We start from the raw sequence: 55,395 nt of genomic DNA, 5'->3' as shown, positions 1-55,395 counted from the left end.
GGGGCGTTCCATCAGGTGCGCTGCCACGCCTTCGAGTAGCAGTGCGGTTCCGGCGTTGACTTGTAGCACATTCCAGCCGCGATCCACCGCGAGGCAGGGAAACGGGTTGTAGGCGGCCAGAACTCGTTTGACACCGGAACGCACCGCTGACATCCCGGGATCGTCGAGGGTGCGTTCGGTGTAGACCGGCGCCAGCCCGGCCGCCAGCAGCAGTTGGTTCTGCTCACGCGCGGGCACGTCGAGTGCCGCGGCGAGTTTGAGCACCATGGACCTGCTCGGTGCCGCCCGGCCCGTCTCGATGAAGCTCACGTGCCGGGCCGATACGTCGGCCTCCAGGGCGAGGTCGAGCTGGCTGAGTCGGCGACGCTGCCGCCAGGTCCGCATCAGCGTGCCGAACGGCGGATTCTGCGCGTGGGCGGTGGTCACGACTGTCAGTGTCGGCCAACCAGCCGCGCCGCACCATTACCTGCGCGGTAATTGCCGCACTTACCTCCGGCGGTCACGCTGAGGGCATGACCGAGAAGACCGTCCCACGCTGGCTGCGGTTCGTCCTGCGGTGCGATCGTGCCGGGTCGTCCTGGTACATCGGTACCGGTTTCTTCTTCGCGCCCGCGCTGGCCGTGGTGTCGCCGTGGCCGGCGCTCACGTCGGTGCTGTGGGTCGTCATCGCCCTGGCCGGCCTGTGGCTCGGGTTGCTCGGCATCGCGATGGCGGCCGGGCTCTCGATCGTGCTGCGCTCGGATATCGAACTCGGAGAGGACTATTGGCGCTCGATCATCGACTATCCCGACGTCGCGACCACTCTCATCCGCCGCCACGCTGGACCGGGGCTGTCAGATCAAGTTACTGATCAGTAGGATTGGTGGGCAACAGGCGGGAGCTGGAGTGATCGAACCGAAGTTCGTCGAGATCCATGGCATGCGGCAGGCCGTGCTGGACGTGGGCGAGGGCGAGGAAGTCCTGCTGCTGATCCACGGGATGGCGGGCAGTGCCCAGACCTGGCGCGCAGTGCTGCCTCAACTGGCCAAGAAGTACCGGGTGATCGCGCCCGATCTCATCGGTCACGGTCAGTCGTCCAAGCCGCGCACCGACTATTCACTCGGCGCCTTCGCGGTGGGGTTGCGCGATCTGCTCGACGAACTCGGGGTGGCTTCGGCGACGGTGGTCGGACATTCCCTGGGTGGCGGTGTCGCGATGCAGTTTCTCTACCAGCATCCCGAATACTGTCGCCGGCTGGTGCTGATCAGCAGTGGGGGACTGGGCCCGGATGTGGGCTGGATCCTGCGGTTGCTGGCGGCGCCGGGGGCCGAGTTCGTGATGCCGGTGATCGCGCCCGCCCCGGTGCTGCGCGCGGGGAATGCGGCCAGGTCGTGGTTCAGTTCGATGGGACTGCGCTCGCCGCGCGGCGCCGAGATCTGGAACGCGTATTCGTCGTTCGCCGACCGCGGCACCCGGGAGGCGTTCATCCGCACCCTGCGATCGGTCGTCGACTACCGCGGCCAGTCCGTCAGTGCCTTGAATCGATTGAACCTGCGCGAGGGGCTACCCGTCCTCGCCATCTGGGGCGAGAAGGACGACATCATCCCGGTCGATCACGCCTACTCGGCGTTGCAGGCCAGGCCCGACTGCCGGCTCGAAATCCTGCCCGATGTCGGGCATTTCGCGCAGGTGGAGGCGCCCGAGGTGGTGGTGGACCTCATCGATGAACTCATCTCCACGACGGACCCGGCCGTATTCGAACGCTGACGCTCAGGTACGCACCGCCTGCTTGGCTGACCCCGAGTAGTCGACCTGCCAGTGTTTGATGCCGTTGAGCCAGCCCGAACGTAACCGTTCCGGCTTCGCCAGCGAGGTCAGGTCGGGCATTGCGTCGGCGATGGCGTTGAACATCAGATCGATCGTCATCCGGGCCAGATTGGCCCCGATACAGAAGTGGGCGCCGGTCCCGCCGAAGCCGACATGGGGGTTCGGGTCGCGCAGGATGTTGAACCGCAGCGGTTCCTCGAAAACCTCTTCGTCGAAATTGGCCGAGCGGTAGAACATCACCACCCGCTGGCCTTTTTTGATCGGCACGCCGGCCAACTCGGTGTCGACGAGTGCGGTGCGCTGGAACGAGGTGACAGGTGTCGCCCAGCGGACGATCTCGTCTGCCGCGGTACCCGGCCGGTCCCGTTTGAACAGCTCCCACTGGTCCGGGAAATCGGTGAACGCCATCATGCCCTGGGTGATCGAGTTGCGCGTCGTCTCGTTCCCGGCGACCGCGAGCAGGATGACGAAGAACCCGAACTCGTCATCGGAGAGCTTGTGCCCGTCGACATCGGCCTGGACGAGTTTGGTGACGAGGTCCTCGCCCGGATTCGCCGACCGCTCGGCGGCCATCTGCATGCCGTAGGTGATGAGCTCCACCGACGCGCTGATCGCGTCGTTGTTCGCGAACTCCGGATCCATGTCGCCCACCATCTGGTTGGACCAGTGGAACAGCTTCATCCGGTCCTCCTGCGGCACACCCATCAGCCCGGCGATGGCGTGCAGCGGTAGCTCACAGGACACCTGCTCGACGAAGTCGCCCTTGCCCTCGGCGGCGGCCGCGGCCACGATCTGGCGGGCCCGTTCGGCCAGATCGGCACGCAGTTGCTCCACCGCGCGCGGTGTGAAGGCACGCGACACGATCTTGCGCAGATGGGTGTGGTGCGGGGCATCCATGTTCAGCAGGACGAACTTGCCGGTGTCGATCTGGGCCTGCACGGTGCCGTCCTTGTACCGCGGCAGTGCCGTCTTCTCCAGACTGGAGAAGACATCGCTGCGCCGGGAGACCTCCTTGACGTCCTTGTGTTTGGTCACCACCCAGTAGCCGCCGTCGCCGAACCCGCCGACACCGTCGGGCTGCTCGTTCCACCAGACCGGCGCCACCCGGCGCATCTCGGCGAGCTCATCGACCGGCAGCCGGTCGGCGTAGATATCGGGATCGGTGAAATCAAACCCAGGCGGCAGATTCGGGCTCGGCATCGATGCACTCCCATGGCGACGGTAGGTAGCGGGTCCCCCTATGCGCATTGCACACCACAGGACGCCCCGGTGTCTCGGAGTCGGACAAGGTGGCACCCCCTGACACAACCGCAATTCTCAGCCGAATCCCCAAAGTCACAGGGGGCACAGGTGTAACAATTTCGGTACCCGGGGAGAACTACCCATAGACCAGTCCGGTCCGGCAGTGGGGAAGGGGGCATCGGTGGCGATCGATGTCGAGATGAAAATACTGACCGCGCTCGTCGGTGGCGTGGCGGCACTGTTGCTGGCCGCGCCGGCCGCGGCCGATCCCACAGACGCACCGCCGCAGCCGCCGGTGCCCGTCGCGGATGCGCAGGGCGCGTCGGGCGTGTCCGTCGATGGGGTGCCGCACCTGGCCAGCCCCGATGCCCTTCCGCCGGGTTCGACGATGGACCCGAGCGTGATGGCCGGCGCCGAGTCACCGCGCGTGAGCTACCTGCGGGATCTGTGGAACGCGGTGCAGAGCCGCGAGATCAGCGGTAAGGAGGCGCTGGTGCTGGGGCTCGCGCAGCGCGGTATGGACACTCCGAACCCGGCGACGGTACCCGGCCCGACTACGCCCGTCACCCCGGGCGACCCGGCCGCCGCGCCGGCTCCTGTCACGCCCTGACCGGTACCACGGCGTCGATCCGGGCCGGCACATGTTTGTGCCAGGGTGTCCCCGCATAGGCGTCGCGCCAGTCCGCCGAGGTCAGCGCGTTGGGTGCCACACCCGGCGCCACCGCTGAACCGTCGGCGGCGACGAAATCCAGACCGAACCCGTTGGGCAGCGCCGCATGCCCGGGCAGCATTGCGGCACTGACCTCCACCGATGCCTCCGCACTGCCGGCCGAGGTGGTGATCCTGGCCCGGTCGCCGTCGGCCAGTCCGAGCGCCTCGGCGTCCTGCACGCTGATGCGCAACGCTCCGTCGGCATCGCGCTTGCGCCAGCCCGGGTCGCGGAAGATGTCGTTGGCGGTGAACGCACGGCGCTCGCCGGCCGACAGGACGATGGGGAACTCGGCGCTGGTCAGCGGCGACGGGCCGGACGCGAGCGCTCTCAAATCCTCGAGCAGTTCGGGGATGGTCAGCGCGATCCTGCGATCGGCGTGGCTGATCAGGTCCCAGTCATCGGCGTACTGGTGCTTGGTGAAGGTCAGCCCGGAGGGGCTGGCCAGGATCGCGGTGAACAGCGCGTTGCCGTCGGCATGGCCGGCCCGGCGCACCGCCTCGGGATAGGTGAGCGCCGCTTTCTGCGCCAGCCCCCACAGGGCGGCGGCGCCGGCGAGACCGTCGGGCAGGGTGGGCCCGAGCGTTTCGTAGAGGACGTAGGGCAGCACCCGGCCCAACGCCGGATTCGCCCCGACGGCGGTGAAGAACGCCTGCGTGTAGGCATCCAGTCCCTCGGTGGCCGCCCGGCGTAACGGCTGCAGCTCGGCGTCGTCGACGACGCCCAGGGCGCGCACCAGCCGGGCCCAGATCTCCGGTTCGGGCAGCGTGCCGGGCGCCGGTTGCAGTAGCGGGTGACGAAGGTGAAAGGTGTTGTGCGGGAACTCCAGATTGAAGAACGTCGCCTCGGCCTTCTCGAACTGGCTGGCGGCAGGCAGCACGTAGTGCGCCAGCCGGGCGGTCTCGGTCATCGCGACATCGACGACGACGAGCAGCTCCAGCGCGGACAGCGCGTCGCGTACCGCGGCCGAGTCGGCGACGGAATGCGCCGGGTTGCTGCTCTCGACGATCATGGCCCGGAACCGGTCGGGGTGATCGGTCAGGATCTCCTGGGCCACCACATTCGAGGGCACCAACCCGGCGATGATCGGTGCGCCGGTGACCGGGGTGCGCCCGACGCCGCCGGTGCCGAACAGCGGCGCGAACGTCGAATGCAGGTGTTGTCCACCGCGTTTGCCGAAGTTGCCGGTCAGGATCCACAACATCTTGTTGAGGTAGGAGCACAAGGTGCTGTTGGGTGCCTGCTGGATACCGAGATCCTCGAACACCGACACGCTCGACGCGGCGGCGATCCGGCGCGCCGCGGCCCGCAGCAGGTCCGCGTCGACGCCACAGCGCGCCGCGAAGTCGTCCACATCGACTGCGCCCAGTGCCTCGCGCACCGGCTCAGTACCGGTGACGTGCTCCGCCAGAAAGGTTTCGTCGCACAGGTTTTCCTGCACCAGGACGGCGGCCAGCGCGGCCAGGCACCATGCGTCGGTGCCCGGGCGCACGCGAAGGTGGAAGTCGGCGAGCTTGGCGGTATCGGTGATCACTGGGTCGATGACGATCATCGCGCGGTCCGGATCCTTGGCGATGTCCTGCAGGACGGTGCGGGCCCGCGGGAAGCTCTGTGACATCCACGGGTTCTTCCCGACGAACACCGACACTTCGGCGTGCTCGAATTCGCCTCTGGTGTGCCCGCCGTAGAGCTGGCTGTCCACCCAGAACTCGCCGGTCTTCTCCTGCGCCAGCGCATTCGACCGATACCGCGCGCCAAGCGCTTTGAGGAATGCCCCGCTGTAGGCGCCGCCCAGGTGGTTACCCTGTCCGCCGCCGCCGTAGTAGAAGATCTTGTCCCCGCCCACGGTGTCGCGGATTCGGGCGAACCCTTCGGCGATCTCGGATATCGCCGTGTCCCAGTCGATCTCCTCGTAGCTGCCGTCAGGCCGGCGGCGCATCGGTGTGGTCAGCCTGGTCCGGTTGTTCTGATAGTGGTCCAGCCGCAGGGCTTTGTTGCATGTGTACCCCTGCGAGGCGGGATGGGATCTGTCGCCCCGGATCTTGGACAGGGTGCGGCCGTCCAGTTGCACCACGATGCCGCAGTTGCACTCACAGAGAATGCACGCGCTGGGGTGCCACTCGGCTGTGTCGGTCATGTCAGGCCTTTCGGTCGCCGGATGCGGCAGTCACGAGGGCGCGTAACTGCCGGTGGACGAGGTCGAGCGCGGTGCTGTCGCCGGTCGTGCGGGCCACCAGTACCGCACCCTCGATCGAGGTGGTGACCAGCATGGCGAGCTCGGCGGCATGGTCCGGCGACGCGCCGTCGGCTTGCAGAAGCTCATCGATGAGGCCGATCCACCTGGTGAACGCGGCGCCGGCGCGGGCGACGACATCGGTGCTGTCGGCTTCCACGGCCACCGCCACGACGGGGCAGCCGGCTCGGAACCCGCTGTCTGTCAGCTGGTTCCGGAAGTCCTCGACGAGGAGGTCGAGTGCCTCGAGAGCAGTGGTGGCTGACGATATCCGGCGCGCAATGTGCTCGGCCGCGAAGTCGACGGCCTCGCAGAGCAGTTGGGTACGTCCGCCGGGGAAGTGGTGATACGCCGAGCCGCGGGGCGCGCCGCTGTGTTCGAGCACATCGGAGATGGCGGTGGCATGCGCGCCGCGTTCGCGGATCAGCAGCGCCGCCGAGACGATCATGCGGTCACGTGGGCTGGCCATATCGCCGGGGTCCTTTCGGACGGTCGATTATGTAGAGCATCATACATAGAACGGCGGCAGGCAAGGGTCGGCGTCCGCCGATTTCTGCACGAGGGTCGTGGCGGCGCGGAAATCGCGACCGTGGCGCAGAAAACGGCGCACGACCCGTCCCGGAAATGCACGAATCCCGCCGGTCCGGGAGAACGGAGGCCGGCGGGATTCGCGGGTTTTCGGCGGGCTGGAGCGCAGCGACCCGGGGAGTTGGCTCGGCGGGCGGGAGCGCAGCGACCCGGGGAGTTGGCTCGGCGGGTTAGACCGAGGCCGCCTCGTTGATCTGATTCAGCGTGCTGGTGGCCTCGAGGTATTCCTGCACCCAGCGTTCGATCACGGCGGAGGTCTTCTCCACTTTGGTGAACTGACCCACCACCTGGCCGATCGGGTTGAACGCCACATCGACGGTCTCATTGGGGTACTTGTGGGTGGCGGCCACGGCCATCCCGGACACCATGTACTGCAGCGGCATGCCCAGCGGTTTCGGGTTGTCCGGGTTCTCCCAGGCCTCGGTCCAGTCGTTGCGCAGCATGCGGGCCGGCTTGCCGGTGAACGACCGGCTGCGCACGGTGTCGCGGCTGCTGGCCTTGGCGTACGCGGCGTGCTGAACCGGGGTGTTCTCGGACTCCTCGACCATCACCCACTGCGAACCGGTCCACGCGCCCTGGGCGCCGAGCGCCAGCGCCGCGGCGATCTGCTGGCCACTGCCGATACCGCCGGCGGCCAGCACCGGTACCGGCGCCACCTCCTTGACCACCTGCGGCCACAGCACGATCGAGCCCACTTCACCGCTGTGTCCGCCGGCCTCGCCGCCCTGGGCGATGATGATGTCGACCCCGGCGTCGGCGTGCTTGCGGGCCTGCGACGGGGATCCGCACAGCGCGGCGACCTTACGGCCCTCGGCGTGGATGTGTTCGATCATGTCCTTGGGCGGGGTGCCCAGCGCGTTGGCGATCAGCGTCATCTTGGGGTGCCGCAACGCCACCTCGACCTGCGGGGTCGCGGTCGCCTCGGTCCAGCCCAGCAGCTGCAGCGCATCGTCGTCGCTGTGATCGACCGGCACTCCGTGATCGGCCAGGATCTTCTTGGCGAAGTCCAGATGATCCTGCGGGACGAGTGAATTGAGGGTGGTCTTGAGCTCGTCGGCGGTCATGTTCGAGTCCATGCCCTCGTACTTGTTCGGGATGACGATGTCCACACCATAGGGGTGGTCGCCGATGTGCTCGTCGATCCAGTTGAGCTCAATCTCGAGCTGTTCGGGGGTGAAGCCGACGGCGCCGAGCACACCGAAGCCGCCGGCCTTGCTCACGGCGACGACAACATCGCGGCAATGGGTGAAGGCAAAGATCGGCAGATCGATGCCGAGTTGGTCACAGAGGGCGGTATGCATGCCTTCTCCTTGGGGACGATCGCGAAACGGACGACTGAAACGTGTTCTAGTTTAGGCGACGCCGGGGTGTCCAGGGCAAGGCCCCGGCAACCGCTAGCGGAGCTCCGCACCTCGACAGTGGTGGAGAATCTCATTACCGTTTTCCGTAAGTCGTATTAACAGTGCATGTTCTGTCGGGAACTGGGGGTGACTGCCGGCCATGACGGACTGGCTCAGGGGTTCGCTGGTCCTGGTCTCGGACTACTCGGTACCGGATCCGGCACAGGTGTGGCCGCTGTTACAACGCCGGGTGGACGCGTTGGCCGACCTCGGCGCCCACCACGTTCTGGTGTACGCCTCGACCACCGATCCCGAGCGTGTTCTGGTCATCCTGGTCCTGCACGCCCATGAACCGTTGCGCGACCTGATTCGGTCCCGGACGTTCTTCGACTGGTTCGACGCGGTCGGGGTGACCGATCTGCCCGCGGTCTTCGCCGGCGAACTCTTCGATCGTGTCGACCTGGACGGCGATCTGCGCTCCGGTGCACCACCCACCATCGTGTCGATGGTGACGCCGGTCGACGATGTGTCGGCGCTGAGCGCCCGGGTCCGTGAATCGGCGGCGGCGTTCCGGGCGACCGGAGTGCGTAGATTCTGGAGCTTCAAGGCCTTCGACGACCCGCACGAGATGCTGATCCTGCAGCAGGTCGACGACGAGTCCAGCGCGCGGCGCTGGCTGCACGACTCCGACGACGCGGCCGAATGGCTTTCCGAGGCCGGCGTCGGTGCCTACCCGCCGGTGTTCATCGGCAGGTTCTGCCACATGATGGCGATCGACATCCCCGCCGACCCGGGCGCCGGGCACTGATGTTCGTCTGCCTGTGCAACGGGATCACCAGCCATACGGTGGCCGCTGCGGTGGATGCCGGGGCGTGCACCACCAAGGAGGTGGCATCGGTCTGTGGCGCCGGTGCCGACTGCGGTCGTTGCCGGCGCACGGTGCGGGCCATCATCGACGCGCGTCGCGCCGCATCCGCGCGGTCCAGCGCCGACCCTCGCCGGAACTGACGCGCAACACCGGCCACGCCCGTTGCGCAGCCGCCGCCGCGAGACCCGGGCGTGGGTTGACCGCGCGAGGGTGTCCGACGGCTTCCAATACCGGCAGGTCCTCGGTGCCGTCGGAGTAGCCGAAGCTCTGCGGCAGATCGATACCGTGGGCGGCGCTGAATTGCAGGACCGCACGGGCTTTGTTCCTGCCCCAGATGATCGGCTTCACGATCCGTCCGGTCAGCCTGCCGTCGTCGTCGGTCTCGAAGTGGTTGCACAGGACGTGGGTGATCCCGAGGTGACGGGCCACCGGCTCGGCGTGCAGCGTCATGGCCGAGGAACTCATCACGACGGTGTGGCCGCACTCCTGGTGTGCTGCCACCACCTCGCGCATCACCGGGAACAACCGTCCGATGGTCCGCCGCCGGAACAGGTCCTCGCCGAGGTCGTCGAGGTCGGAGAGGGCGTCGCCGGCCAGATAGCCCCCGGCGCGTTGCAACAGGCGCTCGAATTCCATCCGGCCCAGCTTGTAGCGCACCGAGGCCTCGATGATGCCGGTCAGCTCACCGAACCTGGCCTGGCCGTGCCGGAACCGGTGCCCGGCGTGCACGGTCGCGGTGAATCCGCGGACCAGGGTGCCGTCCAGGTCGAAGAACGCGCCCACCGACGGACCGCTGGGAGCGCTGCGGATTTCCTCGATCGGATCGGGCACCACTCCATTGTGGCCATGTGTGCGGACCTAACGCGGCACGAGTCCCTTGCCGGTCCCCAGCGGCAGGTCGAGAGTGGTCCGGATGCCCGGCGCCGCGGCCACCACGTCGGGGATGGCGTTGACGATCCGGCCCGCGGCGGCGAGGATCGCCGCGTAATTGTGGTCGCCACGACTGCTGGTCGGGCAGATGTCGACGACGTAGGACGGTTCGCCGGTGATCTCGACCCGGTAGGAGCCGCCCGGCTGGGCCGGCTGGGCCCAGTCGGGGCGCAGGTCCTCGCGCACCCGGGTGATGTGCTCCACGACGATCACCGGTTTGCCGTTGACCATGCCGTTGATCTCGAAGCGCATGGCGGCCACCGTGCCCTTGGCGATCACCCCGGTGGCGACCTCGATGTCCTCCGGGGCCGGTTCCAGCTCGTAGCTCTCAGTGATCTCGTCCACCTCCACGCCCAGGCCGGCGGCCAGCATCTTGATCGCCGTACCCCAGGCGGCGCTGAGGATCCCGGGATAGAACAACATGCCGGGCTGGTCCATCGGGTTGCCGAAGCCCATCACGATCGACATCACCTCCGCCCCGTCGTAGGTGGCGTAGTCGGCGATCTCCATGGTCTTGATCTGTTCGATGCGCTGGCAGGTGCTGGCGATGGCGAACGGTAGGAGGTCGGTCGCGAAGCCGGGATCCACCCCGGTGATGTAGACACTCGAATTGCCGCTGCGCGCAGCCTCTTCCACCCGGTCGATGGCCTTCTGTGGCATGGCGCCCCATGGGTACTGCAGGCCACCGGGTGCGGAGCCCACCACGTTGATGCCCGCCGACAGCGCGGCCATCACGTCACGGGTGGCCTCCACCGGGCGGGTGTCGCCCATCGCGCAGTACACCAGGGCGTCCGGTTGGGTGGCCAGGGCGGCGTCGATGCCCTTCGTCGCGGTGACACCGGTGACGACGTCGAGTCCGGCCAGTGCACCGGCGTCGGTGCCGACCTTCTCGTCGGTGGAGACGCCGACCGCGACCAGCTCGAACCGGGGATCCTCGATGAGCTGGATCAGGGCCAACCGGCCGCAGTTTCCGGTGCCGACGAGTGCCACGCGAATGGCCATACGATTCTCCTCCAGGTGTTTGGTCTATCGCAGTATGGGCGGTCCGGACGGGAATTGGAACAGGTTCTAGTTTTGCGTTCCTGATGGGGTAGCCTCACGCGTCATGGGACGCGTGGACGGCAAAGTTGTACTGATCAGCGGCGGCGCACAGGGCATGGGTGCGGCCCACGCCAGAGCGCTGGTGGCCGAAGGCGGCAAGGTCGTCATCGGTGACATCCTCGACGAGCCGGGGCAGGTGCTGGCCGACGAACTCGGTGACGCCGCCCGCTACGTGCACCTCGACGTCACCCAGGCCGACCAGTGGGATGCCGCCGTCGCCACGGCCAACGAGGCCTTCGGGGGGCTCACCGGATTGGTCAACAACGCGGGCATCGTCGCACTGGGCAAGATCGGAAAGTTCGACATGTCCCAATGGCAGAAGGTCATCGACGTCAACCTGACGGGGACCTTTCTGGGCATGCAGGCCAGCGTCGCATCGATGAAAGCTGCCGGCAGCGGCTCCATCATCAACGTGTCGTCCGTCGAGGGCCTGCGGGGTGCACCGATGGTGCACCCGTACGTGGCGTCCAAGTGGGCGGTGCGCGGTCTGGCCAAGTCCGCGGCCCTGGAACTGGGCAGGCACAAGATCCGGGTCAACTCGCTGCATCCCGGTTTCATCCGCACCCCGATGACCGAGCATTTCCCCGAGGACATGGTCACCGCGCCGCTGGGCCGGCCCGGTCAGTCCGAGGAGGTGGCCGCGTTCGTGGTCTTCCTGATCAGCGACGAGTCGTCGTTCGCCACCGGTTCGGAGTTCGTCGTCGACGGCGGACTGGTCACCGACGTCAACCACAAGGACAACGTCTTCTGACGCTGAGGGTGTAAATCCCCCCGGTCGCTTCGCTCCCGCCCGCCGGTGTGAATCCCCCGGTCGCTTCGCTCCCGCCCGCCGGTGGCACTCCCTGGGCCGACCGGCGACCCGGCGGGCAGGCACAATATGGTGTCGGCCGGCTGGGCTGGCCGACACTTTGAGCACACAGCCACCGGAGGGAGCGGCACCATCGGGGCACCGAAGCGTCGTACTGCCCTGTTCAGTGTCGCCCTCTTGTTGATCGTGCTGATGCTCGGCGCCGGTGATTTCGCATCCTTCGCGCGGCCGGAACCCGCCGCCACCACCACCGAACTCGCGCAGGGCTGGAAGCTGGTCTCGGCGACCGGCCTGCCCGCAGACGGCCGGACGATCTCCACCCCCGGCTACCAGGACAGTGCGTGGCACCCGGTGCAGCACATGCCGGCCACCGTGCTCGACGTGCTGGAGAAAGACGGCACATACCCGGACCTGTACTACGGGACGAACCTGCTCGACAAGGTTCCGCAGGACCTCTACAAACAGGACTGGTGGTACCGCACCACCTTCGATGCACCGGGCGGACACAGCAACTATCAGCTGGAGTTCCCCGGGATCAACTACCGGGCCGAGATCTGGCTCAACGGGCAGCTGGTCGCCGACAGCAGCCAGATCGTCGGCATGTACACCGCCCATGAGCTCGATGTCACCCGCTGGATCCGTGCCGGGCCCAACGTGCTTGCGGTCAAGGTGATCCCGGAGCGCGCTCTGCAGGATGTCGACGGTGTCGAGCTGGCCGACAGCTGGTGGGACTGGATCAACTGGCGTTACCTCGGCTACCAGGGGCCGGGCCAGAACCCGGTGGCCGGCAACTCGTTCATCCCGGACCGCAATGCCGGCATCTTCAAGCCGGTCTACCTGCGCACCGCCGGTGCGGCCGAGATCGGCTACGCCACCGTCAACACCGAACTACCGCTGCCCAGAACGGATTCCGCACGACTGACGGTGTACGCCAACGTACACAACTCCTCGGACCGGCGGATCAACGGCGTGGTGCGGGCCACCATCAGCCGGCCGGGCAAACCTCAGATCGAGGTCGAGCAGCCGGTCACGCTGTCCCCGGGTGAACGACGCGAAGTCACCTTCAGTCCCGCGCGGTTCACCCAGCTGACCGTCGAGCACCCCGATCTGTGGTGGCCCTACACCATGGGCGATCCCAGCCTGTACGACCTGAAACTGGAGTTCCGCCAATACAACCGGGTGATCGACACCAGTACCCAGCGCTTCGGTATCCGCACCATCGTCCAGCATCGGGACACCGACGAGCAGTTCCCGGAACTGGGTTCGGGCGGCAGCTTCTATCTCACCGTGAACGGTCGGGACTTCCTGGTGCGCGGTGCGGTGTACACGCCGGATCTGCTGTTCGACAACGACCCCGACCGCGAGGACGCCATCCTCGGCTACGCCAAGGATCTGGGCCTCAATCTGCTGCGGCTGGAAGCGAAGATCCCGGGGGAGCGGCTGATCGAGCGGGCCGATGAACTGGGCATCCCACTGATGGTCGGCTGGATGTGCTGCAACCAGTGGGAGAAATGGGCCCAGTGGAACGACGAGGACCGCAGCGTGGCCCTGGCCAGTCTGCGGTCCCAGATTCTGATGCTGCGCTCCCACCCCTCCGTCGCGATCTGGGCCAACGGCAGCGACGGTCTACCACCGGAACCGCTGCGCGGCCAGTACCACGCGGTACTGCGGGATCTGCACTGGCAGAACGCGGTGGTGGACACGGTCTCGTCGTTCGGGCACGACGACGAGCAGGGTCGGCCGCAGTGGGACGGCATCCACATGGCCGGCCCGTACACCTGGCGGCCGCCGAGCTACTGGTTCAGCGGCCGGTACGGCGCCACCCGCGGTTCCAATGCCGAACAGGGCGACAACGAGCACATCCCGCCGCTGGCGAGCATCAAGCAGTTCATTCCACCCGACAAGCTGTGGCCGATCAACGACACGTGGTCCTTTCACGCCGGCTCCAACCCGGGCAACGCGAAACTGACCAGCATCCAGCGGGCCATCAACCGCCGCTACGGGCCGTCCGCCGGTGTCGAGGAGTTCACCCGCAAAGCCCAACTCGCCCACTACGAATCGACGCGTGCGCAGTTCGAGGCGTTCGCGGCCAACGGCTGGGCCAACCACAAGATGACCATCTACTGGATGCTCAACAGCCACTGGCCGTCGTTCTTCGGCAACATCTTCGACTTCTACCTTCGCCCCGGTGGCGCGTACTACGGGGCGAAGGCGGGTCTGCGCCCGCTGTCGCTGGTGTTCGATTCCTACGCGCTGGGCAATCACAGCACCGCTGAGATCAAAGTGGTCAACCAGACCCCGAACGACGTGTCCGATCTGCGCGCCCGCGTGCGGGTCTACGATCTGGCCGGCCGGCTCCGCGATGACCGCACGGTCGACGGTGTGGCCGTCGGGTCCGGAGGCGCCCACACCGTGCTGACGCTGCCGCGGGAAGCGCGCGATTCCAGGGTGTTCTTCGTTCGCGCCGAACTGCTCGACGCCGCCGGCGCGGTCGTGTCGCAGAACGTGTACTGGCAGTCTCAACAGCCCGATGACCTCGGCGACCCGGCCAACGACACCGCCTTCGACCTCAAACAGGTCGGCTGGGCCGATATGACCGCGCTGAACTATCTGGCCAAGGCGCCGCTGGAGGTCAGCGCCACGCGCGCCGGCGATCGGGATATCGCGATCAGGCTGCACAACCCCGGCAAGCAGATCGCCTTCTTCGAACGGGCCGAGATCACCGACACCGCAGACGGCGACGAGGTCCTGCCCATCGAGTACACCGACAACTATGTCACCGTGTTCCCCGGTGAGACCGTCGACCTGCGGGGCACCGTGATCGCCCACGGTGACCGGGGCAACTTCGTGCGGGTCAGCGGGTACAACACCGCGCCCGTGGTGGTGCCGGTCGAGTGATCGCGCGCGTGGGGCAGGATTGATCCCAGATGCCGGGCACAGACCCAGGCGAGCGAAGCGACGGGATACATAGGAGGACGACAGATGTCAGAGGCCAGTGCGCGAGAGCAACTCGCCGAACTCACCGAACAGCAGGGCTGGTCACGCCGCATCGTGGACCGGGCCGACGTCTACCTGCGCGGTGCGACCAGGGTGCGGGTGATCTGGGCGGGAGATGACCTCAGCGGCAGCTCTCGGTATCAGGACGACGTGATGGAGCAGTACTCGCGCGACCTCGCGACCGTGCAGGGCTGGTTGACCCGGTGACGGTGCGTGCCGGAATCGTCGTTACCGGCACCGAGGTGCTGACCGGCCGGATCCAGGATCTCAACGGCCCGTGGATCGCCGACCGGCTGCTCGAGCTCGGCGTCGAACTGGCGCACATCACCATCTGCGGTGACCGCGCCGACGATGTCGAGGCCCAGCTTTGCTTCCTCGCCTCCGAGGGGGTCGACCTCATCATCACGAGCGGCGGTCTCGGGCCCACCGCCGACGATCTGACGGTCGCGACGGTGGCCCGGTTCTGCGGGCGCGAGTTGGTGCTCGATACCGAACTGGAGGCGCGGATCGCGGACATCCTGCGCGGACTGATGTCACGGTTGCCCGCCGGCGTCGATTTCGAAGCGGTCCTGGCAGCCAACCGGAAACAGGCGCTGGTGCCCGTGGGTGCGGAGATCCTCGAGCCGGAGGGCACCGCACCCGGTGTGGTGGTCGACGGCAACGCCGAGGGCAAACCCGTCGTGATCGTGCTGCCCGGCCCGCCTCGTGAACTGCAGCCGATGTGGTCGCGGGCCATCGCCTCGGCCGCCGCGCAACGCGCGATCGCGGGCCGCACCGAGTACCGGCAGGCAACCGTCCGGATGTTCGGGCTGGCCGAGTCCGGTCTCGCGGAAGCCTTGCGGGAAGCCGAAAGCCACATCCCCGGGTTCGCCGGACTGGAGATCACCACCTGTCTGCGCCGGGGTGAGCTGGAGATCGTCACCCGGTACGAGCCCCGGGACGACGCCGCCTACCGGGCGTTGGTCGACTTTCTGCGGGAGCGCTACCCACGCGAGTTGTTCTCCGAGGACGGCGCGTTGATCGACGAACAGATCGCGGCGCTGCTCGCCGGGCGCACCATCGCCACCGCGGAATCCTGCACGGCGGGCATGCTGGCCGCGCGGCTGGCCGACCGCGCCGGCTCCTCGGCATACCTGGCCGGGGGTGTGGTGTCGTATTCCAACGAGGCCAAGGTGGACCTGCTCGGGGTGGATGCCGAGCTGATCGCCGCCCACGGAGCGGTATCCGAACCGGTGGCGATCGCCATGGCGCAGGGTGCGCTCAGCCGGTTCGGCGCGGATACCGCTGTCGGCATCACCGGTATCGCGGGGCCGGGCGGCGGTTCGGACGACAAGCCGGTCGGCACCGTGTGTTTCAGCGTGGCACTGACCGGCCGTGAGCCGCTGACCAGGACGCTGCGACTGCCCGGTAACCGAAGCGATGTCCGCGAGCGCGCCACCACGGTGGCCATGCACCTGTTGCGCCGGGAACTGCTCGGACTCGATTAAGGGCGCGCGCCGTCGCGGAAGTCGTTATGTTCGAGCGATGGCGTACCGGCTCGGTGATGCTGCGCTCGATGCGCTACTCGACGCGCTACCGCTGTTGTCCGGTCGACCCCGGCGCGTCGAGGACCTCCCGGGCGGGCTGACCAATCGCAACGTCAAGATCACCACAGCCGACGGGGTGTACGTCGCGCGGTGTTCGGGTCCCTCCAGTGACCTGCTCGGCATCGACCGGGACGCCGAATTCCACAACAGCGTCGCGGCGCACCGGGCGGGTGTCGGGGCCCCGGTGTGGGACTATCGCCCGGATCTGGGTGTCCTGCTGATCGGCTATCTCGAGGGCGACGCCCTGCGCGACACGGATTTCGCACGACCGGGGCTGGTGGCGAAGGTCGCGCAGAGCTGCAGGAAACTGCACGCCGGGCCGCGGTTCTGCAATGACTTCGACATGTTCGCGCTGCAGACCGGCTATCTGAAGGTGGTGACGGACAACGGATTCCGCATCCCGGCAGATTACCTGGACCACGCCGGCCGGTTCGACGACATCCGCCGGGCGCTCCGGGCCGCGGACACCGCGACGGTACCGTGCAACAACGACCTGCTGGCCGCCAACTTCGTCCAGGGTCCAGAGCAGATCTGGATCATCGACTACGAGTACTCCGGTAACAACGACCCGTGTTTCGAACTGGGCAACATCTGGCGCGAATGCCGGCTCTCGCTGGATCAGCTCGAAGAGCTCGTCACCGCGTATTACGGGCGGTCCCTTCGGCACAAGCTGGCCCGGGCCCGCTTGCAGGGCACGGTTTCCCAGTACGGCTGGACATTGTGGGGATGTATCCAGAACGGTTCCAGTGAGCTGGAATTCGACTTCTGGGAATGGGCCATGCAGCGCTATGAGGCGGCCGTGGCGGAGTTCACCGGGCCCGACTTCAGCCAGCTTCTCGACGATGTCGCGGCCGCCGATTGACCATGAGGGGACAACGATGACGAACAAGCCGCTACCGGACCGGGCTCGGGTGGTGATCATCGGCGGCGGGGTGATCGGCACCAGCGTGGCCTATCACCTCACCAAACTCGGGCACACCGACGTGGTGTTGGTGGAACAGGGGCAGCTGTCGTGCGGCACCACCTGGCACGCCGCGGGTCTGGTCGGGCAGCTGCGTGCCTCGGAGAGCGGAACCCGGTTGGTGCAGTACTCGACCCAGTTGTACGCCGAACTGGAACGCGAGACCGGACTGTCGGCGGGCTACAAACGGTGTGGCGGTGTCACGGTGGCGCGCACCGAGGATCGGTTGATCCAGCTGCGCCGTACCGCGGCGAACGCGGCGGCGTTCGACATGGAATGCGAGATACTCACCCCCGAAGAGGCTTTGGCGCACTATCCGGTGATGCGGGTGGACGATCTGGCCGGGGCGATCTGGCTGCCCGGCGACGGTAAGGCCAACCCGACCGATCTGACCCTCGCGCTGGCAAAGGGGGCTCGGCTGCGCGGTGCGCGCGTGTTCGAGCATGTCCGGGTGACCGGCGTCGATTTGCGCGACGGTGTGGTCACCGGCGTCCGCACCGACCACGGCGATATCGAGACCGAGATCGTCGTGAACTGCGCCGGCCAATGGGCCAAACAGGTGGGCGCACTGGCCGGGGTCAACGTGCCCCTGCATTCGGCCGAACACTTCTACGTCGTGAGCGAGACCATTGCCGGTGTACACACCGATATGCCGATTCTGCGCGACCCGGACGGCTACACGTATTTCAAGGAAGAGGTCGGCGGTCTGGTGATCGGCGGGTTCGAGCCGGAAGCCAAGCCGTGGGTCAGTCCCGACGCGTTGCCCTACCCCTTCGAATTCCAGCTGCTGGAGGAGGATTGGGATCATTTTCAGATCCTGATGGACAACGCCATGTTACGGATCCCCGCCCTCGAGGAGACCGGGATCAAGAAGTTCTACAACGGACCGGAGAGCTTCACGCCGGACAATCAGTTCATCCTCGGCGAGGCCCCGGAGTGTCGGAACTTCTTCGTCGCCGCCGGGTTCAACTCGGTGGGGATCGCCTCGGCCGGTGGGGCGGGTCGTGCCCTGGCCGAATGGATCGTCAACAGATCGCCGACCTCGGATCTCACCAGTGTCGATATCCGGCGTTTCGCGCCCTTCAACGGGAACACCCGATGGCTGCATGACAGGGTGGGGGAGATCCTCGGCCTGCACTATGAGATCCCGTGGCCGAACCGGGAGTTGGCCAGTGCCCGACCGTTCCGGCGCTCACCGGTACATCACCTGCTGGCCGCGGCCGGGGCTAACTTCGGCAGTCGGATGGGCTGGGAGCGCGCCAATTTCTTCGCCCCACCCGGGGTGGCCCCCGACATCGAATACTCATGGGGCAAACAGAATTGGCTGCCGTTCTCGGCTGCCGAACAGATCGCCACCCGCACAGCTGTCACCGTCTTCGATCAGACCTCCTTCTCGAAGTACCTGATGGTGGGTGCGGGTGCGGAGTCGGCCTTGCAGTGGTTGTGTACCGCCGACGTCGGGGTGGATGTGGGGCGCACCGTGTACACGGGCATGCTCAACGACCGCGGTACCTACGAATCCGACGTGACGGTGACCCGGACGGCTGCCGACGAGTTCCTGATCGTGAGCAGTGCGGCGACCACCGAGCGCGATCAGGACCACATCCGCCGCAACCTGCCGGCCGGGGTCAATGCTCATCTGGTCGACATCACGTCGGCGCTGGCCGTTTTCGGGGTGATGGGCCCGCGCTCGCGCGACCTGCTCGCCGTGCTCACCGACGCCGACCTCGCCGATGCCGCCTTCCCGTTCGGCACCAGCCGGCGGATCTCGCTGGGATACGCGACGGTCCGCGCCACTCGCCTCACCTATGTCGGCGAGCTGGGCTGGGAGCTCTACGTACCATCCGAGTTCGCGGTCGGTGTGTACGAGGATCTACTGGCGGCGGGGCAGGCGCTGGGAGTGGTGCGCGGAGGCTACTACGCCATCGAGTCGCTGCGGCTGGAGAAGAGCTACCGGGCGTTCGGTCGTGAGCTCACACCCGGCGACGGTCCGGTGGAAGCCGGTCAGCTGTTCACCTGCAAGCTGGGCACCGACATCGATTTCCTGGGCCGTACCGCGGTGGAACAGGCGCGGGCGCAAGGTCCTCGGCGCCGGCTGGTCGGATTCGCGGTGTCCTCGCCGGAGCCGATGTTGTGGGGTGGCGAGCTGATCCTGCGCGACGGTGTGGTGGCGGGTCAGGTCACTTCGGCAGCGTGGGGTGCGACGACCGGAGCCTGTGTCGGTCTGGCCTATCTGCGCGCCGAGGACGGTCGGGTGATCGACGCCGAGTGGATCGACGGGGGCACCTACGAGGTGAACGTGGGCGGCACCCGATATCCGGTCACGGTGTCGCGCAGGGCACTGTACGACCCCGCTAACGCGCGAATTCGCTGATCACGCCCGACGCGAGCAGCTCGAGGGTGCGGTCGCTGCCGCGGTCGTGCGTGAACAGCACCACCTGCCCGAAGCCGAGCTCACGCCAGTGCTGCAGGCGCTCGACGATCATCGGTGCGGTGCCGATCAGCCCGCCCTCCTGCAACCCGAAACCCGGCCCGCCGAACCGCTTTTCGGCAACTGCGCGCACCTCCGGCAGGGTGGCCTCATCGGGCGACAATGCCATCACGGCCTCGACCGACATCACGATCGTCGCCGGGTCCCGGCCGATATCGGCGCACAGCGCCCGCAGCACCGACAGCTTGCGTTCGAGTTCGCCGAGCGCATAGGTCGGCACGTTCCACACGTCGGCGTACCGGGCCACCAGGGGCAGCGTGTGTTTCTCCCCGACCCCGCCGACCACGATGGGCGGACGCGGCTGCTGCACCGGCCCGGGCCTGATCGGCATCTCACGGACCTGGTAGTGCTCGCCGGCGAAGTCGACCCGTCCGCTTGCGAACGCCTGGGTGAGGATCTCCAGGGCTTCGCCGAGCCGCCGGGAGCGCTCGGCGAACGTTCCCCAGTCCAGCCCGGTACGCAGGTGCTCGTCCTCGATGGATCCGCTGCCCAGCCCCAGCTGCAGCCGGCCCGCCGAGATCTGGTCCAGGGTGGTCGCCATCTTGGCCAGCACCGCGGGATGGCGAAATTGGTTGCACAACACCATATGTCCGACCCGCAGTCGTTCTGTCCGGCTGAGCAGGGCTGTTGCCAGGGTCCAGGCTTCCAGTGAGTCGATCTCGGGCGCGCCGGGCCCACACAGGTGGTCGTAGAGCCACAGCGACTCGATGCCGAGCTCCTCGCAGCGGTGCGCACGGTGCAGGACATCCGGATACGTCATGCCCATCTGGGGAACGTAGACCCCGATATCCAGGCTGTGCCGAAGTACCCGGTCGCTACGCTCTTCCCCGCACGCGGGAGGTGCCCCCAGCCCGCCGCTCATCCGTGCAGTGCGGCGGCCAGCCTGCGCCACTGTTCGCGCGGAAGCGCGCGCGGATCGCTGTCGAGGACCTGAATGCACACGTGGTCGGCCCCCGCCGCGCGGTGTTCGTCGATCCGCGCCAGGATGGCGTCCTCGTCACCCCACACCACGATCGCATCGACGAGTCGGTCGCTGACGGAATCGAGTTCGTCGGCGGTGAAGCCGGACCGCAGCAAGTTGTTGTAGTAGTTGGGCATCGCCAGGTAGCTGCGCAGCCAGTCCCGCCCGATGGCGCGGGCATGTTCGGCATCCGTGCTGAGGACCGCGGTCTGCTCCGGCAGAAGCAGAGGTCCGGGACCGAGCGTGGCCCGCGCGGTGGCGGTGTGCTCGGGAGTGACCAGATAGGGATGCGCACCGCGGGAGCGGTGCGCGGCCAGCGCCAGCATCTTGGGCCCAAGCGCGGCGAGCACCCGTTCGTCGGCGGGCACCGGCACGTCGGCCTTATCGAGGCCATCCAGGAAGGCGGCCGTCGCCGCGAGCGGTTTGCGGTATGTGCCAGGAGTTTTCGAGTCGATCAGCGGAGCGTGGCTGACACCGATGCCGAGCAGGAAGCGCCTGCCGTGATCGGCGGACAGGCGAGCGTGCGCAGCCGCGACGTCGGCGGGGGAGTGCATCCACAGGTTGAGGATGCCGGTGGCGATCACCACGCGGGTGGTGGCGGCGAGCAGGTTCTGCACCGAGTCGATCACCGGGCCGCCGACGTCAGGGATCCACAACGCCGTGTAGCCGAGTTCCTCGAGCTCCGCCGCCGCGTCGGCGGCCGCTGCCGCGTCGCCGTACCGTAGCTGGGCGCTCCAGATTCCGATGCCCGAAAGATCCACTGGCTGAGTTCCTTTCAAGTCAGGTGCGGCCGTCGCGATCCCAGATCTCCAGCATCGTACGCAGTATCTCTTCGGCCCGGCCCAGCCCGCCCAGGTGACTCTCGCCGGGCAGGACCGTCATCTCTGCTTCCGGCAGCCGGGTCACCACGTGCGCGCCGTGCGCGAACGGGACGATGTGGTCCTTGTCGCCGTGCCACCAATGCACCGGAATCTTGACTTCGTCGAGGCGAAAACCCCAGTCCCGCACGAACACGATGACATCGGCGAACGGGGCGGCGAGCTGCTTGCGGGTGCCGTTGAGTAGGTCGTCGAGGAACATGGCCTTGAACTCCGGCCGGCCGAGCAGGCGGCGATCGCCCTCCGGTGAGATCCTGGCGTAGATCTCCAGCGCCGGGGAGGCGACCGGACCGAGCAGTTTGATCAACGTGCCGGCCACCAGACGGATGGGTAGTCCGGCCACCTCGAGCACCGGGGCGACCGTCGATCCCAGGTTCATCAGTCCGCTGCTGATGGCGTCCGGACCCACATATGGCGCGACCCCACCCAGCACGCCCGCTGCGATCACGCGTTCGGGCATGGCTGCTGCCGTCGCCAGGGTGTACGGCCCGCCGCCGGACAGGCCGATGACCGCGAAATTGTCGATGCCCAGCGTGTCGGCGATGACGCGCAGGTCCTCGGCGAAGGCCAGCACGTTCGGGTACTGGTGGGGCGTGGACGAGCCGATGCCGGGGCGGTCCACGCCGATCAGCCGGATGCGCCCCAGTTCGGCGAACGCACGGGCCTCGGCGGGAATCTGCCTGCGGGCCCCGGGAGTGCCGTGCAACCAGAAGATGGCCCGACCCTGCGGGTCGCCGAATTCGGCAAACCCGATCTGGCGGCCTGCACCGACCGCGATGTTGCCCTCGAGTTTCGGGCGTGCAATAGCAGGAACCATGAGCTGAGTGTGTCATGTGCCACCGCGGAACCCAATCGTCGTTCACATCACGGCTGGCGAGCGGCCCTTACGCGCTCAAGCCGTCCGGGTGTCGGATGTCAATCGGACACGCCGACTCGATGTCACACCGTGACCGGTTCTGCTGCACAAACGTTTTATATGTGGGGCACACGGGCGGTACAGCAAAAAACAAGCTGGGGCTTTGACACTCGTTTGGCGGGCGGCTTCCACGGCATGCCCGTCGAACAGGAGTTGACGATGAATCTCAAGCACATTGCCGCCGCTTCGGCACTGACGGTCGGAGTCGGCCTGAGCGGGCTGCTCGGCCTCGGCACCGCTGCCGCGGATCCCGGACCTGGTCCGTGCGGACCCCAGCCGGGGGCCTGCGGGCAGCATCCGGACCAGGGACCGAATCGCGGGCCCGGCGGGGGACCGGATCAAGGCCCGGCGCCGGACTGGAACGGCCGTGGCATCGACCAGGGCCGGCAGGACCACCAGCCGTTCAACTACAACGGCCAGCGCGTGAACCCGGTGTGGGACGACAACCACCACGGCTGGGGCTTCTGGTTCCTGGGTCTGTGGATCCCGCTGTGAGGTGCAGCAGATCGAGGCTCCCGGCCACGGTGACCGAGACGGTCACTGACCGAACCAGGCCGGCGGATACCGGCCGGCCCACGGGGCCGCCGCTTCGAGCTGGGCAGCCAGTTGCAGCAGCACCGTCTCGTCGGGGGCCATCAACTGCACCCCGATCGGCAGGCCGGCCGATGTCGTGCCCAGGGGCAACGAGATCGCCGCCCAGCCGGTCACATTCGCCAGTGTGGTCCAACCGGTGGTGGCGAACTCGACGTCGAAGAACGCGCGGGTGGTGCCCCGCGGCTGGTCCAGCAGACCGTAGGGCGGTGGACCGGTGAGCAGTGTCGGCACCAACAGCACATCGTGGGCGCCCAGGCCCGCCACGAATCGGCGGGTCTGGGCGTGCACGGCCGAGATCGCCGATGCGTACTCCACACCGGTGGTCCGGAAACCCTCGCGCACCATCACCCAGGTACTGGGCTCGAATTCGTCCTCGAGTGGTTCGCGGCCCAGATGGGCCGTGGCCAGCGCGTGCAGTTCGGCGTTGCTGACGGTGTGCAGCACCGCGATGGCGTCGGCGACGGCGTCGGAGTCAATTGAGGGCAACCCGGATTCGACGAGATGTCCGAGATCCGCCAGAAGCGCTCCGGCGGCCTGCACCGCCGCGACGACCTCGGGATCGGTCCGTGGTCCGGGGAACGGTGACTCCGTCGCGAGCAGGATGCGCACCGGATCCGGTGCGTGGCCGATCGCCGTCAGATACGGCTGCGCCGGAGCTGGAGCGCCGTAGGGGTCGCCGGGCGCGCCGCCGGCCACCACATCCAGCAGTGCGGCGCTGTCGCGCACGGTCCGGGTCAGCGCGTGCTCGTTGACCAGACCTTCAAGCCCGTGCCCGGCACCGGGGGCGAAGGACGTCCGGCCGCGCCGCGGTTTGAGCCCGACCAGTCCACAACATGCGGCGGGCACCCTGATGGAACCGGTGCCGTCGCCACCGGAGGCCGCCGGGACCACACCGGCGGCCACCGCCGCCGCCGATCCGCCGCTCGATCCACCCGGAGTGATATCCGGTGACCACGGGTTGACGGTGGGGCCGAACAGCGACGGCTCGGTGGTGCAGTGGTTACCCCATTCCGGGGTGTTGGTCTTGCCGAACACCACCAGTCCCGCCGCGAGGTAACGCTGCACGATCCACGCCGATTCCGCGGCCACGTGGGTGCGCAGCGCACGCGATCCCATGGCTTCCGGGGCGCCGGCCAGCGACGCACCAAGGTCCTTGAGCAGAAACGGAACTCCGGCGACCGGACCCGCGCTGCCGTCACGCAGGGTCCCGCCGGCATCCAGCGCGGCGGCCTGGTCGCGGCCGCGCTCGAACAGATCGGTGATCACCGCGTTGAGATGCCGGGCCGACTCCAGGCGCAGGATCGCCGCGTCCAGCAATTCGGTCGCCGAGAGCTCGCCGGCCGCCACGAGCGCCGCCTGCCCGATCGCGTCGATCCCGGCCAGCTCACTCGCGGTGCGTGCATCCATGGCCGTCCATCCTGCGGTGCCGGGGTGTGGGTGGCAACCCGAACAGGCGGCGGACTGACGGGTACTCCGGCGCAACGGATTTGCGGCAGCACCTGCGGTTCACCACTCGACGCTGCACCCACCGGATAAGGTTCGCGGGCATTGGTCGAATCGATCGATCACGTTCAAGGAGGAGCTCATGGCCGAGCCAAGCGATCAGCCGATCGACCCGGGCGCTGTCGCGCTGGCGTTCTCCACGCATCGGTTCGAGGACGCGCTCGGCCATCTGGCCAAAGACGTGCGCTGGACGATCGTCGGATTCATGGTGCTCGAAGGTGCCGACGCCGTCATCCGGACATGCCGGGAAACCCGGGAGGGCCTGGCCGACACGGTCACGAGTGTGGACCGATGTGTGGTGGCGGCCCAGGGTGACGTGGTCGCGGTGGACATGTTCTCCCGCTACAGCGGGCCCAATGGGGTGACGGCGGTGGCAGGCTGCGACATCTTCGAGTTCGCCGACAACCGGATCGCCGCCATCACCTCGTATGCCGTGCAGGTCGATCCGGACAGTGCGGGTGCACCGCCGTCCTGAATCCCGGGGTTGAACCGGTCAGAGCGGGATGACGCTCTCGCTGTTGAGTGCCCGCCACGATCGCCGGCATACCGCGATGGCCCGCTGCCGCAGCCGCCATTGCACCGACCTGAGGTGATGCCCGGCCGCGCGCTGGGTCATATGGGCGATGAACTCGGAGTCCATGATCGCGTAGCCGCCGTCGATGCGTTCCCACAGCCCGCTCACCCACAGCTCGAAGGCGGGCACGGTCGCGTCCGGCACGATGCGCTCGAGGGCGATATCGGCGATGAATTCGGGGTGCACGGTGTGGACGCTGTGTGCGACGGCCAGCACGTGCAGACGCAGGGCCTCGCGGGTGATGTCACGCGTGATGTGGCGCGCGTATAAGGTCTCGGTTTCGGCGGAGACCGCTCTGTCTCGCATGGCCTGACTATAGCGTTTACCTGACCGAAACATGAAAAACGCGGCCGCTGAACCCTCAGCCGGGAGTGCCCGCAACGCGGCGCCGGTAGGCCGACGGAGTTTCGCCGCAGAACTGGGTGAAGCTGCGGGTGAACGAGCTCAGGTTGTCGAACCCGACCGCCGAGGAAGTCGCCTGGACCGACTGGCCCGGCGCGGCGAGCAGCGCCATGGCCCGCAGCATCCGGGCGTGCAGCAGGTAGGTCCGCCAGGACAGTCCCAAGGTGTCGGAGAACAGTCGGCGCAGGGTGCGTTCCGACACCGCGACTGCCCGGCTGACATCCGCGACGGTCACCGAGTCCAGATGCTCCTTCGTATACGCCAGCGCGGTCGCCACGATCGGATGGTCCGATGTCGGCAGGCTCAGCGGCGCCTCGTGATCGAGCGCGTCGGTGACGATATGGGCCAGCGTGGCGAAGAAGCCCTCCGAGACACGCTCGGCGTGGACGGAGCCGGGGCGCCGATCGATCGGCCAGCGCAGGGCGTAGATCATCATCTCCCGGATCAACGGCGACACCGCGATGATCCGGGCGCGATCACCGGGCTCGGCAATCATCGACGGATCGAACATCACCGCAACGGTTTTCACGTCCGGATTCATCACCGCCTGATGTTCCAGGCCGGCCGGTATCCATGCGGCCTGCTGAGGTGGCAGCAGATAGTGCGCGCAGTCCGTCTCCACCTCGACCACGCCGGCCACGGCGTATTCGATCTGGTGCACCTCATGGGAGTGCCACCCGGTGATCAGGCCGTCACCCTCGTAGAGGTAGCTGCCGGCCAGCGCCTGTCCGCCTCGGCGCAATTCGATCACCGGCCGGCGCGGGGCGTCGATATTGGCCGAAACAGGTAAACGTCTGTCCGATAGCGCAGAGACGGTCACGAGTTCCGAGGGTACTAGTTAGGTATGAAGACCGACGACCTCATCCTGGTGAGCATCGACGACCACGTCGTGGAACCACCCGACATGTTCCTCAACCATGTGCCGGCCAAGTACAAGCCGGAGGCGCCGATCGTGGTGACCGATGACAAGGGCGTCGACCAGTGGATGTACCAGGGCCGGCCGCAGGGTGTCAGCGGACTCAACGCCGTGGTGTCCTGGCCGCCCGAGGAATGGGGTCGCGATCCCGCCGGCTTCGCCGAGATGCGTCCCGGGGTCTACGACGTCCACGAGCGGGTCCGCGATATGAATCGCAATGGCATCCTGGCCTCGATGTGTTTCCCGACGTTCACCGGTTTCTCGGCGCGGCATCTCAACATGCACAGGGAAGAAGCGACACTGGTGATGGTGTCGGCCTACAACGATTGGCACATCGACGAGTGGGCCGGATCGTATCCGGACCGGTTCATCCCGATCTCCATCCTGCCCACCTGGAATCCCGAGGCGATGACCACGGAGATCCGGCGGGTGGCGGCCAAGGGTTGCCGCGCGGTGACCATGCCGGAACTGCCCCACCTGGAAGGGCTGCCCAGCTATTTCGACGAGGACTACTGGGGCCCGGTCTTCCGCACGCTCTCGGAGGAGAACGTGGTGATGTGCCTGCACATCGGCACCGGCTTCGGCGCGATCTCGATGGCCAAAGATGCCCCGATCGACAATCTGATCATCCTGGCCACCCAGGTATCGGCGATGTGCGCCCAGGACCTGCTGTGGGGCCCGGCGATGCGCAACTACCCGGACCTGAAGTTCGCCTTCTCCGAAGGGGGCATCGGCTGGATCCCGTTCTATCTGGACCGCAGCGACCGGCACTACACCAACCAGAAATGGCTGCGCCGGGACTTCGGCGACAAGATGCCCAGCGATGTCTTCCGCGAGCACTCGCTGGCCTGCTACGTCACCGACAAGACCTCGCTGAGACTGCGGCACGAGATCGGTATCGACAACATCGCCTGGGAATGCGACTACCCGCACTCGGACTGCTTCTGGCCGGACGCACCTGAGCAGGTGCTCGCCGAACTGAACGCGGCGGGCGCGTCCGACTCCGATATCAACAAGATCACCTGGGAAAATTCCTGCCGCTTCTTCAGCTGGGATCCGTTCAAGCTGACCCCGAAAGATCAAGCCACGTCGGGGGCGCTGCGCGCGAAAGCCACCGATGTGGACGTCTCCATCCGGCCACGTGCGGAATGGGCGCGCCTCTACGACGCGAAGCAGTTCGCCACGACGTGAGGCTGGACTAGGCTGGTGGCATGACCGATCTGGATCGTGCCGCAGCCCGTCGTGACATCGCCGATGCCCTGGTGAAGGCGCTCGATCGCCGGCACGAGGTGCTCGACATCATCGTGGACGCCGAAGACCGCGACGCGGCCGTCGAAGCCATCGCCACCCTGCTGGGCACCACCCATGCCGGCGGCGAGGCGGTCATCGGGCTGTCCTTCGACCGGCTCACCAAGGAATCGCGCCGCATCATCGCCGAGGAACTCGACGATCTGAACAGCCAGCTGACGTTCACCCTGAACGAGCGCCCCGCGTCCTCGGCCGAAACCCTGGCGCTGCGCGCGTTTTCGGGTGCCGAGGACCGTGACATCTTCGAGGTGCGTATCCAGGACCAGGGTGCCGCCGGCGACGGTTCCGGTGCGCCGGCCGGTGCACTCGACGACGAGATCGCTTCGGCACTGGCCAGGGTCGAAGCCGAGGAAGCCGCGTGGTTCGTCGCGCTTGAGGGTGACCAGAAGGTCGGGTTGGTGTTCGGTGAACTCAACGGCCACGAGGTCGAGGTGCGGATCTGGATTCACCCCGAGCATCGCAAGAAGGGTTACGGCACTGCGGCCCTTCGCAAGTCGCGCTCCGAGATGGCGATCTACTTTCCGGCGGCGCCCGTCGTCGTCCGCGCTCCGAGCGCCTGACGCTCAGCCGTCCTCGTGGCGCCCGTCGTCCCAGCGTGCACGGTCTGAACTGACACTCGAATCGGTATCATGATGGGCGCCATCGGCATTCGCCGACCAGGCCGTGCCCGCACAGACCAGATCGTGTGGCAGCGTCAGTTCGGTCGGGAAATCCGGTAAGCCGGGCACCGCCGGCAGTGCCAGCGGGGGTGGAGGGGTGGCCGCGACCACCGCCGGCGCCGAAGCCAGCATCGGAAGCACGCTTCCCATCGCATCAATCGGTAGCGCGGCGGCTACCGGCGGCGCGGCCACGGCCGGCGGGATGGCGATCGCCGCCGCATCGACCGGGGCCGCGGCGGCGTCCAACGGTGCCGCGTCGGCAGGTGGTGCCGGGATCGCGGCGATATCGGCGGGCGGAGGCGGCGCGGCCACCGCCGCGGGCGCCGGGGGAACCTCTTCGACAGGCGGGGGTGCCACCATCGGTGCGGCTGCCGCGGGCAGGGCCGGCGGAGCGGCATCGACGACGGGGGGCGTGGGAGCCACCGCGACCACATTGGCCGCCGGTGTGGCGTCGACCACCGCGGGCGCGGCCACCGGCGCCGCATCGGGTACCGGTGCGGCGGCTTCGATCAAGGGTGCCATGGCCGGAACCGGTTCAGCACCAAGGGGAATCGGGACGCCCAGCGGCACAGGCGGGACCGCGAGCGGCACGGCCGGTGCCGCGACCGGAGCGGCAAGAGCGGCGGGGGCCGCCGCGGCAGCCGCCGCAGGTGCCGCATCGACGGCGACGACGTCCGCGGCCGGAAGGGCCGCGGGGACGGCCGCAGGAGCCATCGCGTCAGCAGCCGTTGCCTCGGGAGCCGGGATTGCGACGACCGGCACCGCCGGCACCGCATCGGATGCGGCAGCCACGACGGGTGCGGCGCTCTCGGGTACCACCGCCGAGGCCTCGACCAGCGGCTCCGCCGGCGCCGGGGCAGCCGGAAGCGGCGGCGGCATGACAACATCAGGCGGCGCCATGAGTGCCTCCGGAACGATCTCGGGGGAGGCCGCCAACTGCTGCACCATGTCCAGGCACGGCACCCCGGGACTCGCCGCGGATTCCGCATCGGCGATCGCCGCGGGGTTTATGATCAGCACTGAGCAGTAGAGCCCGACTGCCGCCACCGCCGTGAGCGCAGAACGATTCGAGACGTGCGACATGGAATCCGATTCTCCTTGCGGCGGCGACAAATAGAACCTATCGCGAATCGGAATTCGCACAAGGTGTCGATTCGGTGGATGTCGATCCGTTGTCAAGCAGAGTCAATTCTGTGACACGGCAGGTGTTTACGGGGTCAACGCTGGCCGGCGGCATGTTCCATCAGGGCCAGCGAATCCTCCAGATGGGTCAGTAGCCGCTGCAGATGCGGCACGCTGCGCCGGCAGCCCACCAACCCGAAATCCAGGTTGTCGGCGTTGTTGGTGAGCGTGATGTTCAGTGCCTGGCCGTCCAGCGCGATGGACAGCGGATAGTTGCCGTCCAGGCGCGCTCCCTGCCAGTACATCGGCTGCCTGGCACCGGGCACATTCGAGATGACGATATTGAACGGGGGCGGCGCCGAGGACACGAAGCCCGGGAGCAGGCCCAGCGCGATGCCCGACATCAGGAAGCCGGACAGAGCCAGCGCCTCCAGCCGCGGCAGCTCGGCGAACACCTGCTTGTTGTCGCGCATGGATGCGCTGATCTTCTCCAGTCGCTCGAGCGGATCGGCGATATCGGTTGCCAGATTGCACAGGATGGTGCCGACCATGTTCCCCCCGGCGTCCTGTTCGTGCTCACCACGCAGACTCACCGGAACCATTGCCACCAAGGGAGTTTCGGGCAGCGCCTGCTGCTCCAACAGATAGGCACGCAACGCGCCCGCAGCCATCGCGAGCACGGCGTCGTTGACGGTCGCGCCGCTGACGGCGTCCTTGACCGCCTTGATCCTGGCCAACGGCCAGGACTGGGCCGCGCACCGGCGTGCGCCGCCGATCGGCACGTTGAAGATGGTCTTGGGCGCGCGGAACGGCAACGTCAGCTGCTGTTCCACCAGAGCGGCACGGGCCAGCGTGAGCGCCGAGGGCGCCAGTCCGGCCATCGCGCCGACCGCACCCGTGGCGGCTCCCAGCAATGAGGACCCGCGGCGCGCCGGCGTGGCCGGCCGCGTGCGCGGAGGCAGTGCCCAGGGCACTCGTACCTGCCTGTCGTCGGGATCGGCGGACAGGGTGCGGATCATCAGCCGTTGCGCGGAAACCCCGTCCAACAACGAGTGGTGGATCTTGGTGTAGACGCCGAATCGTCCGTCGTGCAGACCCTCGACGAGATACGCCTCCCACAGCGGACGGTGCCGGTCCAGCAGCGTCCCGTGCAGTCGTGAGGTCAGCTCCAGCAGCTCACGCACGCGACCCGGGCGGGGCAGCGCCGACCTGCGCAGGTGATAGTCGATGTCGACGTCGGAGTCGAAAGCCCAAGTCAGATTACTGATTCCGCCGAACATGCTGGCGGGGTGCTTACGGAAGGCGGGCTGAAATTCGTCGCATTTGGCGATCGACTCGTAGATGTCGGTGACGAACTCGGGGCCCGCCCCCTCGGGTGGCCGGTACAGCTGCAGTCCGGCCACGTGCATCGGATGCTCGCGGGACTCACCGAGCAGGAACATCGCGTCGGTCGGCGAGATCAACTTCATGCGGATGACGCTACCGATCCAGCCCCGAGGCCGATGCGCTTTGCTCAGGCAGCCGGAGTGGCACCCAACACACGTTGCAGATCGGGCTTCATCGCCTGCAGCTGCGATCCCCAGTAGCCCCAGCTGTGTGTCCCGTCGGGGGGAAAGTTGAACACCCCGTTGCGGCCGCCGGCGGCGACGTAACGCTTCTGGAACTCCTTGTTGGTGTTCAGCGTGATGTTCTCCAGGAACTGGGCGCTGTACAGACCGCCGAAGTCGGATCCGGAGTCCAGTTCGGACGGGGCGCCGTTACCGCAATACACCCAGACCGCGGTGCCGTTGGCGGCCAGCGTGGCGACGTTCACCATCGGGTCGTTGCGCCGCCACGCCGGGTCGGTGCTCTGGCCCCACATGTCGGTGGCCCGGTATCCGCCGGCATCTCTCATCGCCACACCGATCAGCGTGGGCCACAGTCCCAGTGAGGGATTGACGAAACCGGACAGGGAGCCGGCGAAGATGAACTGGGTGGGATGCCAGATCGCCAGGGTCAGGGCCGACCCGCCCGACATCGACAATCCCACCACCGCATTGCCGGTCGGACTGATCCCGCGGTTGGCCGCCAGCCATGCGGGCAGTTCTTGGGTCAGGAACGTCTCCCACTTGTAGGTGGTCGTGCCCGCATTGCCCTTCGCCGGTGCATACCAGTCGGTATAGAAGCTCGATTGCCCGCCGACCGGTACCACCAGTGACAGCCCGGAACGGTAGAACCAGTCGAAGACAGGGGTGTTGATATCCCAGCCGCTGAAGTCGTCCTGGGCCCGCAGGCCGTCGAGCAGGTACACCGCATGCGGTCCACCGCCCTGGAACCCCACGGGGATGTTGCGGCCCATCGACGGTGAGGGCACCTGCAGCAGTTCGATCGGCCCGCCGGCACTGGAGAACGCCGCAGCGTTCGGTGCGCCGACGGACACCGATCCGGCCAGTAGCACGGCGGTGACCACTAGTCCCAGGATGCGGCGGAGCAGGGGCATGTACCGCAAGCTAGCAGCCGGCCGGGGACCCGCACCGCATCGACGCGGGCCGTGATCACGTTGTGATGTCACGGTTTATCTACGGGTCGACGGCTCAGGCCGCAATCACGATGGTCAGCTCGTCGCCGGTGCGCTCGACCCGCATGCCGGCCCGGCGGGCGAGCGCTGCGACCTTGCCGGCATCGTCGGGTTCGGACCGGCTGGACACCAGGGCCCGGGCCAGCCTGCCCTTGTGGGCCTTGTTGAAATGGCTCACCACCGTCCGCTTGCCAGAACTGTTCTCCGACAACACATCAACCGTGACCGCACCGGGCAGCCGGCCCAGTGCCGCGTACGATCCGGAACGCAGATCCACCACCAATTCGCCGGCGGCGATATCGGCCAGTACGGGTTCGAGCACAGGTCGCCACCGGGCGGCCAGCGTCGGTTGCCCGGGCAGTTTGGACCCCGCCGAGAGGCGATATGCGGGTATCGGGTCGTCGGCACGCAGCAGCCCGAACAGTGCCGAACCGACCGCCAGGCGCGCCCGGGCGCGGGCCGCGGTGGCGCCACGTAGGGAGTCGACATCCAGTGCGTCGTAAAGGACTCCGGTGTAGCGGTGGATCGCCGGAAGAGTCCCTGATGTCAAAAGTGCTGCATTGCGGTCGATCTCGCCGTCTTGTGCCGCGGTGATGCCCAGCGCGCGGCGGCAGGTCTCGCGATCGGCGGACAGCGCGACGAGTTCGTCGACCAGCGCGGCACGCAGTGGATGTAGCGCGGGGGAGCTGAGTGCGTCGATGGTCAGCGATGGGCCGTCGCCCCCCGCACGTTTGGTCTCCGACGGAGGTAACAGCACGATCACCGCAGAGAGGGTAGCCGAGTCGACTTCGGTGCCGAGGGGCACCGGGTGGACGTTTCGGGAGCGCCACGGTCCAGGGCGGGCGTATTTGTGCGTCGAATTGTGACGGGCCCGCAGGCGTGTCGGTGAGCGCGGGAATGGTTGAGCATGCGTTGCTGCGGGATGATTTTCCGAATGTGCGCGGCGTGTGACCGATTTCCGAATCGGCCGCCGCGCGGTTTTGCTGAGAATGCACACATCGGTGTGCAATCGACCGTTCGGCCGATTTCCCGTTTCCCGCCGCGCCTAATGAAACTGCCCGGACCTGCGATTTCCTGGACGCGGTCGAACGGCTCCCGGCACCGAACGGGGTGGCGGGTCGAATCGCACGAAAATCGGCGTGGTGCGTTGTCTGTCGACCAGCGCACGGGTATCTCGATCGTTAGCCGCTTCACATACCTGATCGTTTAGCATTACAAGTGCCGCAATCTTCGATTCCGGAAAAGGCTATAGAACGCGGCTGGCTCTGGTCAGCCCCAGGAACGACAGGGGAACTCCGGTGACCGCTCAGGAACTCGTGGATGCCGATACCGAGGACGATGGTCGCGAAGGAGGTCTCGGCGTCAATGTGCGGGTGGTGGTCCACCCGGATACCGACGAAGAGTCCCGCGGGATCATCGTCGACGACTTCGGTGATGCAGCTGGTTATGCGGTCTCCGTCGGCGATGACGTGATTGCCGACCCGGCCCGCCGCTGGGCGGTCCAGCTCGACAGTGGCTCGCTGACCTTCGTCAACAGCGACGCGCTGCGTCCCGAGTAGAGGTCAGGCCTGGTCGGGTAACTCGCCGAGCAATTCGTCGAGGAAACCGCCTGCTTCCCGCGCCGCGCGGTCGACGTCCCCTGCGTCGATCGCCTCGACCAGCCCGCGGTGCCTGATGTGCGCGGCGGCCGCGGTGTCGTGGGTAGTGGTGGCGACGCTGGCGAGTACCACCTCGGTGAGGCCGCGGTAGAGCTCGGTGAGCACGGTGTTGTGGGCGCTGCGCACCACGGCGAAGTGCAGTTCGGCGTCGGCGCGGACGAAGTCTTCGACGGCGTTCTCCCGCTGTAGTTCATCGCGGCGGTGCAACAACTGCCAGAGTTCGGCGAGATCGTCCTCGGTCCGGGCCGACGCCGCCAGTCGGGCGCCCTCGACTTCCAGGCATCGGCGGACCTGCAGTACTTCTCGCAGCTCGGATCCGCACAGTCGGCGTAGTGCCCCCGATACCTCGCTGGTGGCCCGCACATAGGTGCCGTCGCCTTGCCGGACCTCCAGGATGCCGCCGTGCGCCAACGCCCGGACGGCTTCCCGCACGGTATTACGTCCCACCCCGAGCGTTTCGGAAAGCGCCGGTTCGGTGGGGATCTTGGTGCCGATGGGGTATTCGCCGGCGGTCACCGAAGCGCGTAGTTGGTCGATGACCTGGTCGACCAACCCGGTTCGACGTGTGGTGGCTAGTGGCACTCAAAGCCCCTTTCATCCAATCATGGGATGTATGGCATGCTAATTCCGGTGATCGAGTCTCGCCACCGCAACACGATCGACCGGCCACCGGCGGCCGGCGTCTTGGAGATGAGACCGGCAGCCGGTGGGCTGCTGTTGACGGTGGCTGTCGTACTCACTGCCCTCAATCTTCGCCCCGCGATCACCAGTGTGGGGCCGTTGTTGGGCGATATGCGTGATGCGCTGGGCGCTTCCGGGACGTGGGCCGGATTACTCACCACCCTGCCCGGTCTGTGCTTCGCCGCCGCGGGCCTGGCAGCGCCGCGATTGGCGGCCAGGATCGGCGTCGACCGCGCGATCACGGTGGCGCTGGTGGTTCTCAGCATGGGTCTGCTGGCGCGGGTCGTCGACGGGCCGGCGGTGGTCATCGGCGGCACGCTCGTCGCGACCGCTGGTATCGCGTTGATCAATGTGCTCATCCCCGTCGTCATCAAACGGTCCTTCGCGGCGCGGATCGGTGCGATGACGGGTATCTACACCGCGGCCCTGCAGGGCGGCGGCGCCCTCGGTTCGGCGGTCACGCCGGCGCTCGATGCGGTCTCGGGCTGGCGTACCGCCCTCGGCGCCTGGGCGGCGCTGGCGGCGCTCGCGCTGGCACTGTGGCTCGCCGCAACCCGACGACGCGGGGTCCCGGTCGCGGTGGCGCCGCGGGTGGCCGGCCACGAGGATCCGCTGCCGCGCCGATCGATGCTGCGTAGTCCGCTGGCGTGGATCATCACGCTGTTCTTCGGCTGCCAGGCCTTCTTGGCCTATGTGGTCATGGGCTGGCTGCCCGCGGTGTTCATCGACGGCGGGATGAGTAAGACGACCGCCGGGCTACTGCTCGGGCTGATCTCGGTGCTCGCGGTCCCGGTGAGCATCGTGATCGCACCCGCTGCGGCACGCAGACCCAGCCAGAGCGGCTGGATCGTCGGTCTGGGTGCGCTCGGCTTCGTCGGCGTCACCGGGCTGGCCGTGGCGCCGGACGTGGCGCCGTTGTTGTGGAGCGTGCTGCTCGGTCTCGGGATGAGCGTGTTCTCGCTGGCCCTCACGGTCATCGCACTGCGCTCCCGCGATGCCGCGGACACCGCCATGCTGTCCGGCATGGTGCAGGGGATCGGTTATCTGCTGGCTGGGGTTGGACCGTTCCTGTTCGGCCTGCTGCACGATCTGACGGGCGGCTGGACGGTGTCCTGGGCCGTGGTGCTGGTGATTTATGCCATTCAGATGGTGACGGGCGCGCTGGCCGGGCGGAACCGGTACGTGTAGCCCGCGCCGGTCAGACCGGGATGGTGTCCGGAGCCGGCGGGGCCACCGGTGCCGGCGGCATATCGGCCGGAGCCGGTGGTACGGCATCCTGCGGCGCCGGTGGGGTGAAGTCGACGGGCACCGCCGGGACGTCCGCCGGAGCGGGCGGCAGGAATTCGACCGGGATCGGCGGCGCGTCGACCGGAGCGCTCGGGTCGGTCGGCGCCGCATCGGCGGGCATGGGCAGGTACATGTGGTGGGTGAACTGCGGCTGGTACGCGCCACCGCCACCGATCCGCACTCCACCGCCGCCTTCACCGGAGGAGACCGGCGTGCCGTCGGGCAGCGTCACCGCGGTGTGACCGCCGTTCCAGCCGATCACCAGGGTGCCGGGCGCGGTGCCGTACTTGAAGCCGCGGGCCAGCAGTGCACGTTCTTCGTTCCCGGTGTGGAAGCGGTCCCCGAAGACCGGGCGGTTGGTCGCGGCGTTGCTGACCCAGGATGCCAGGCCCGAGCAATCCGTTCCTGCTGGGCTGTCCCCGCCCGGAATATACGGCGTTCCCGAAACCTGGTTGACGAGCGCCAGTAGCGACGCAAGAGCAAACATGCGGACGGACAGTAACAGAGCATTTTGTAAGGGAGCAAAATTCTGTGACTCCCTTCACAATTCAACACACCTATCGGAAAACTCACAAAACAGCTGGTGAACGGTGTTGGTGGAGGCCGCAATTCACCTCGTTAGCAGAGGAGGCACGGAGTTTTCGCAAAGATGTTGTCGGCCAGGGCTGCTGCCTGCTCTGCGGTGCGAGGCATGGGCCGATGTCGTGAATCATGTTGGCCTGGAGCGTGGTCCGTGATGACGGCCAAATAGCTTGCCGAACAATAAGATTCACAGATCTGCGCCGTCGTTGTCGATTCTGGCAACCGGTGTTCTGGTGGATCCGCCGGACTTGGCCAGCGCGGCCGCCAGGGTGTGCATGGCGGGTGCGGCGGACAGCAGCGCCGCGACGACTTCGGTCGGTAATTCCGCCAGGACTTCAGCGATGCCATCGGAGAGCGCATCGTCGATCGCACGTTTATCGATGCGGGCCTTGGGTGTTGGGTGCAATACCGATACGCGCCGGTCATCTTCGTGTGGCGATTTCGAGACCAATCCGCGGTTGATCAGGGCCCGGACGGCGGCGCTGACATTGCTCGACTGCATGGCCACGATGCTCGCGACATCGGAGATGCTCAGGCCGGGTTCGTCCACGACGGCGCGCAGCACCGCGAGCTCGGATGCCGGCAGGGGATCGAGGCCGGCGCGGTGCGGGCCGAAACGCGTCAACCGCCAGGACAGCTCGTGCAGTGCGAGAGCGAGTTCTCGGGTGTGGGTGTCGCTCACCGGAGTGGTCTCCATCACGTCAGATTACATATTGCTCAATACGTATGTTCCTATATATATAGATATATATCCAAAATGGAACTGAGGTGCCTCCTTGACCACATCGACTCGTGGTTCCACACCGGCGATGTTGATCGCTGTCCTGGCACTGCTGTCCGCCGTCACGCCGCTGTCCATCGACATGTACCTGTCGGCGTTTCCGGAGATGGCGGCCGAATTCGGCACGTCGGCATCGATGATTCAGCTCACGCTGACCGCGTTGCTGATCGGCCTGGCGGTCGGTCAGCTGGTGATCGGCCCGCTGTCCGACCGCTACGGCAGGCGCACGCCGCTGCTGGTCGGCAGCCTGGTCTGCCTTGTCGCCAGCCTGCTCTGCATCGTTAGTCCGACGGCGCCGGTCCTCATCGCGTTGCGGTTTGCGCAGGGCTTCGGCGGCGCCGCCGGGGTGGTGATCTCGCGCGCCATCGTGGCGGACCGAGCCACCGGGGCGGCGGCCGCCCGGCTGTTCGGCGTGCTGATGGTCATCGGCGCGCTGGCACCGGTCATCGCGCCGGTTCTCGGTGGATTCATCGTCGCCGACCTGGGCTGGCGCGCGGTGTTCGCCGCGCTGGCAGTCTTGAACGCGTTGATGTTGCTCGGGGTTGTCTTCTTCACCCCGGAATCACTCCCGCGTGACCGGCGGCGGCCCGGAGGACTGGCGGCGCTGCGGGCGAGCACCCGAACCGTGCTGTCCAACCGCCGATACCTCGGCTACACGCTGGCATTGGCCTTCGTGTTCACCGCGCTGTTCTCCTATATATCTGCTTCACCGTTCGTACTGCAGAACATCGTCGGGCTGTCCCCTCGGGTGTACTCGCTGACCTTTGGTGGGTGCGCGGTGGTGATGGCCGTGATGAGCGCACTGTCGGCCAGGTTGGTGACGCGTGTCGAGCCTCGTACGCTCCTTGCGGCCGGCGTGGCGGCAATGGTGGTCGTCACCGGACTGCTGTTGATCACCGTCACTGCCGGCGGCGTGGCGCCGGTGCCGACGATCGCGCTGATGGCCTGCTTCATGGCCAGTATGGGTTTCATCGTGGCCAACGCCATGGCGCTGGCCACCGCCGAGGTCCGTTACGCGGCCGGGACCGGTTCAGCCGTGCTGGGTTTTCTGCAGTACGCCCTCGGCGCCGGTGCGTCACCTCTGGTCGGCCTGGCCGGTGAGCACAGTGCGGTACCCATGGGCATCGCCATGTTCGGTGCGGCCGTGCTGGCCGCGGTCGCACTGATGGTCTTCACCCGCGGGCCTCGGCCGGAACCGGTCGACACGCCTGAGCACGAGGTGGCGCCGGCGGTGCGCTGAGTGCGCCTGACACGCGAAAGCCCGTGAATTCCTTGGGAATTCACGGGCCTTCGGGTCGTGGCTAGTGCCAGTCCCAGACGGACATGTCGCCTGCCGGGTAGTTCTGGCAGATGTCGGTGGTATGGGCGGCGACGCCTTTGTTGTTGAAGAACAGTTTGGCCCAGTTGGGCCAGCGCCAGGACATTTGTTCGTAGAAGGCGTTGGTGGCGGTGTCTTCGGAGTATTGCCGGCGGCCGGCGTAGTCCATGGAGAAGAACCAGTGGATGCGGTCTTGGGCGCCTTGTTGGTCGGCGGCGGGTTTGTTGTTGTAGTCGATCATGTAGCGCTCGTAGTAGACGGGTTCGACGTCGCGTGCGGCGGCCATGATTTGTTCGGCGGTGCACGGGGTGCGCAGGATGCGGTTGGGGATGGGGTAGTCGTCGGTGGCATCGGCGGAGGCGATGCCAGAGGTGGCGATGGCGCCGGCCAGGGCGGTCAGGGCCATGGCGGTGGCGGCCAGTCGGCGGGGGGATCGGCGCCGGGCTTTGGTGGTGGTCATGGTGTTCCTTCCTAGTGCTGGGCGGCCGCGACCTGGTCGAGGATGACGCGTTGGTCGGGGCAGTAGTAGTTCAGTGCCGAGCCCAGGAACTGCCAGTTCTGCTCGGTGGTGTTGTGGCGGTCGAGGTTGGCGCCGATGAACTTGGCCGAGTCGAACGCGGTGTGGTCGACGTTGTTGTAGAGGCGTTTGCAGACCAGTTTACCGATCCAGGCGTTGTAGTCCTTCTGCCCGTAGATGCCGTAGGTGTGCAACTCGTGGGCGAAGTTGGTGTCGGGATCGCGGTCATACGCCGGGTCCGCGGCCGCCGGGGCGGCAGCGGTGAGGCCCGTGGCGATCGCGATGGCCGCCAGTGCCGTCAGTTTGGTCTTCTTCACTACCTGACCCCTCACCTTCACTTGACTGACTCCGAAGCGCCGGCGCCGACCGGTGCCGATGCGGGCTGGGGCCACGGCGCGGGCAGTGGACGCTGACGCACCCGCTGCGGCCACCAGAACCACTTGCCCAGCAACGCCGCGATCGACGGCGTCATGAACGACCGGATGATCAAGGTGTCGAACAGCAGACCCAGACCGATGGTCGTGCCGACCTGCCCGATCACGATCAGGTCGCTGACCGCCATCGACATCATGGTGAAGGCGAACACCAGACCGGCCGAGGTGACCACCGATCCGGTACCGCCCATCGACCGGATGATGCCGGTGTTCAGGCCGGCGTGGATCTCCTCCTTGAACCGGGAGACCAAGAGCAGGTTGTAGTCGGAACCGACGGCCAACAGGATGATCACCGACATCGCCAGGACCATCCAGTGCAACGGCTGACCGATGATGTGTTGCCAGATCAGCACGGACAAGCCGAACGAGGTGCCCAACGAGAGCAGCACGGTGCCGACGATGACGGCGGCGGCGACGACGGCGCGGGTGATGATCAGCATGATGATGAAGATCAGGCACAACGAGGCGATCCCGGCGATCATCAGGTCGAATTTGGAGCCGTCGGCCATGTCTTTGAACACCGAGGCGGTGCCGCCGAGGTAGATCTTGGAGCCCTCCAGCGGGGTGCCCTTGATGGCTTCCTTGGCGGCCTGCTTGATGGGCTCGATATGCGAGATGCCTTCGGGGCTCATCGGATCGCCGTCGTGGCTGATGATGAAGCGCACCGACTTGCCATCGGGGGAGATGAAGTTCTTCATACCGCGTTTGAACTCGGCGTTGTTGAATGTCTCGGGCGGCAGATAGAAGGAGTCGTCGTTGCGGGCCGCGTCGAACGCTTCGCCCATCGCCGACGAGTTGTCCTGCATCGCCGACATCTGATCCTGTATGCCCTTCTGGGTCTGATACATGGTCAGCATGTAGGTCTTCATGTTCTTCATCGTGGCGATCATCGACGGCATGAGCGCCACCATCTGCGGCATCAGCGTGTCCAGCCGCTCCATATCGGGCATCAGCTTCTGGATGTCGTCGGTCATGGTGTCGATACCGTCGAGGGTGTCGAAGATCGACCTGATGGCCCAGCACGACGGGATGTCGTAGCAGTGCGGTTCCCAGTACAGGTAATTGCGGATGGGCCGGAAGAAATCGTCGAAATCGGCGATATGGTCCCGCAATTCGGCCACATCGAGGGTCATGGTCTTCATCTTGGTGACCATCGAATGCGTGGTGGCTGCCATCTGGGCCGTGATGTTGGACATCTTGGTCATGTTGTCGATCGTGACCTGCATGTCATCGGCCTGCTTGAGCATGTTGGCCATCATGTCCTGCTGGTACTTCTCGTTCATTTTCTGTGTGGTGCCCTGCATGCTGATCTGGAACGGGATCGAGGTGTGCTCGATCGGGGTTCCCTGCGGCCGGGTGATGGCCTGCACGCGCCCGATGCCGGGCACCTTGAAGATGGCTTTGGCGATCTTGTCGATCACCAGGAAGTCCGCCGAGTTACGCAGATCGTGATCGCTCTCGATGAGCAGCAGTTCCGGGTTCATCCGGGCCTGGTTGAAATGCCGATCCGCCGCCGCGTAGCCGATGTTGGCCGGGATGTCGGCCGGCAGGTAGTCGCGGTCGTTGTAACTCGTGCGGTACCCCGGCAACGTCAGCAGACCGACCATCGACAGCGCGAGGGTGCCCACCAGCACAGGCCCCGGCCAGCGCACGATGATCGCGCCGATCTTGCGCCAGCCGCGGGTACGCATCGCCCGCTTGGGCTCCAGTGTCTTGCCGAACCGGGACGCCACCGTGACGACGGCGGGCCCCAGCGTGAGGGCGGCGAACACCGCGACCACCATGCCGATGGCCAACGGGATACCGAGGGACACGAAGTAGGGGAGTTTGGTGAAGTGCAGGCAGAACGTCGCGCCGGCGATGGTCAGGCCCGAGCCCAGGATCACGTGGGCGGTGCCGTGGTACATCGTGTAATACGCGGTTTCCCGGTCCTCGCCGACACTGCGCGCTTCCTGGTACCGGCCGATGAGGAAGATCGCGTAGTCCGTCGACGCGGCGATGGCCAGCGTCACCAACAGGTTCGTCGCGAACGTCGAGAGCCCGATGATGTTGTGATAGCCCAGGAAGGCGATGAACCCGCGGGTGATGCCCAACTCGACGGCGACCATCGTCAGCACCAGCAACACCGTCACGAACGAGCGGTAGATGATCAGCAGCATCACGATGATCACGCCGAACGTCAGCCCGGTGATGATCTTCATGCTGCGGTCACCGGCGATGTGCTGATCGGCCGCCAGGGCGGACGGTCCGGTGACGAACACCTTCAACCCCGGTGGTGGGGTCATGCTATCGATGATCTGCTGAGCGGCCTCGACCGATTCGTTGGCCAGTGACTCGCCCTGGTTGCCGGCGAGATACACCTGGACATAGGTGGCCTTGCCGTCGGCGCTTTGCGCCCCGGCCGCCGTCAGCGGATCACCCCAGAAATCCTGGATGTGCTCGACATGCTTGGTGTCGGCTTCCAGCTTCTTGATCATCTCGTCGTAGAACTTGTGCGCGGCGTCATCGAGCTGGTGATCGCTCTCCAGCACCACCATCGCCGAACTGTTCGACTTGAACTCGTCGAAGACCTTGCCGACCCGCTTCATGGCGATCATCGACGGTGCGTTGTCCGGGCTCATCGAGACCGATCGCAGTTTCCCCACTTCTTCGAGCTGGGGGACAACCGCGTTGAGCACCACCATGATGGCGATCCAGCCGAGGATGATCGGCAAGGCGAGGACGCGGATGGTCCGCGGGATCACCGATCGCCTCGGTGCCTCGACCGCAGGAATGGTGTCCGTGGGTGGATCGTCGTTGCGGGGGGCGCTACTCATTCCTCGGCTCCCGCTCGCTCCGGTCCTCGCTGCGCTGCGATCCTCGCTCGCGCTCGCCTTCGGGTCATGCCGATTTCACCAGGCAGTAGGTGTGGGCGCCCACGCCGTCCACGGTCCGCTCGTCCTTGACCTCGTCATCGACGGTGATACGGCAGGACAGGCTGTTGCCGTCGCCCTGCGCGGAGATGGTGGGGAACACCGACGGCGCGGTGGTGCTCAACGTGAGCGTCCACGGCAGCGGCGCGTTGTCGGCGCGCTGCGGTTTGGCGTCCAGGTCCATGTAGTTGATGTTGGCGGTGGCGCCGGTGCCCCAGATCTCGTACTTGACCACTTTGGGGTTGAACGGCTTGGTGTCGTCGCCGGCGCTGTTCTCGGTGGCGATATATCCGGGACCGGTGCCGAAGAACGTGCGGACCCGCATCACGGTGAACGTGGCCACGGCGACCACGACCACGATGACCAGCGGAATCCAGATGCGCTTGAGCACGTTCATCGAGTACCGATTTCCCCTGTCAGCTTGATTCGCCGCCGCTACCAGGCGTCTTATGATCGCCACAGGTTAGCTTATGTAACTGAGAGCTTAGCCCATATAACAGAGTGACGTGTCGTACATATTTTGCAACGCCGAGGGGCTGCTCCGCCAATGGCCGCTGGGCCCGTGCCGACGCCTTCTACCTGCATGTTAGTAGCTGAGATCGCAGTCTAGAGCGGAGTCGCCGGATGTGCGCACCGGCCGCGTTCCGCGGCATCGGGAGCCACTCAGGCAGCCTTAAGGGTTACTGAGCACCGCCGGCGCGGGCCTACCCTGATACCCATGAGGTCGAATCTGTGGGCAGTGCCTGCCGCCTTCGCCGCTTTCGCAGCCATGGCCTGGGCGGTACCGTCCCCGGCCGGCGCCGACCCCGCGCCGGCACCGGCCCCGGCGCCGCCGGCGGCGCCCAAGACCGTGATCGACCACGATGGTGCCTTCGTGGTGGGCACCGATATCGCACCGGGGGTGTACGCCTCGGCAGGTCCGGTCGGCAACGGCACCTGCTCCTGGCGTCGGATCGCCGCCGCGCCGGCCGGCCAGACCGGTGACACCATCGACCGCGCCTTCACCCACGAGGCGCAGGTGGTGCAGATCGACGCCTCTGACGGCACCTTCAAGACCACCGGTTGCCAGACCTGGCAGCTGACCGACCAGGCGCCGCCCGGGCCGGGACTGCCGCCGGTGCTGCAGGGCCTGAAACTCAAGGCCTACCTCGACACGCTCAACCGCAACGCGGCGCAGTACAACGCGGCGAATCCCGATGCACCTGCGGCGCCCGTTTCGCCGCCGCAAGGAACCGGACCTGCACCGGGACCGGCTCCCACGCCTACGCCCTGATCGCGTTCATCCGTCGTTGACAGGAATCGCTCAGCGTTCGCTTCGCGGCCACTGACCCGTTGCGCTGATATTCTCCCAACGGATACGGCCACGGAAAGAGTGTTGTGCGCAGCGGAGAGATCAAGGCCCTCACGGGTCTTCGCATCTTTGCCGCAGTCTGGGTGGTGCTCTTCCACTTCCGGCCGTTGCTGCATGAGGCCGCCCCGAATTTCAGCGAGGCACTGGCCCCGATCCTCAACGTCGGAGCACAGGGCGTCGACCTGTTCTTCATCCTCAGTGGATTCGTCCTGACCTGGACCTACATCGACAAGATGGGTAAGAACTGGTCCACCCGGGCCACGTTGCACTTCCTGTGGATGCGGCTGGCCAGGGTATGGCCGGTCTATTTGGTAACCCTGCATCTGGCCGCGCTCTGGATCATCTTCACGCTGTACGTCGGTCACATTCCCTCGGAGAACGTCGGCACCCTCAACGCCGTCAGCTACATCCGCCAGTTGTTCCTGGTGCAGCTGTGGTTCCAGCCGTTCTTCGACGGCACCAGCTGGGATGGACCGGCGTGGTCGATCAGCGCGGAATGGTTGGCTTATCTGCTCTTCGGCGGGCTGGTGCTGATCATCTTCCGGATGGCCAGGGCCACCCGGGCCCGCACCCTGCTGTGGCTGGCGTTCGCGGTGACGCTGCCGCCGGTCATGTTCCTGCTGGCCACCGGGCACTTCTACACGCCGTGGAGCTGGCTCCCGCGCATTCTGCTGCAGTTCACCGCGGGCGCCATCGCGTGCGCCGCGGTCCGCCGACTGAACCCGTCCGATCGGACCCGCACCCTGGCCGGCATCGCGGGCGTCGTACTGGTCGTGGCGATGGTCGGCGCTCTCTACTGGTTCGACGCACACCCGATTCCGGATGTGATCGACAGCGGCGGCGTGCTCGACCTGTTGTTCGTGCCGCTGGTCGTGACGCTGGCGATCGGCACCGGCACGTTGCCGAGTCTGTTGTCGCTACGGGTGCTCACCTACGGGGGGCAGATCTCGTTCAGCCTGTACATGGTGCACGAGATCGTGCACACCGCGTGGAACTGGGCGGTGCTGCAGTTCGAGCTCACCCTCGCCGGCCCGGCCGGCACGTGGATGCTGCTGGGCGTGTTCGCCGTCGCATTCGCCGCGGCGGCCGCGCTGTATCACTTCATCGAGGAACCCGCCCGTCGGTGGATGCGCAGAATGGTCGACGTCAAGGACGCGACCCCGTCTGTTCAGTCGCTGGGCCGCGATGACCGCAAGCTGTCCGCCTGAGTGTTCGCTGTGCATTCGGTGTGCCGAATCACCCTGCGCGGCAAACTATCTGAAGCCAACCAGTAGGCTGTCGGCGGTATCGATCCTGGACCACCGGAGGGGGAATCCGTTGCATCGCCTTGCCGTGCTCGTGATGTCGCTGGCTGTGACGGCCGGACTTGTCAGCACCCGTCCGGTCGAGGTGATGACCGTCAGCCGCGAGGCGCCGCTCAGTCATATCGCGGTGATCGGCGACTCGTACACCACCGGGACCAACTTCGGCGGTCTGGGCGGCAAGGGATGGCCGGCTCGAGCCTGGCAGGTGCTGGCCCGACAGGGAAAGCCGGTGACTGCGGACGTGGCGTCCGAGGGTCGAGCCGGATACGGGGTCCGCGGCGATCACGGCAGCGTCTTCGGAGACCTCACGGCGCGGGCGGTACGGCCCGATGACGTCCTGGTGGTGTTCTTCGGATCCCGCAACGACGAACCCGTCGATCCGCTGGCGCTGGCCGGGATGGCCTGGAGTGCCTTCGATTCCGCCCGCCGGACCGCGCCGGCGGCCAAGCTGCTCGTGATCGGGCCGCCGTGGCCCACCGCCGACGTACCCGACAAGGTGCTGCAGAACCGCGACGCGCTGGGCAACGCCGCCCGTGCCGCCGGAGCGGTCTTCATCGACCCGATCGCCGAGCGGTGGTTCGTCGGGCGTCCGGACCTGATCGCGCCGGATGGCGTGCACCCCAACGACGCCGGACACACCTACCTGGCCGACCGGATCGCCTCGCTGGTCGGCGACCAGCTGCCTCTCACCCCCTGAGCCGCTTACCCGGCGCGGCCCGCCCGCCGCCGTGCCTTCTGCTTGATGTCCTCGGGTAGCGCGTCGGCGGCGAGTACCGACGGCAGCATGCCGGCTTCGAGGGTGAGGGCGCGGAACACCACACCGACGGTGATGTCGTGGTCGGGGCGCTCGATGACCTCGATGCGGTCGCCGGCGCGCACCGCGCCGGGTGTCACCACGCGCAGATACGCACCCGGGACCGCCGTCGTGGTGAAAGACTTGACCCAGCCGTTGATCTCCAGCCAGAGCGCGAACGTGCGGCAGGGAATCCGCGGGCGCGACACTTCCAGTTCCAGGCCTTCGGAACCGACCCGCCACCGTTCACCGACCAAGGCATTCGTCACATCCACACCGCTGGTGGTGAGGTTCTCGCCGAACACGCCGTTGGCGATCGCGCGCTCCAGCCTGCCCTCCCAGGCATCGAGATCCTCGCGCGCGTAGGCGTACACCGCTTGATCATCACCACCGTGGAAGGCCTGATTGCCGATCAGATCGCCCACCAACCCGCTGCCCAGCCCACCCTGCATCGGGCCGGGAGAACGCACCTCGACCGGTCCCGCTGTCGGCCGCTTGTCGATGCCGGTCTGCAGCCGGTCGTCGTCGGGACTCGTCCGGGGTTCGGCGATGTTGACCGTGAGCACATGGGACATGGACCCAGATTAGTGGGCAGGGCGGTGTCGCACCGGATGCTCAGCCGTGACGCTTCGCCGGACCGGAATACCCGCGGGCCCAACGCATCCGAGAGCACCGCCGCGCAGATCGCCATGCGCACGGACCCGCCCCTCTCCTTCGTGGTCTTCGACCGGCTGAGCGCCGACCTGTTCGCCCGGCGCCCGCGCTGCCGTCCGGCCGCTATCCTGCGACCAGCGGTTTCCCGGCCGTTCCCACCGTCACCTAGCATTAGCCGATGATCGAGCGGACCGCTCGCCGTAATGCGGATTTCGGCAATCCGCCGGACCACGTAGACGACGGCTGGTTCGGTGCAGCTGATATCGCGCAGCCGGCCGTTGCGCCGGCGATCGCGCCGGAACGCGGCGGCAGGCACGCCCGCGCGGAGGGGGCGGCCCCGACATTCGATATCGCACCGGCATCCACCGGCCCCCGGCACGCCGCGCCCGAGACCCCGGTCGCCGCGGGGTGGCTCTTTCAGCCCCGCCGTCCGGATCCCTGGTATCGCACCCGCGCGGTCATCCCCGCAGTGGCGGCGCTCGCCGTCGCCATTCCGGTCACCGTGGTGGCGATGCGCGGGCCGGAACCCGCGCCGGATCGACCGGAGCCGGCGCCGGTTCCGGTCACCACCGCCGCGACGAGCTCGCCCCTGGCACCCAGCGCCGCACCGGCACCCCCGCCACCGGACCCGGCGCAGGAGCTCCCCACCCAGACCGAGCAACCGACCTATTCCGTGCCGCGGCGCACCGAGCCCACGCAGCGTCGCAAACCGGAGATCGGGGTCACCCGCACCCCGGTGACCCGCAAGCCGATCAGCGCCGTCCCACCGGCACCACCGACGACGGGTCGCAATTCGTCCACACCCGGCGATGAGCCCGGCGGCTGGGGATTCTGGTGAGGCGCTAGAAGACGCGCTGCGCGACGAAGTCGGCCGCTTCGGCCGGTGCCTGGGTGTGCGCGTAGTTGCCGTGCACGAGACTGATACCGCCGCCACCCGCGCAGATCACGTCGCCGGGCAGGCAGATATCGATGGTCTTGTCCGCCACCAGCGGGCCGATCACCACCGGCGGCGCGCCCAGCGTGGCGACCACGCCGTCCGACGGCGTGCCGAACAGGGCCACCGCGGCGATGTGCTCGGCCGTTTGTGCCGACATCGGCCCGTTGATACCCGCGGGCACGATGTAGCCGGGTGGGATCGCCGGCCCGGTCACATATCCGATGACGGCCGCACCCTGTGAGCTGCCGCCCAACACCAGCTTGGTCTTGGGGCAGTTAGCGGCCATGGTGTTGATGTGGTCGATGGCGTCGACGACGCCGTCGGAGGCGGTGGGGAAGTCATTGCTCGCCGGATAGTTGACCGCGTAGTCGCTGACCGTCCGGGTACCCGCGCGGGCCCGCACCTCATCGACGAAGGCTTGCCCGACGGCCCCGAGTCCGGGCGGTTCGGTTGTCCCGCGAGCGAAGGTGACATCCACGTCGGCGCAGGGTTCGGCCGTGGCGGTGGGTGCACCCGCACACAGCGTGAACACCGCAGCCGCGACGCCCAGCAAGGCCCCGATTCCCGTCGACAACCGCCGCGCTCTGGCGCTGGTGCTCATACCTTTGCTCCAAATCCTCGCTCAGCGGTCATGGTAATGGCGCGGATGTGTCTCCCGTGGGCAGGCTGCCCGCCGCCTACCCTGACCTCATGTTCATCACTCCCCGCTACGGCGACGGCGCGCTGGCCGATCTTCTGCCGTCCGTCCTGGGTGCGCTGGGCGTGGCGGGGGAGCGCGACCGGGTCGGGCTGGGTCTGGACCGTGTCCGCCGCGTCGCGGTCCTGCTGGTCGACGGGATGGGAGCCGAACTGGTGGCCGCCCGCCGCGATGCCGCACCGTTCCTGGCCGGGATGACCGGCAGGACACTGACCGCGGGCTTCCCCAGTACCACCGCCGCGAGCCTGGCGTCGCTGGGTACCGGGGTGCCCGCCGGTGAGCACGGCATCGTCGGCTACCTGCTGGCCGTGCCCGGTCACGAGCGCATGATGAACCCGCTGAAATGGCGACTGATGGGCCAGGGGCCCACGGTCGACCTGTTGAAAGAGATTGTGCCGGAACAATTTCAACCGGTGACGACGATGTTCGAGCGGGCCGTCGCCGACGGTGTCGTCGTCACTCAGGTGGCGCCGATGTACCAGGCCGGTTCTGGATTGACGCGCGCCGCGTTGCGAGGTGGCGAGTTCCGGCCGAACTTCTCCTCCGGTGATCTGGTCGACGGCGTGCTCACCGCTCTCGGCGGCAGCGACCGCGCGCTGGTCTATGCGTATCACGGCGACCTGGACATGACCGGGCACGTGCGGGGGCCGGATTCGGAGGCCTGGGCGCTCGAGCTGGCCCACGTCGATCTCACGATCCGGGCCATCGCCGAGCGCCTGCCCGCCGACGCCGCCCTGATCGTCACCGCGGACCACGGCATGGTGGCGGTCGATTCACCGGTGGACTTCGACCGGGAGCCGCTCTTGCAGGCCGGGGTGCGTGGACTCGGCGGTGAGCCCCGGGCACGCCATGTCTACACCGAGCCGGGGGCGGCCTCCGATGTCGCCGCGGCCTGGCGTGACCTGCTGAGCGACGACTTCACGGTGCTCACCCGGCAGGAGGTGATCGGCGAAGGCTGGTTCGGTCCGGAGATCGCCCCGCAGGTGGCGCCCCGCATCGGTGACGTCGTCGCGGTGCCGACCGGAGACCGGGCCGTCATCCGGTCGGGTGCCGAGCCGCTGCAGTCGACTCTGGTCGGCCATCACGGGTCGCTGACTGCGGCCGAGATGCTGGTCCCGCTATACGTGGTCCGCTAGCGTCGCTTGATTGTGCAGACTCTGATCGACTTCGACGACGCGCCCGTCTTCGCGCTCCCGGTCCTCGATCCGGTGGGTGCGGCGGTGGCCGAGGGCATGCTCATCGAAGGACCGCAGGGCTGGGGGGAGTTCAGCCCGCCACCGGATGCCGACGCCGCCGCACTGGGCCGCTGGCTGACCGCGGCCACGGAGCCGGGCACCATCGGCTGGCCCGATCCGGTGCGCGGGCGGGTGCCCGTCGCGGTCAGCGTGCCGGCCGTCGGGGCCGCGCGGGCCCGCGAGATCGTGCAGGCCGCCGGCTGTGGCACCGCGGACGTGACGGTCGGTGGTCCCGCGGGGATGCTCGCCGACGATATCGCGCGGGTGGCGGCGGTGCGGGAGGCGCTCGGCTCCTCCGGCGTCCTCCGCTGTGACGCCAGGGGCGGCTGGGATCCGGCGTCCGCGGTGACTTCGATCAACGCGCTCGAACAGGCGGCCGGCGCCCTCGAGTTCGTCGCGCGACCCTGCGCCGACCTGCAGCAGACGGCCTGGGTCCGGGCCCGGGTGGCCGCCCCGATTGCGGCCGACGCCGACGCCGCAGCCGACCTGGAGGCAGTGCGGGCGGCCGCCGATATCGCCGTCCTGCGCTGTGGCCGGCTGGGCGGGGCGCGCCGGGCGCTGCGCATCGCCGAGTTGTCCGGTCTGCCGTGTGTGGTGGTCTCCGACGCCGTCAGCAGTATCGGCGTCGCCGCGGGCGTCGCCCTGGCCGGAGCATTGCCGGAACTGCCGTTCGCCTGCGCGCTGGGCACCCGCCTGCTGTTCGGCGGGGACCTGGTCGCACCGGCCCGGTCGTTGATTCCCGTCGACGGCTTCCTGCCGGTGGCACCCATGCCGGCCGCGCCGGCGGCCGAGTTTCTGGCGCAGTACACGGTGACCGATCGGGACCGAACACAAAGGTGGCGCGAACGGCTGCGGGCGGCGATTGCAGAATGAGCAAATGACGGCATCGCAATCGGGGTCGGATCCGCACCTTCTGCTGGCGCAGGCGCTGGCACCGGCGAACCGCGTGGACCCGTATCCGGTGTACCAACAGCTGCGCGAGCATGGGCCCTTGCACCTGCCCGAAGTCAACCTCATGGTCCTCACGTCGTTCGCCCATTGCGACGCCGTGCTGCGACACCCGGCCTCGGCCAGCGACCGCGACAAATCGACCATCGCGCAGCGTCAGATCGCCGAGGGCAAGCAGCCCCGGCCGTTCGGTCTGGCCGGCCTGGTCGACCAGCGGCGCACCCCGGCGTTCCTGTTCCTGGACCCGCCCGATCACACCCGGCTGCGCAAACTGGTGGTCAAGGCCTTCGCGCCGCGGGTGATCAGCGCGATGCAGGACGAGATCACCGCGGTGGTGGACGGGCTGCTCGACACTGCGCAGCGCAACGGTGAATTCGACGCCGTCACCGGCCTGGCCTACCCGCTCGCGGTGGCGGTGATCTGCCGCCTGCTCGGGGTGCCCGTCGAGGACGAGCCGCAGTTCGGCCACGCCTCGACGCTGCTCGGGCAGACCGTGGACCCGTTTCTGGCCGCCACCGGAAAACCCGAGGGCTTCCACGAACGGATCGAGGCGGGCAAGTGGCTGCGCTCGTATTTCCGGGACTTGATCCAGCGCCGCCGCCGCGATCCGGGCGATGACCTGATCTCGGCGCTGATCGCGGTCGAGGAGTCCGGTGACCAGCTCACCGAGGACGAGATCATCTCCACCTGCAACCTGCTGCTGATCGCGGGACACGAGTCCACGGTCAGCCTCATCACGACGGCGATCCTGGTGATGCTTCGCGACCGGGCGCAATGGACCGCACTCGGTGCCGACCGGCACCGGGCCGGGCGGGTGGTGGAGGAGACGCTGCGCTTCGATCCGCCCGCCCAGTTGCTGGGCCGCATCGCCGCCGAGGACATCGTCTTACCGGACGTCACGGTGCCCAAGGGCGACACGATGATCGTGCTGCTGGCCGCCGGGCACCGCGACCCTGCCGCCAACGAGCGACCCGACGAGTTCGATCCGGACCGAAAAGTGATCCGGCACTTGGGTTTCGGTCACGGCACCCATTTCTGTCTGGGCGCCGCACTGGTGCGGTTGGAGGCATCGATCGCCTTATCGGCGGTCACCGCCCGGTTCCCGGATGCCCGCCTCGGCGGCGAGCCCGTCTACAAGCCCAATGTGACGCTGCGTGGTATCTCGTCGCTGCCGGTGCGAATCTGAGGCCCAGCGGATCAGTCCTGAACCGCCTTGGCGATCGCCACGCAGGTGGTCAGATGGTGCGCGTCGGGCACGTCGTTCTCGGTGAGCTCCCACATCGCGTCGTGCATCATCCGCACGATCACCCACGCCCGGGCCCGGTCGGCGTCGAACCCGGCGGCGTCGACCATCGTGTGGAACCGGCGGCGTACGCCTTCGCGGACGTACCCCTCCAGCTCGTCGAAGCGGTTGAACAGCATGGGCGCGATCTCGTAATGCGGGTCGCCGCTCATCGGTTTCGGATCGATCACCAGCCACGGTTCCCGGTCGGCGGCGAGCACGTTCTCGTAGTGCAGGTCGCCGTGGATGAGTGTGCCCCCGCAGGCGGGGTCCTCGGCGAGGTCGGTGCCCAGACTGATCGCCTGCTCCACCAACCGGCGTGGCACCGCGGCGCTGCGCGGGAGCTTGCGCAGTTCGGCCGTCCATTCCCGGATGAATCCGGCCAGCGGCCGCAGTTGCGGTAGCGCCGCGACGTGTATGCGGGCGTAGAGCCCGGCGACCACCTCGCATGCCTCGATATCCCAGAGCTCGTTGAGGTTTCGTTCATGCAGCCGTTCGAGCAACATGGCCCGCCGGTGCGGGTCCGCACGCAGCAGCCGGACGGCACCCGCGCCGCCCCACCGCCGCAGCGCCAGGTGTTCGTGTTCGGACTCGTCGTCGGGAAAGGCCACCTTCAGCACCGCGGCACTGCCGTCATCGGCGCGCACCGGCAGCACGACCGAGCAGAATCCGTGCGACGGGACGCCGTCGGGGGTCAGGCTCCAGTCCCTCAGCTGTCCGGCCACGATCGCGGGCAGCCGGTCCACCCAGGCTTGCCACTGCGGGCCCCGCGCCGCCATGGCGGCCACCGCGTCGGGAAGGACGAACACCGTGCCATCCTGCCAGCTTGTCCGGCCCGTGCCCGCAATCGCGCCCCTGGCCTGCACGCCGGACCCGGTCTTTGACAGACTGGTCGCCATGGCACAGATAACCTTGCGTGGGAACCCCATCAACACCATTGGCGAGCTTCCTGCTGTGGGCGCTCCGGCCCCCGGCTTCGCTCTGACCGGCACCGACCTCGGTGTGGTCAGCAACGAGCAGTTCAGCGGCAAGCCCGTCGTGCTGAACATCTTCCCGTCGGTGGACACGCCGGTGTGTGCGGTCAGCGTCCGGACGTTCAACGAGCGGGCCGCCGCGGGCGGTGCCACCGTGGTCAACGTATCCAAGGACCTGCCGTTCGCGCAGAAGCGCTTCTGTGGTGCGGAAGGTATCGAGAACGTCACCACCGCGTCGGCCTTCCGTGACAGCTTCGGCGAGGACTACGGCATCACCATCGTCGACGGTCCGATGGCCGGCCTGCTCGGACGCGCCATCGTGGTGATCGGTGCCGACGGTAACGTCGCCTACACCCAGCTGGTCCCGGAGATCGGCAGCGAGCCGGACTACGACGCCGCACTGTCCGCGGCTCAGTAGATCACCCAGTTCGACGGCACCGGCCGGTCGCGCGGATCAGCGCGGCGGGCCGGTGCTTTTTCGTGTCACGGTCACTTTTGTGTCACGGTATTGCATCTCATCAGCGTTGTGCCGCACTGAGTTTGGGCTGTTGCCCTAAAAGCCGGTAGAACTGTCTTCAGTGGCCGTCAATTTCGACGTCACACCGTGAATCCCGCGTGAGTTGCAGAGAGTTGAGGTTCGGATGAAGCGCATCTGTGCCTTGTTGATCGGCTTGGCAGTGCTGCTGGCCACCCCCGGTATCGCCGCGGCGGACCCGTTCGGCCGGCCCGCGCGCAACCAGCAGGCGATCGATTTCGTGATCCAGCGCGCGCTGTCCCAGCGCGGGGTTCCCTTCACCTACGGCGGCGGCAACGCCAACGGCCCGAGTATCGGTGTGCCGCAGGCGGTCACGCCACTGGCCGCCGACCCGGCGACCGGATTCGGCACCCCGCAGGTGGCCGCCGGCACCCCCGGTCTGGTGCCCGGGCTGAACTTCCCGGGACTGGCCGCGCCCGCGGCGGCATCGCCTGTCGCCGACCCGTCCGCCAACGTCGTCGGGTTCGACGCCTCCGGCCTCATGGTCTACGCGTTCGCCGGCGTCGGCCTCAAACTGCCCAGGTCCTCCGGTGAGCAGTACAAGGTGGCCCAGAAGGTGCTGCCTGCGCAGGCGCTGCCCGGCGACCTGATCTTCTACGGACCGGACGGCACTCAGAGCGTGGCGCTGTTCATCGGCAACGGCCAGATGGTGGAGACCACCAGCCAGGGCGTCGCGGTCTCGCCGGTGCGCACCGACACCATGACGCCGTATCTGGGACGCATCATCGCCTGACGCCCCCTCGCGATTTGTGCACGTTCTCCGGCGGTAAGCGCCGGTAGGCGTGCACAAATCGCTGATTGCGTAGGGTTGAGCTGCCGGCCGAGGGAGGCAGCTGTATGGAGCACACACCGGCGACGGCACGAACCGTCTTCCCCGATATCAGCTCGCGCGCGTGGGAGCACCCGGCCGACCGCACGGCGCTGACGGCGCTGCGCCACCTCAAGGGTTTCGACCAGGTACTCAAGGTACTGTCCGGCGCGCTGCGCGAGCGTCAGCACCGGCTGCTGTACCTGGCCTCCGCAGCGCGGGTGGGGCCGCGGCAGTTCGCCGATCTGGATGCCCTGCTCGACGAGTGCGTGCAGGTACTCGATGCGCCGGCCAAGCCGGAGCTGTTCGTCACGCAGTCACCGCTGGCCAACGCCTACACGATCGGTATGGACACCCCGTTCATCGTGATCACCTCGGGGCTCTACGACCTGATGTCGCACGACGAGATGCGTTTCGTGATCGGTCACGAGCTCGGCCATGCACTGTCCGGGCACGCGGTGTACCGCACGATGGTCATGCATCTGATGCGGCTGGCCTCGTCGTTCGGTTTCATCCCCATCGGTGGCTGGGCGCTGCGCGCCATTGTGGCTGCCTTGCTGGAATGGCAACGCAAATCCGAACTTTCGGGGGACCGCGCCGGCCTGCTGTGTGCCCAGGATGTCGACGTGGCCATCCGGGTGGAACTCAAACTCGCCGGCGGCGGCCACCTGGACAAGCTGGATTCGCAGGCTTTCCTGGCGCAGGCGCAGGAGTACGAACGCACCGGCGATATGCGCGACGGACTGCTCAAGTTGCTCAATCTCGAGTTGCAGACCCACCCGTTCTCGGTGCTGCGGGCCGCGGCGCTGACGGCGTGGGTGGACACCGGCGGCTACGGCGCGGTGCTGGCGGGCGACTATCCGCGGCGGTCCGACGACACCTCCGGCTGGGTCGATGACGTGACCGAGACCGCCCGGCATTACAAGGACGGTTTCGACCAGTCGGACGATCCGCTGATCCGCGGTATTCGCGACGGTCTCGGCGGCATCGCCGACGGTGTCGGCCAGGCGGCGACGACCGCGGCGGATGCGGTGGGCCGCAGGATCTCCCAGTGGCGGCAGCACCGCGGCGGGGACCGGTGACGAGCGCACCCGCCTCGAGGTGCCGTCCGCGTTCGTCGCCGGCGCCGGAACCAACTCGTACATCCCACGGGCAAGGATGACTCCATGCACAAGACGCGAGAAGCGGTGGCCGGCACAGCTCTGCTGGTAGCGGCCATCCGGGCCAGAGAATCGGTGCGGGAGGACCGGCTGTTCACGGATCCGTTCGCGGAGAAACTTGCCGGCGCGACCGGTCAGCGCAACCTGGACGCGGCGATCGCCGCGGCCGGTGAGCAGGCAGGCGCTCAGATCGTGGTGCGGACGCGGTTCTGGGACGAGGCGCTGCTGCGCGCCACGGCGACCGTGGGCCAGGTGGTGATCCTGGCCGCCGGGATGGATGCCCGGGCGTACCGCTTGGACTGGCCGGACGGAGTGCGCGTCTACGAACTCGACCAGCCGGCGGTCATCGAGGCCAAAGACCGGTTGCTGTCCGGTGATACCCCGCGCTGCCACCGGGTGACGGTCGGGGTCGACCTGGCCGACGACTGGCCGGCCGCGCTGACGTCGTCAGGGTTCGATTCGGGCGCGCCGTCGGTGTGGCTGATCGAGGGGCTGCT

General features: G+C 67.4%; 56 protein-coding genes (2 of these 56 only partly in view). 29 read left to right on the top strand and 27 right to left on the bottom strand.

Translation table 11 applies throughout. The annotated features are described in order from the left end of the window. Window positions 1-384, bottom strand: partial view of a helix-turn-helix domain-containing protein gene (locus FHU31_RS16640; protein ID WP_208411061.1) — the 5' portion only. 351 nt of this gene lie to the left of the window's left edge; only the first 384 of its 735 coding nucleotides appear in the window; the start codon lies at window positions 382-384; its stop codon lies beyond the left edge, outside the window. Window positions 385-512: 128 nt separating this feature from the next. On the opposite strand from FHU31_RS16640, the gene FHU31_RS16635 reads away from it, so the two are divergent. Both FHU31_RS16635 and FHU31_RS16630 read left to right on the top strand, forming a co-directional pair. Next, window positions 513-857, top strand: a complete 345-nt coding sequence (locus tag FHU31_RS16635; RefSeq protein WP_167160001.1) for a hypothetical protein — start codon at window positions 513-515, stop codon at window positions 855-857. 28 nt (window positions 858-885) lie between these two features. Further along, window positions 886-1,746 (top strand): alpha/beta fold hydrolase, encoded by an 861-nt coding sequence (locus FHU31_RS16630; protein ID WP_167159999.1) that lies wholly within the window; start codon window positions 886-888, stop codon window positions 1,744-1,746. 3 nt (window positions 1,747-1,749) lie between these two features. Here FHU31_RS16630 and FHU31_RS16625 read toward each other — a convergent pair whose 3' ends face one another. After that, window positions 1,750-3,006 (bottom strand): cytochrome P450, encoded by a 1,257-nt coding sequence (locus FHU31_RS16625; RefSeq protein ID WP_167159997.1) that lies wholly within the window; start codon window positions 3,004-3,006, stop codon window positions 1,750-1,752. Window positions 3,007-3,229: 223 nt separating this feature from the next. On the opposite strand from FHU31_RS16625, the gene FHU31_RS31240 reads away from it, so the two are divergent. Continuing rightward, window positions 3,230-3,658 carry a hypothetical protein gene (locus FHU31_RS31240; protein ID WP_208410259.1) on the top strand — a complete coding sequence of 143 codons (429 nt, stop codon included), beginning with the start codon at window positions 3,230-3,232 and terminating at the stop codon, window positions 3,656-3,658. Here FHU31_RS31240 and FHU31_RS16615 read toward each other — a convergent pair. From FHU31_RS16615 to FHU31_RS16605, 3 genes are all read right to left on the bottom strand, one after another. Then, window positions 3,648-5,894 carry a molybdopterin-dependent oxidoreductase gene (locus FHU31_RS16615; protein WP_167159995.1) on the bottom strand — a complete coding sequence of 749 codons (2,247 nt, stop codon included), beginning with the start codon at window positions 5,892-5,894 and terminating at the stop codon, window positions 3,648-3,650. The two genes, FHU31_RS31240 and FHU31_RS16615, sit on opposite strands and share 11 nt — an antisense overlap. A gap of 1 nt (window position 5,895) precedes the next feature. Then, window positions 5,896-6,459, bottom strand: coding sequence for a TetR/AcrR family transcriptional regulator (locus FHU31_RS16610; protein WP_167159993.1), 564 nt, complete (start codon window positions 6,457-6,459; stop codon window positions 5,896-5,898). A 289-nt stretch (window positions 6,460-6,748) separates the two neighbouring features. Continuing rightward, entirely contained in the window at window positions 6,749-7,879 is a 1,131-nt protein-coding gene (locus FHU31_RS16605) for a nitronate monooxygenase (RefSeq protein WP_167159991.1), read from the bottom strand. 199 nt (window positions 7,880-8,078) lie between these two features. Between FHU31_RS16605 and FHU31_RS16600 the strand changes: the two genes are divergently transcribed. Both FHU31_RS16600 and FHU31_RS16595 read left to right on the top strand, forming a co-directional pair. Then, a complete protein-coding gene (locus FHU31_RS16600) occupies window positions 8,079-8,726 on the top strand; it encodes a fatty-acid--CoA ligase (RefSeq protein WP_167159990.1) in 648 nt (215 codons plus the stop codon). After that, window positions 8,726-8,926: a (2Fe-2S)-binding protein gene (locus tag FHU31_RS16595; protein WP_167159988.1), complete on the top strand. Its 201-nt coding sequence runs from the start codon at window positions 8,726-8,728 to the stop codon at window positions 8,924-8,926. The genes FHU31_RS16600 and FHU31_RS16595 overlap by 1 nt, the downstream gene beginning before the upstream one ends. Here FHU31_RS16595 and FHU31_RS16590 read toward each other — a convergent pair. Both FHU31_RS16590 and FHU31_RS16585 read right to left on the bottom strand, forming a co-directional pair. Beyond that, window positions 8,868-9,620 (bottom strand): HAD family hydrolase, encoded by a 753-nt coding sequence (locus FHU31_RS16590; RefSeq protein WP_409371177.1) that lies wholly within the window; start codon window positions 9,618-9,620, stop codon window positions 8,868-8,870. The two genes, FHU31_RS16595 and FHU31_RS16590, sit on opposite strands and share 59 nt — an antisense overlap. Before the next feature lie 24 nt (window positions 9,621-9,644). Beyond that, window positions 9,645-10,718, bottom strand: a complete 1,074-nt coding sequence (locus FHU31_RS16585) for an NAD(P)H-dependent amine dehydrogenase family protein (protein ID WP_167159984.1) — start codon at window positions 10,716-10,718, stop codon at window positions 9,645-9,647. A gap of 103 nt (window positions 10,719-10,821) precedes the next feature. Between FHU31_RS16585 and FHU31_RS16580 the strand changes: the two genes are divergently transcribed. The 6 genes from FHU31_RS16580 to FHU31_RS16555 all read left to right on the top strand — a co-directional run bounded on the left by FHU31_RS16580 (window position 10,822) and on the right by FHU31_RS16555 (window position 19,543). Then, window positions 10,822-11,568 (top strand): glucose 1-dehydrogenase, encoded by a 747-nt coding sequence (locus FHU31_RS16580; RefSeq protein ID WP_167159982.1) that lies wholly within the window; start codon window positions 10,822-10,824, stop codon window positions 11,566-11,568. Window positions 11,569-11,811: 243 nt separating this feature from the next. Continuing rightward, entirely contained in the window at window positions 11,812-14,523 is a 2,712-nt protein-coding gene (locus FHU31_RS16575) for a glycoside hydrolase family 2 protein (protein ID WP_308206722.1), read from the top strand. Window positions 14,524-14,607: 84 nt separating this feature from the next. Next, window positions 14,608-14,829, top strand: a complete 222-nt coding sequence (locus tag FHU31_RS16570) for a hypothetical protein (RefSeq protein WP_167159980.1) — start codon at window positions 14,608-14,610, stop codon at window positions 14,827-14,829. After that, on the top strand, window positions 14,826-16,109 hold the full coding sequence (locus FHU31_RS16565) for a competence/damage-inducible protein A (protein WP_167159979.1): 1,284 nt from the start codon (window positions 14,826-14,828) through the stop codon (window positions 16,107-16,109). Before FHU31_RS16570 ends, FHU31_RS16565 begins: the two co-directional genes overlap by 4 nt. 37 nt (window positions 16,110-16,146) lie before the next feature. After that, on the top strand, window positions 16,147-17,070 hold the full coding sequence (locus tag FHU31_RS16560; protein ID WP_167159977.1) for a choline kinase family protein: 924 nt from the start codon (window positions 16,147-16,149) through the stop codon (window positions 17,068-17,070). Between the two features lie 16 nt (window positions 17,071-17,086). Further along, entirely contained in the window at window positions 17,087-19,543 is a 2,457-nt protein-coding gene (locus FHU31_RS16555) for a GcvT family protein (RefSeq protein WP_167159975.1), read from the top strand. Here the strand turns inward: FHU31_RS16555 and FHU31_RS16550 are convergent. The 3 genes from FHU31_RS16550 to FHU31_RS16540 form a co-directional block, all read right to left on the bottom strand. Next, the gene (locus FHU31_RS16550; RefSeq protein ID WP_208411057.1) at window positions 19,524-20,426 is read right to left on the bottom strand and encodes an LLM class flavin-dependent oxidoreductase; all 903 of its coding nucleotides are present in this window, start codon (window positions 20,424-20,426) and stop codon (window positions 19,524-19,526) included. The two genes, FHU31_RS16555 and FHU31_RS16550, sit on opposite strands and share 20 nt — an antisense overlap. A 92-nt stretch (window positions 20,427-20,518) precedes the next feature. Further along, window positions 20,519-21,382, bottom strand: coding sequence for an LLM class F420-dependent oxidoreductase (locus tag FHU31_RS16545; RefSeq protein ID WP_167159972.1), 864 nt, complete (start codon window positions 21,380-21,382; stop codon window positions 20,519-20,521). A gap of 19 nt (window positions 21,383-21,401) precedes the next feature. Beyond that, the gene (locus tag FHU31_RS16540) at window positions 21,402-22,316 is read right to left on the bottom strand and encodes an alpha/beta fold hydrolase (RefSeq protein ID WP_167159970.1); all 915 of its coding nucleotides are present in this window, start codon (window positions 22,314-22,316) and stop codon (window positions 21,402-21,404) included. A 258-nt stretch (window positions 22,317-22,574) separates the two neighbouring features. Between FHU31_RS16540 and FHU31_RS16535 the strand changes: the two genes are divergently transcribed. Continuing rightward, window positions 22,575-22,910 (top strand): hypothetical protein, encoded by a 336-nt coding sequence (locus FHU31_RS16535; protein WP_167159968.1) that lies wholly within the window; start codon window positions 22,575-22,577, stop codon window positions 22,908-22,910. A 42-nt stretch (window positions 22,911-22,952) separates the two neighbouring features. On the opposite strand, the gene FHU31_RS16530 is transcribed toward FHU31_RS16535, so the two are convergent. Further along, window positions 22,953-24,416, bottom strand: coding sequence for an amidase (locus tag FHU31_RS16530; protein ID WP_167159966.1), 1,464 nt, complete (start codon window positions 24,414-24,416; stop codon window positions 22,953-22,955). Between the two features lie 178 nt (window positions 24,417-24,594). Here FHU31_RS16530 and FHU31_RS16525 point away from each other — a divergent pair, with 178 nt between their 5' ends. Next, window positions 24,595-24,987, top strand: a complete 393-nt coding sequence (locus tag FHU31_RS16525; RefSeq protein ID WP_167159964.1) for a nuclear transport factor 2 family protein — start codon at window positions 24,595-24,597, stop codon at window positions 24,985-24,987. 18 nt (window positions 24,988-25,005) lie between these two features. Here FHU31_RS16525 and FHU31_RS16520 read toward each other — a convergent pair whose 3' ends face one another. Together FHU31_RS16520 and FHU31_RS16515 are read right to left on the bottom strand one after the other, a co-directional pair. Then, a complete protein-coding gene (locus FHU31_RS16520) occupies window positions 25,006-25,392 on the bottom strand; it encodes a hypothetical protein (RefSeq protein ID WP_167159962.1) in 387 nt (128 codons plus the stop codon). A gap of 55 nt (window positions 25,393-25,447) precedes the next feature. Continuing rightward, a complete protein-coding gene (locus FHU31_RS16515) occupies window positions 25,448-26,308 on the bottom strand; it encodes an AraC family transcriptional regulator (RefSeq protein ID WP_167159960.1) in 861 nt (286 codons plus the stop codon). A 24-nt stretch (window positions 26,309-26,332) separates the two neighbouring features. Here FHU31_RS16515 and FHU31_RS16510 point away from each other — a divergent pair, with 24 nt between their 5' ends. Together FHU31_RS16510 and FHU31_RS16505 are read left to right on the top strand one after the other, a co-directional pair. Beyond that, entirely contained in the window at window positions 26,333-27,595 is a 1,263-nt protein-coding gene (locus tag FHU31_RS16510; protein WP_167159958.1) for an amidohydrolase family protein, read from the top strand. Between the two features lie 20 nt (window positions 27,596-27,615). After that, window positions 27,616-28,272 (top strand): GNAT family N-acetyltransferase, encoded by a 657-nt coding sequence (locus tag FHU31_RS16505; RefSeq protein ID WP_167159956.1) that lies wholly within the window; start codon window positions 27,616-27,618, stop codon window positions 28,270-28,272. Window positions 28,273-28,275: 3 nt separating this feature from the next. Here FHU31_RS16505 and FHU31_RS16500 read toward each other — a convergent pair whose 3' ends face one another. The 4 genes from FHU31_RS16500 to yaaA all read right to left on the bottom strand — a co-directional run bounded on the left by FHU31_RS16500 (window position 28,276) and on the right by yaaA (window position 32,813). Further along, on the bottom strand, window positions 28,276-29,454 hold the full coding sequence (locus FHU31_RS16500; protein ID WP_208410257.1) for a hypothetical protein: 1,179 nt from the start codon (window positions 29,452-29,454) through the stop codon (window positions 28,276-28,278). A gap of 134 nt (window positions 29,455-29,588) precedes the next feature. Next, window positions 29,589-30,962, bottom strand: a complete 1,374-nt coding sequence (locus FHU31_RS16495; protein ID WP_167159954.1) for a WS/DGAT/MGAT family O-acyltransferase — start codon at window positions 30,960-30,962, stop codon at window positions 29,589-29,591. 44 nt (window positions 30,963-31,006) lie between these two features. Next, window positions 31,007-31,972 carry an esterase family protein gene (locus tag FHU31_RS16490; protein ID WP_167159952.1) on the bottom strand — a complete coding sequence of 322 codons (966 nt, stop codon included), beginning with the start codon at window positions 31,970-31,972 and terminating at the stop codon, window positions 31,007-31,009. A 94-nt stretch (window positions 31,973-32,066) separates the two neighbouring features. After that, window positions 32,067-32,813, bottom strand: a complete 747-nt coding sequence (gene yaaA, locus FHU31_RS16485) for a peroxide stress protein YaaA (protein WP_167159950.1) — start codon at window positions 32,811-32,813, stop codon at window positions 32,067-32,069. A 535-nt stretch (window positions 32,814-33,348) separates the two neighbouring features. Between yaaA and FHU31_RS16480 the strand changes: the two genes are divergently transcribed. After that, complete coding sequence (locus FHU31_RS16480) at window positions 33,349-33,609, top strand: hypothetical protein (protein WP_234901203.1); 261 nt, start codon at window positions 33,349-33,351, stop codon at window positions 33,607-33,609. A 3-nt stretch (window positions 33,610-33,612) separates the two neighbouring features. On the opposite strand, the gene FHU31_RS16475 is transcribed toward FHU31_RS16480, so the two are convergent. Next, window positions 33,613-34,290 (bottom strand): FadR/GntR family transcriptional regulator, encoded by a 678-nt coding sequence (locus FHU31_RS16475; RefSeq protein WP_167159948.1) that lies wholly within the window; start codon window positions 34,288-34,290, stop codon window positions 33,613-33,615. A 108-nt stretch (window positions 34,291-34,398) separates the two neighbouring features. On the opposite strand from FHU31_RS16475, the gene FHU31_RS16470 reads away from it, so the two are divergent. Further along, window positions 34,399-35,577, top strand: a complete 1,179-nt coding sequence (locus FHU31_RS16470) for a CynX/NimT family MFS transporter (RefSeq protein WP_234901487.1) — start codon at window positions 34,399-34,401, stop codon at window positions 35,575-35,577. Between the two features lie 10 nt (window positions 35,578-35,587). Here FHU31_RS16470 and FHU31_RS16465 read toward each other — a convergent pair whose 3' ends face one another. Both FHU31_RS16465 and FHU31_RS16460 read right to left on the bottom strand, forming a co-directional pair. Beyond that, a complete protein-coding gene (locus FHU31_RS16465) occupies window positions 35,588-36,163 on the bottom strand; it encodes a C40 family peptidase (protein ID WP_167159944.1) in 576 nt (191 codons plus the stop codon). Between the two features lie 282 nt (window positions 36,164-36,445). Further along, window positions 36,446-36,955, bottom strand: a complete 510-nt coding sequence (locus FHU31_RS16460; RefSeq protein WP_208410256.1) for a MarR family winged helix-turn-helix transcriptional regulator — start codon at window positions 36,953-36,955, stop codon at window positions 36,446-36,448. 112 nt (window positions 36,956-37,067) lie between these two features. On the opposite strand from FHU31_RS16460, the gene FHU31_RS16455 reads away from it, so the two are divergent. Further along, window positions 37,068-38,279, top strand: a complete 1,212-nt coding sequence (locus FHU31_RS16455; protein ID WP_167161091.1) for a multidrug effflux MFS transporter — start codon at window positions 37,068-37,070, stop codon at window positions 38,277-38,279. A 61-nt stretch (window positions 38,280-38,340) separates the two neighbouring features. Here FHU31_RS16455 and FHU31_RS16450 read toward each other — a convergent pair whose 3' ends face one another. The 4 genes from FHU31_RS16450 to FHU31_RS16435 all read right to left on the bottom strand — a co-directional run bounded on the left by FHU31_RS16450 (window position 38,341) and on the right by FHU31_RS16435 (window position 42,617). Beyond that, window positions 38,341-38,763 (bottom strand): DUF5078 domain-containing protein, encoded by a 423-nt coding sequence (locus tag FHU31_RS16450; RefSeq protein WP_167161089.1) that lies wholly within the window; start codon window positions 38,761-38,763, stop codon window positions 38,341-38,343. 65 nt (window positions 38,764-38,828) lie between these two features. Continuing rightward, entirely contained in the window at window positions 38,829-39,191 is a 363-nt protein-coding gene (locus tag FHU31_RS16445; RefSeq protein WP_167159942.1) for a DUF732 domain-containing protein, read from the bottom strand. 17 nt (window positions 39,192-39,208) lie between these two features. Then, window positions 39,209-42,124: an MMPL/RND family transporter gene (locus tag FHU31_RS16440; RefSeq protein WP_167159940.1), complete on the bottom strand. Its 2,916-nt coding sequence runs from the start codon at window positions 42,122-42,124 to the stop codon at window positions 39,209-39,211. 64 nt (window positions 42,125-42,188) lie between these two features. Next, on the bottom strand, window positions 42,189-42,617 hold the full coding sequence (locus FHU31_RS16435) for an MmpS family transport accessory protein (protein ID WP_090357346.1): 429 nt from the start codon (window positions 42,615-42,617) through the stop codon (window positions 42,189-42,191). 321 nt (window positions 42,618-42,938) lie between these two features. Between FHU31_RS16435 and FHU31_RS16430 the strand changes: the two genes are divergently transcribed. The 3 genes from FHU31_RS16430 to FHU31_RS16420 all read left to right on the top strand — a co-directional run bounded on the left by FHU31_RS16430 (window position 42,939) and on the right by FHU31_RS16420 (window position 45,572). Beyond that, the gene (locus FHU31_RS16430) at window positions 42,939-43,493 is read left to right on the top strand and encodes an Rv1352/Rv1906c domain-containing protein (protein ID WP_208410255.1); all 555 of its coding nucleotides are present in this window, start codon (window positions 42,939-42,941) and stop codon (window positions 43,491-43,493) included. 104 nt (window positions 43,494-43,597) lie between these two features. Next, entirely contained in the window at window positions 43,598-44,779 is a 1,182-nt protein-coding gene (locus FHU31_RS16425; RefSeq protein ID WP_167159938.1) for an acyltransferase family protein, read from the top strand. A 109-nt stretch (window positions 44,780-44,888) separates the two neighbouring features. Then, window positions 44,889-45,572, top strand: a complete 684-nt coding sequence (locus FHU31_RS16420; protein WP_167159936.1) for an Rv0518 family GDSL lipase — start codon at window positions 44,889-44,891, stop codon at window positions 45,570-45,572. 5 nt (window positions 45,573-45,577) lie between these two features. Here the strand turns inward: FHU31_RS16420 and FHU31_RS16415 are convergent, their stop codons facing one another. Continuing rightward, the gene (locus FHU31_RS16415; RefSeq protein WP_167159934.1) at window positions 45,578-46,243 is read right to left on the bottom strand and encodes an MOSC domain-containing protein; all 666 of its coding nucleotides are present in this window, start codon (window positions 46,241-46,243) and stop codon (window positions 45,578-45,580) included. Window positions 46,244-46,500: 257 nt separating this feature from the next. On the opposite strand from FHU31_RS16415, the gene FHU31_RS16410 reads away from it, so the two are divergent. Beyond that, entirely contained in the window at window positions 46,501-47,160 is a 660-nt protein-coding gene (locus FHU31_RS16410) for a hypothetical protein (RefSeq protein ID WP_167159932.1), read from the top strand. 4 nt (window positions 47,161-47,164) lie between these two features. Here the strand turns inward: FHU31_RS16410 and FHU31_RS16405 are convergent, their stop codons facing one another. Next, the gene (locus tag FHU31_RS16405) at window positions 47,165-47,860 is read right to left on the bottom strand and encodes a cutinase family protein (RefSeq protein ID WP_167159930.1); all 696 of its coding nucleotides are present in this window, start codon (window positions 47,858-47,860) and stop codon (window positions 47,165-47,167) included. Window positions 47,861-47,949: 89 nt separating this feature from the next. Here FHU31_RS16405 and FHU31_RS16400 point away from each other — a divergent pair, with 89 nt between their 5' ends. The 3 genes from FHU31_RS16400 to FHU31_RS16390 are packed head-to-tail and all read left to right on the top strand — an operon-like array spanning window position 47,950 to window position 51,325. Continuing rightward, on the top strand, window positions 47,950-49,092 hold the full coding sequence (locus FHU31_RS16400) for an alkaline phosphatase family protein (RefSeq protein ID WP_208410254.1): 1,143 nt from the start codon (window positions 47,950-47,952) through the stop codon (window positions 49,090-49,092). A gap of 12 nt (window positions 49,093-49,104) precedes the next feature. Next, complete coding sequence (locus FHU31_RS16395) at window positions 49,105-50,064, top strand: enolase C-terminal domain-like protein (protein WP_263988244.1); 960 nt, start codon at window positions 49,105-49,107, stop codon at window positions 50,062-50,064. Window positions 50,065-50,068: 4 nt separating this feature from the next. Then, window positions 50,069-51,325, top strand: coding sequence for a cytochrome P450 (locus FHU31_RS16390; protein ID WP_167159928.1), 1,257 nt, complete (start codon window positions 50,069-50,071; stop codon window positions 51,323-51,325). An 11-nt stretch (window positions 51,326-51,336) separates the two neighbouring features. On the opposite strand, the gene FHU31_RS16385 is transcribed toward FHU31_RS16390, so the two are convergent. Next, window positions 51,337-52,230 carry an aminoglycoside phosphotransferase family protein gene (locus tag FHU31_RS16385; RefSeq protein WP_167161083.1) on the bottom strand — a complete coding sequence of 298 codons (894 nt, stop codon included), beginning with the start codon at window positions 52,228-52,230 and terminating at the stop codon, window positions 51,337-51,339. A gap of 88 nt (window positions 52,231-52,318) precedes the next feature. On the opposite strand from FHU31_RS16385, the gene tpx reads away from it, so the two are divergent. The 4 genes from tpx to FHU31_RS16365 all read left to right on the top strand — a co-directional run. Then, on the top strand, window positions 52,319-52,813 hold the full coding sequence (tpx, locus tag FHU31_RS16380; protein WP_090357370.1) for a thiol peroxidase: 495 nt from the start codon (window positions 52,319-52,321) through the stop codon (window positions 52,811-52,813). Between the two features lie 223 nt (window positions 52,814-53,036). Continuing rightward, complete coding sequence (gene ripD / locus FHU31_RS16375) at window positions 53,037-53,663, top strand: NlpC/P60 family peptidoglycan-binding protein RipD (protein WP_167159926.1); 627 nt, start codon at window positions 53,037-53,039, stop codon at window positions 53,661-53,663. Between the two features lie 104 nt (window positions 53,664-53,767). Continuing rightward, window positions 53,768-54,820 carry a M48 family metallopeptidase gene (locus tag FHU31_RS16370; protein WP_167159924.1) on the top strand — a complete coding sequence of 351 codons (1,053 nt, stop codon included), beginning with the start codon at window positions 53,768-53,770 and terminating at the stop codon, window positions 54,818-54,820. Window positions 54,821-54,904: 84 nt separating this feature from the next. Next, window positions 54,905-55,395, top strand: the 5' portion of a protein-coding gene (locus FHU31_RS16365) for an SAM-dependent methyltransferase (protein WP_167159922.1). The gene runs 346 nt beyond the window's last position; only the first 491 of its 837 coding nucleotides appear in the window; its start codon is at window positions 54,905-54,907; its stop codon lies beyond the right edge, outside the window.

It is taken from the genome of Mycolicibacterium fluoranthenivorans (genome assembly GCF_011758805.1).
Taxonomy (GTDB): domain Bacteria; phylum Actinomycetota; class Actinomycetes; order Mycobacteriales; family Mycobacteriaceae; genus Mycobacterium; species Mycobacterium fluoranthenivorans.
The sequence above is the reverse complement of the archived record's forward strand: the minus strand, read 5'-3'. Positions and strand labels throughout refer to the sequence as shown.

What these genes read in the sequence shown, in the direction of transcription:
- FHU31_RS16635 (WP_167160001.1), top strand. Translation starts at nt 513, where the DNA reads ATGACCGAGAAGACCGTCCCACGCTGGCTGCGGTTCGTCCTGCGGTGC.
- FHU31_RS16625 (WP_167159997.1), bottom strand. Translation starts at nt 3,006, where the DNA reads ATGCCGAGCCCGAATCTGCCGCCTGGGTTTGATTTCACCGATCCCGAT.
- FHU31_RS16615 (WP_167159995.1), bottom strand. Translation starts at nt 5,894, where the DNA reads ATGACCGACACAGCCGAGTGGCACCCCAGCGCGTGCATTCTCTGTGAG.
- FHU31_RS16610 (WP_167159993.1), bottom strand. Translation starts at nt 6,459, where the DNA reads ATGGCCAGCCCACGTGACCGCATGATCGTCTCGGCGGCGCTGCTGATC.
- FHU31_RS16605 (WP_167159991.1), bottom strand. Translation starts at nt 7,879, where the DNA reads ATGCATACCGCCCTCTGTGACCAACTCGGCATCGATCTGCCGATCTTT.
- FHU31_RS16600 (WP_167159990.1), top strand. Translation starts at nt 8,079, where the DNA reads ATGACGGACTGGCTCAGGGGTTCGCTGGTCCTGGTCTCGGACTACTCG.
- FHU31_RS16595 (WP_167159988.1), top strand. Translation starts at nt 8,726, where the DNA reads ATGTTCGTCTGCCTGTGCAACGGGATCACCAGCCATACGGTGGCCGCT.
- FHU31_RS16585 (WP_167159984.1), bottom strand. Translation starts at nt 10,718, where the DNA reads ATGGCCATTCGCGTGGCACTCGTCGGCACCGGAAACTGCGGCCGGTTG.
- FHU31_RS16580 (WP_167159982.1), top strand. Translation starts at nt 10,822, where the DNA reads ATGGGACGCGTGGACGGCAAAGTTGTACTGATCAGCGGCGGCGCACAG.
- FHU31_RS16570 (WP_167159980.1), top strand. Translation starts at nt 14,608, where the DNA reads ATGTCAGAGGCCAGTGCGCGAGAGCAACTCGCCGAACTCACCGAACAG.
- FHU31_RS16560 (WP_167159977.1), top strand. Translation starts at nt 16,147, where the DNA reads ATGGCGTACCGGCTCGGTGATGCTGCGCTCGATGCGCTACTCGACGCG.
- FHU31_RS16555 (WP_167159975.1), top strand. Translation starts at nt 17,087, where the DNA reads ATGACGAACAAGCCGCTACCGGACCGGGCTCGGGTGGTGATCATCGGC.
- FHU31_RS16550 (WP_208411057.1), bottom strand. Translation starts at nt 20,426, where the DNA reads ATGGGCATGACGTATCCGGATGTCCTGCACCGTGCGCACCGCTGCGAG.
- FHU31_RS16540 (WP_167159970.1), bottom strand. Translation starts at nt 22,316, where the DNA reads ATGGTTCCTGCTATTGCACGCCCGAAACTCGAGGGCAACATCGCGGTC.
- FHU31_RS16535 (WP_167159968.1), top strand. Translation starts at nt 22,575, where the DNA reads ATGAATCTCAAGCACATTGCCGCCGCTTCGGCACTGACGGTCGGAGTC.
- FHU31_RS16530 (WP_167159966.1), bottom strand. Translation starts at nt 24,416, where the DNA reads ATGGATGCACGCACCGCGAGTGAGCTGGCCGGGATCGACGCGATCGGG.
- FHU31_RS16525 (WP_167159964.1), top strand. Translation starts at nt 24,595, where the DNA reads ATGGCCGAGCCAAGCGATCAGCCGATCGACCCGGGCGCTGTCGCGCTG.
- FHU31_RS16520 (WP_167159962.1), bottom strand. Translation starts at nt 25,392, where the DNA reads ATGCGAGACAGAGCGGTCTCCGCCGAAACCGAGACCTTATACGCGCGC.
- FHU31_RS16510 (WP_167159958.1), top strand. Translation starts at nt 26,333, where the DNA reads ATGAAGACCGACGACCTCATCCTGGTGAGCATCGACGACCACGTCGTG.
- FHU31_RS16505 (WP_167159956.1), top strand. Translation starts at nt 27,616, where the DNA reads ATGACCGATCTGGATCGTGCCGCAGCCCGTCGTGACATCGCCGATGCC.
- FHU31_RS16500 (WP_208410257.1), bottom strand. Translation starts at nt 29,454, where the DNA reads ATGTCGCACGTCTCGAATCGTTCTGCGCTCACGGCGGTGGCGGCAGTC.
- FHU31_RS16495 (WP_167159954.1), bottom strand. Translation starts at nt 30,962, where the DNA reads ATGAAGTTGATCTCGCCGACCGACGCGATGTTCCTGCTCGGTGAGTCC.
- FHU31_RS16490 (WP_167159952.1), bottom strand. Translation starts at nt 31,972, where the DNA reads ATGCCCCTGCTCCGCCGCATCCTGGGACTAGTGGTCACCGCCGTGCTA.
- FHU31_RS16470 (WP_234901487.1), top strand. Translation starts at nt 34,399, where the DNA reads ATGAGACCGGCAGCCGGTGGGCTGCTGTTGACGGTGGCTGTCGTACTC.
- FHU31_RS16465 (WP_167159944.1), bottom strand. Translation starts at nt 36,163, where the DNA reads ATGTTTGCTCTTGCGTCGCTACTGGCGCTCGTCAACCAGGTTTCGGGA.
- FHU31_RS16460 (WP_208410256.1), bottom strand. Translation starts at nt 36,955, where the DNA reads ATGGAGACCACTCCGGTGAGCGACACCCACACCCGAGAACTCGCTCTC.
- FHU31_RS16455 (WP_167161091.1), top strand. Translation starts at nt 37,068, where the DNA reads ATGTTGATCGCTGTCCTGGCACTGCTGTCCGCCGTCACGCCGCTGTCC.
- FHU31_RS16450 (WP_167161089.1), bottom strand. Translation starts at nt 38,763, where the DNA reads ATGGCCCTGACCGCCCTGGCCGGCGCCATCGCCACCTCTGGCATCGCC.
- FHU31_RS16440 (WP_167159940.1), bottom strand. Translation starts at nt 42,124, where the DNA reads ATGAGTAGCGCCCCCCGCAACGACGATCCACCCACGGACACCATTCCT.
- FHU31_RS16435 (WP_090357346.1), bottom strand. Translation starts at nt 42,617, where the DNA reads ATGAACGTGCTCAAGCGCATCTGGATTCCGCTGGTCATCGTGGTCGTG.
- FHU31_RS16430 (WP_208410255.1), top strand. Translation starts at nt 42,939, where the DNA reads ATGAGGTCGAATCTGTGGGCAGTGCCTGCCGCCTTCGCCGCTTTCGCA.
- FHU31_RS16415 (WP_167159934.1), bottom strand. Translation starts at nt 46,243, where the DNA reads ATGTCCCATGTGCTCACGGTCAACATCGCCGAACCCCGGACGAGTCCC.
- FHU31_RS16410 (WP_167159932.1), top strand. Translation starts at nt 46,501, where the DNA reads ATGATCGAGCGGACCGCTCGCCGTAATGCGGATTTCGGCAATCCGCCG.
- FHU31_RS16405 (WP_167159930.1), bottom strand. Translation starts at nt 47,860, where the DNA reads ATGAGCACCAGCGCCAGAGCGCGGCGGTTGTCGACGGGAATCGGGGCC.
- FHU31_RS16400 (WP_208410254.1), top strand. Translation starts at nt 47,950, where the DNA reads ATGTTCATCACTCCCCGCTACGGCGACGGCGCGCTGGCCGATCTTCTG.
- FHU31_RS16390 (WP_167159928.1), top strand. Translation starts at nt 50,069, where the DNA reads ATGACGGCATCGCAATCGGGGTCGGATCCGCACCTTCTGCTGGCGCAG.
- tpx (WP_090357370.1), top strand. Translation starts at nt 52,319, where the DNA reads ATGGCACAGATAACCTTGCGTGGGAACCCCATCAACACCATTGGCGAG.
- ripD (WP_167159926.1), top strand. Translation starts at nt 53,037, where the DNA reads ATGAAGCGCATCTGTGCCTTGTTGATCGGCTTGGCAGTGCTGCTGGCC.
- FHU31_RS16370 (WP_167159924.1), top strand. Translation starts at nt 53,768, where the DNA reads ATGGAGCACACACCGGCGACGGCACGAACCGTCTTCCCCGATATCAGC.